This is a genomic window from Kitasatospora sp. NPDC088861 (assembly GCF_044750105.1).
In the GTDB taxonomy this organism is placed as follows: Bacteria; Actinomycetota; Actinomycetes; order Streptomycetales; family Streptomycetaceae; genus Kitasatospora.
Window position 1 is genome coordinate 1 of sequence record NZ_JBIVJF010000033.1, and the last position, 57,671, is coordinate 57,671.

Annotated in this window: 46 protein-coding genes and 3 pseudogenes (1 of these 49 running past the window's edge); 23 read left to right on the plus strand and 26 right to left on the minus strand. The window is 70.4% G+C overall.

Annotated features, from left to right (window positions below; all coding sequences use genetic code 11):
• Nucleotides 1-142: 142 nt before the first annotated feature.
• The 3 genes and pseudogenes from ispG to ACIP37_RS33115 form a co-directional block, all read right to left on the minus strand.
• On the minus strand, nt 143-1,306 hold the full coding sequence (gene ispG / locus ACIP37_RS33105) for a flavodoxin-dependent (E)-4-hydroxy-3-methylbut-2-enyl-diphosphate synthase (protein ID WP_400811876.1): 1,164 nt from the start codon (nt 1,304-1,306) through the stop codon (nt 143-145).
• Nucleotides 1,303-3,221 (minus strand): annotated as a pseudogene (locus ACIP37_RS33110) (1-deoxy-D-xylulose-5-phosphate synthase). Before ACIP37_RS33110 ends, ispG begins: the two are co-directional and overlap by 4 nt.
• Nucleotides 3,222-3,315: 94 nt before the next feature.
• Nucleotides 3,316-4,317 carry a 4-hydroxy-3-methylbut-2-enyl diphosphate reductase gene (locus ACIP37_RS33115; RefSeq protein WP_400811878.1) on the minus strand — a complete coding sequence of 334 codons (1,002 nt, stop codon included), beginning with the start codon at nt 4,315-4,317 and terminating at the stop codon, nt 3,316-3,318.
• Between the two features lie 1,086 nt (nt 4,318-5,403).
• On the opposite strand from ACIP37_RS33115, the gene ACIP37_RS33120 reads away from it, so the two are divergent.
• Nucleotides 5,404-6,183, plus strand: coding sequence for a hypothetical protein (locus tag ACIP37_RS33120; protein ID WP_363633315.1), 780 nt, complete (start codon nt 5,404-5,406; stop codon nt 6,181-6,183).
• A gap of 376 nt (nt 6,184-6,559) precedes the next feature.
• Here the strand turns inward: ACIP37_RS33120 and ACIP37_RS33125 are convergent, their stop codons facing one another.
• On the minus strand, nt 6,560-7,885 hold the full coding sequence (locus tag ACIP37_RS33125) for a hypothetical protein (RefSeq protein WP_363588444.1): 1,326 nt from the start codon (nt 7,883-7,885) through the stop codon (nt 6,560-6,562).
• Between the two features lie 246 nt (nt 7,886-8,131).
• Here ACIP37_RS33125 and ACIP37_RS33130 point away from each other — a divergent pair, with 246 nt between their 5' ends.
• Nucleotides 8,132-9,220: a polyprenyl synthetase family protein gene (locus ACIP37_RS33130; RefSeq protein ID WP_400811881.1), complete on the plus strand. Its 1,089-nt coding sequence runs from the start codon at nt 8,132-8,134 to the stop codon at nt 9,218-9,220.
• A 268-nt stretch (nt 9,221-9,488) separates the two neighbouring features.
• Nucleotides 9,489-11,462, plus strand: a complete 1,974-nt coding sequence (locus tag ACIP37_RS33135; protein ID WP_400811883.1) for a hypothetical protein — start codon at nt 9,489-9,491, stop codon at nt 11,460-11,462.
• A 100-nt stretch (nt 11,463-11,562) separates the two neighbouring features.
• Here the strand turns inward: ACIP37_RS33135 and ACIP37_RS33140 are convergent, their stop codons facing one another.
• The 4 genes from ACIP37_RS33140 to ACIP37_RS33155 all read right to left on the minus strand — a co-directional run bounded on the left by ACIP37_RS33140 (nt 11,563) and on the right by ACIP37_RS33155 (nt 14,693).
• On the minus strand, nt 11,563-11,736 hold the full coding sequence (locus ACIP37_RS33140; RefSeq protein WP_400811885.1) for a hypothetical protein: 174 nt from the start codon (nt 11,734-11,736) through the stop codon (nt 11,563-11,565).
• 90 nt (nt 11,737-11,826) lie between these two features.
• Nucleotides 11,827-12,441 (minus strand): TetR/AcrR family transcriptional regulator, encoded by a 615-nt coding sequence (locus tag ACIP37_RS33145; RefSeq protein ID WP_400811887.1) that lies wholly within the window; start codon nt 12,439-12,441, stop codon nt 11,827-11,829.
• Between the two features lie 389 nt (nt 12,442-12,830).
• Nucleotides 12,831-13,709 carry a LysR family transcriptional regulator gene (locus ACIP37_RS33150; RefSeq protein ID WP_400811889.1) on the minus strand — a complete coding sequence of 293 codons (879 nt, stop codon included), beginning with the start codon at nt 13,707-13,709 and terminating at the stop codon, nt 12,831-12,833.
• A 126-nt stretch (nt 13,710-13,835) separates the two neighbouring features.
• Nucleotides 13,836-14,693, minus strand: a complete 858-nt coding sequence (locus ACIP37_RS33155; protein ID WP_363633307.1) for an NAD-dependent epimerase/dehydratase family protein — start codon at nt 14,691-14,693, stop codon at nt 13,836-13,838.
• A 438-nt stretch (nt 14,694-15,131) separates the two neighbouring features.
• On the opposite strand from ACIP37_RS33155, the gene ACIP37_RS33160 reads away from it, so the two are divergent.
• Entirely contained in the window at nt 15,132-16,034 is a 903-nt protein-coding gene (locus ACIP37_RS33160; protein ID WP_363633305.1) for an alpha/beta fold hydrolase, read from the plus strand.
• 279 nt (nt 16,035-16,313) lie between these two features.
• On the opposite strand, the gene ACIP37_RS33165 is transcribed toward ACIP37_RS33160, so the two are convergent.
• The 6 genes from ACIP37_RS33165 to ACIP37_RS33190 all read right to left on the minus strand — a co-directional run bounded on the left by ACIP37_RS33165 (nt 16,314) and on the right by ACIP37_RS33190 (nt 21,053).
• A complete protein-coding gene (locus ACIP37_RS33165) occupies nt 16,314-16,982 on the minus strand; it encodes a Type 1 glutamine amidotransferase-like domain-containing protein (RefSeq protein WP_363588430.1) in 669 nt (222 codons plus the stop codon).
• Between the two features lie 259 nt (nt 16,983-17,241).
• The gene (locus ACIP37_RS33170) at nt 17,242-17,475 is read right to left on the minus strand and encodes a hypothetical protein (RefSeq protein WP_400811892.1); all 234 of its coding nucleotides are present in this window, start codon (nt 17,473-17,475) and stop codon (nt 17,242-17,244) included.
• Between the two features lie 189 nt (nt 17,476-17,664).
• Nucleotides 17,665-18,897, minus strand: coding sequence for an NAD(P)/FAD-dependent oxidoreductase (locus ACIP37_RS33175; protein ID WP_400811894.1), 1,233 nt, complete (start codon nt 18,895-18,897; stop codon nt 17,665-17,667).
• Nucleotides 18,894-19,127, minus strand: a complete 234-nt coding sequence (locus tag ACIP37_RS33180; RefSeq protein ID WP_363588424.1) for a ferredoxin — start codon at nt 19,125-19,127, stop codon at nt 18,894-18,896. The genes ACIP37_RS33175 and ACIP37_RS33180 overlap by 4 nt, the downstream gene beginning before the upstream one ends.
• Nucleotides 19,128-19,193: 66 nt before the next feature.
• Nucleotides 19,194-20,432, minus strand: a complete 1,239-nt coding sequence (locus ACIP37_RS33185) for a cytochrome P450 (protein WP_400811896.1) — start codon at nt 20,430-20,432, stop codon at nt 19,194-19,196.
• Nucleotides 20,433-20,570: 138 nt separating this feature from the next.
• Nucleotides 20,571-21,053, minus strand: coding sequence for a MarR family winged helix-turn-helix transcriptional regulator (locus ACIP37_RS33190; RefSeq protein WP_363588420.1), 483 nt, complete (start codon nt 21,051-21,053; stop codon nt 20,571-20,573).
• Nucleotides 21,054-21,179: 126 nt separating this feature from the next.
• On the opposite strand from ACIP37_RS33190, the gene ACIP37_RS33195 reads away from it, so the two are divergent.
• Complete coding sequence (locus tag ACIP37_RS33195; RefSeq protein WP_400811898.1) at nt 21,180-21,629, plus strand: ATP-binding protein; 450 nt, start codon at nt 21,180-21,182, stop codon at nt 21,627-21,629.
• 183 nt (nt 21,630-21,812) lie between these two features.
• On the opposite strand, the gene ACIP37_RS33200 is transcribed toward ACIP37_RS33195, so the two are convergent.
• Nucleotides 21,813-22,406, minus strand: a complete 594-nt coding sequence (locus tag ACIP37_RS33200) for a DinB family protein (RefSeq protein ID WP_400811900.1) — start codon at nt 22,404-22,406, stop codon at nt 21,813-21,815.
• Between the two features lie 267 nt (nt 22,407-22,673).
• Nucleotides 22,674-24,866 carry an MMPL family transporter gene (locus ACIP37_RS33205; RefSeq protein WP_400811902.1) on the minus strand — a complete coding sequence of 731 codons (2,193 nt, stop codon included), beginning with the start codon at nt 24,864-24,866 and terminating at the stop codon, nt 22,674-22,676.
• 366 nt (nt 24,867-25,232) lie between these two features.
• Between ACIP37_RS33205 and ACIP37_RS33210 the strand changes: the two genes are divergently transcribed.
• The 3 genes and pseudogenes from ACIP37_RS33210 (at nt 25,233) to ACIP37_RS33220 (ending at nt 27,570) form a co-directional block, all read left to right on the plus strand.
• On the plus strand, nt 25,233-26,537 hold the full coding sequence (locus tag ACIP37_RS33210; protein WP_363588412.1) for a histidine kinase: 1,305 nt from the start codon (nt 25,233-25,235) through the stop codon (nt 26,535-26,537).
• Nucleotides 26,534-26,955 (plus strand): annotated as a pseudogene (locus tag ACIP37_RS33215) (response regulator transcription factor); the annotation flags it as partial. The gene ACIP37_RS33210 and the pseudogene ACIP37_RS33215, both read left to right, overlap by 4 nt.
• 231 nt (nt 26,956-27,186) lie before the next feature.
• On the plus strand, nt 27,187-27,570 hold the full coding sequence (locus ACIP37_RS33220; RefSeq protein ID WP_400811958.1) for a hypothetical protein: 384 nt from the start codon (nt 27,187-27,189) through the stop codon (nt 27,568-27,570).
• 388 nt (nt 27,571-27,958) lie between these two features.
• Here ACIP37_RS33220 and ACIP37_RS33225 read toward each other — a convergent pair whose 3' ends face one another.
• On the minus strand, nt 27,959-30,814 hold the full coding sequence (locus tag ACIP37_RS33225; RefSeq protein WP_400811904.1) for an AfsR/SARP family transcriptional regulator: 2,856 nt from the start codon (nt 30,812-30,814) through the stop codon (nt 27,959-27,961).
• A 228-nt stretch (nt 30,815-31,042) separates the two neighbouring features.
• On the opposite strand from ACIP37_RS33225, the gene ACIP37_RS33230 reads away from it, so the two are divergent.
• The 11 genes from ACIP37_RS33230 to ACIP37_RS33280 all read left to right on the plus strand — a co-directional run bounded on the left by ACIP37_RS33230 (nt 31,043) and on the right by ACIP37_RS33280 (nt 43,769).
• Nucleotides 31,043-31,615: a hypothetical protein gene (locus tag ACIP37_RS33230; protein ID WP_363588408.1), complete on the plus strand. Its 573-nt coding sequence runs from the start codon at nt 31,043-31,045 to the stop codon at nt 31,613-31,615.
• 848 nt (nt 31,616-32,463) lie between these two features.
• Nucleotides 32,464-32,760, plus strand: coding sequence for a hypothetical protein (locus ACIP37_RS33235; protein WP_363633286.1), 297 nt, complete (start codon nt 32,464-32,466; stop codon nt 32,758-32,760).
• Between the two features lie 319 nt (nt 32,761-33,079).
• Nucleotides 33,080-34,276, plus strand: coding sequence for a terpene synthase (locus tag ACIP37_RS33240; RefSeq protein ID WP_400811907.1), 1,197 nt, complete (start codon nt 33,080-33,082; stop codon nt 34,274-34,276).
• A 141-nt stretch (nt 34,277-34,417) separates the two neighbouring features.
• The gene (locus ACIP37_RS33245) at nt 34,418-35,794 is read left to right on the plus strand and encodes a cytochrome P450 (protein WP_363633284.1); all 1,377 of its coding nucleotides are present in this window, start codon (nt 34,418-34,420) and stop codon (nt 35,792-35,794) included.
• Nucleotides 35,795-35,799: 5 nt separating this feature from the next.
• Nucleotides 35,800-36,600 carry a class I SAM-dependent methyltransferase gene (locus tag ACIP37_RS33250; protein ID WP_363586111.1) on the plus strand — a complete coding sequence of 267 codons (801 nt, stop codon included), beginning with the start codon at nt 35,800-35,802 and terminating at the stop codon, nt 36,598-36,600.
• 1,146 nt (nt 36,601-37,746) lie between these two features.
• Nucleotides 37,747-38,436 (plus strand): tRNA-dependent cyclodipeptide synthase, encoded by a 690-nt coding sequence (locus tag ACIP37_RS33255; protein ID WP_400811910.1) that lies wholly within the window; start codon nt 37,747-37,749, stop codon nt 38,434-38,436.
• Nucleotides 38,437-38,501: 65 nt separating this feature from the next.
• Nucleotides 38,502-39,602, plus strand: a complete 1,101-nt coding sequence (locus tag ACIP37_RS33260) for a cytochrome P450 (protein WP_363586039.1) — start codon at nt 38,502-38,504, stop codon at nt 39,600-39,602.
• Nucleotides 39,603-39,629: 27 nt separating this feature from the next.
• Nucleotides 39,630-40,871 carry a cytochrome P450 gene (locus tag ACIP37_RS33265; protein WP_363586040.1) on the plus strand — a complete coding sequence of 414 codons (1,242 nt, stop codon included), beginning with the start codon at nt 39,630-39,632 and terminating at the stop codon, nt 40,869-40,871.
• An 83-nt stretch (nt 40,872-40,954) separates the two neighbouring features.
• A complete protein-coding gene (locus tag ACIP37_RS33270; protein ID WP_363586041.1) occupies nt 40,955-42,457 on the plus strand; it encodes an FAD-dependent monooxygenase in 1,503 nt (500 codons plus the stop codon).
• A gap of 87 nt (nt 42,458-42,544) precedes the next feature.
• Nucleotides 42,545-43,393 carry a methyltransferase domain-containing protein gene (locus ACIP37_RS33275; RefSeq protein WP_363633671.1) on the plus strand — a complete coding sequence of 283 codons (849 nt, stop codon included), beginning with the start codon at nt 42,545-42,547 and terminating at the stop codon, nt 43,391-43,393.
• A gap of 82 nt (nt 43,394-43,475) precedes the next feature.
• Nucleotides 43,476-43,769 carry a putative quinol monooxygenase gene (locus tag ACIP37_RS33280; RefSeq protein ID WP_363586043.1) on the plus strand — a complete coding sequence of 98 codons (294 nt, stop codon included), beginning with the start codon at nt 43,476-43,478 and terminating at the stop codon, nt 43,767-43,769.
• Nucleotides 43,770-44,215: 446 nt separating this feature from the next.
• On the opposite strand, the gene ACIP37_RS33285 is transcribed toward ACIP37_RS33280, so the two are convergent.
• Complete coding sequence (locus ACIP37_RS33285; RefSeq protein WP_400811916.1) at nt 44,216-45,106, minus strand: transporter; 891 nt, start codon at nt 45,104-45,106, stop codon at nt 44,216-44,218.
• A gap of 135 nt (nt 45,107-45,241) precedes the next feature.
• The gene (locus ACIP37_RS33290) at nt 45,242-45,571 is read right to left on the minus strand and encodes a hypothetical protein (protein ID WP_400811917.1); all 330 of its coding nucleotides are present in this window, start codon (nt 45,569-45,571) and stop codon (nt 45,242-45,244) included.
• 189 nt (nt 45,572-45,760) lie between these two features.
• Here ACIP37_RS33290 and ACIP37_RS33295 point away from each other — a divergent pair, with 189 nt between their 5' ends.
• On the plus strand, nt 45,761-47,668 hold the full coding sequence (locus ACIP37_RS33295; protein ID WP_400811918.1) for a HEAT repeat domain-containing protein: 1,908 nt from the start codon (nt 45,761-45,763) through the stop codon (nt 47,666-47,668).
• On the opposite strand, the gene ACIP37_RS33300 is transcribed toward ACIP37_RS33295, so the two are convergent.
• Together ACIP37_RS33300 and ACIP37_RS33305 are read right to left on the minus strand one after the other, a co-directional pair.
• Nucleotides 47,602-49,857 carry a trypsin-like serine protease gene (locus ACIP37_RS33300; RefSeq protein ID WP_400811920.1) on the minus strand — a complete coding sequence of 752 codons (2,256 nt, stop codon included), beginning with the start codon at nt 49,855-49,857 and terminating at the stop codon, nt 47,602-47,604. The genes ACIP37_RS33295 and ACIP37_RS33300 overlap by 67 nt on opposite strands.
• A gap of 3 nt (nt 49,858-49,860) precedes the next feature.
• Entirely contained in the window at nt 49,861-50,064 is a 204-nt protein-coding gene (locus tag ACIP37_RS33305) for a hypothetical protein (RefSeq protein WP_363586048.1), read from the minus strand.
• A 25-nt stretch (nt 50,065-50,089) separates the two neighbouring features.
• Between ACIP37_RS33305 and ACIP37_RS33310 the strand changes: the two genes are divergently transcribed.
• Complete coding sequence (locus tag ACIP37_RS33310) at nt 50,090-50,458, plus strand: hypothetical protein (RefSeq protein WP_400811923.1); 369 nt, start codon at nt 50,090-50,092, stop codon at nt 50,456-50,458.
• A gap of 11 nt (nt 50,459-50,469) precedes the next feature.
• Here the strand turns inward: ACIP37_RS33310 and ACIP37_RS33315 are convergent, their stop codons facing one another.
• Both ACIP37_RS33315 and ACIP37_RS33320 read right to left on the minus strand, forming a co-directional pair.
• Nucleotides 50,470-52,227, minus strand: a complete 1,758-nt coding sequence (locus ACIP37_RS33315) for a trypsin-like serine protease (RefSeq protein WP_400811925.1) — start codon at nt 52,225-52,227, stop codon at nt 50,470-50,472.
• 58 nt (nt 52,228-52,285) lie between these two features.
• On the minus strand, nt 52,286-52,735 hold the full coding sequence (locus ACIP37_RS33320) for a hypothetical protein (RefSeq protein WP_363586051.1): 450 nt from the start codon (nt 52,733-52,735) through the stop codon (nt 52,286-52,288).
• 376 nt (nt 52,736-53,111) lie between these two features.
• Between ACIP37_RS33320 and ACIP37_RS33325 the strand changes: the two genes are divergently transcribed.
• On the plus strand, nt 53,112-56,669 hold the full coding sequence (locus tag ACIP37_RS33325; protein WP_400811927.1) for an ALF repeat-containing protein: 3,558 nt from the start codon (nt 53,112-53,114) through the stop codon (nt 56,667-56,669).
• 41 nt (nt 56,670-56,710) lie between these two features.
• A complete protein-coding gene (locus ACIP37_RS33330) occupies nt 56,711-57,094 on the plus strand; it encodes a hypothetical protein (protein WP_400811929.1) in 384 nt (127 codons plus the stop codon).
• A 186-nt stretch (nt 57,095-57,280) separates the two neighbouring features.
• On the opposite strand, the gene ACIP37_RS33335 is transcribed toward ACIP37_RS33330, so the two are convergent.
• The 3 genes and pseudogenes from ACIP37_RS33335 to ACIP37_RS33345 all read right to left on the minus strand — a co-directional run.
• Complete coding sequence (locus tag ACIP37_RS33335) at nt 57,281-57,418, minus strand: hypothetical protein (protein WP_363586054.1); 138 nt, start codon at nt 57,416-57,418, stop codon at nt 57,281-57,283.
• A 15-nt stretch (nt 57,419-57,433) separates the two neighbouring features.
• Entirely contained in the window at nt 57,434-57,619 is a 186-nt protein-coding gene (locus ACIP37_RS33340) for a hypothetical protein (protein ID WP_400811931.1), read from the minus strand.
• Between the two features lie 31 nt (nt 57,620-57,650).
• A pseudogene (locus ACIP37_RS33345) lies at nt 57,651-57,671 on the minus strand (NF041680 family putative transposase); it runs 1,421 nt beyond the window's last position.

Consider the following 57,671-nt stretch of genomic DNA (forward strand, 5'->3'; position numbering starts at 1 on the left):
AACGACGCCGTCTCCGAGGTGAACCGGTCACCGGTGAGCTGCATGCCGTCACCCGAGTCACCGGCGAAACGGATGATCACCCGGTCCAGTCGGCGAATCGGCTTGCTCGGAGTGGCCATGGGACTCTGCTCCTTCGGGCGGTCTACGTGGGAGACCCGGTGGATTGGTGTTCGGCGAGCTTGAGGGCCTCTTCCAGGAGACGTTCGACGATCCGGTTTTCGGGGACGGTCGCGACGACCCGGCCCCGGACGAAGATCTGGCCCTTGCCGTTGCCGGAGGAGACTCCGATGTCGGCTTCCCGGGACTCCCCGGGGCCGTTGACGACGCAGCCCATGACGGCGACGCGCAGGGGGAGGGGGAACCCCTCGAAGGCGGCCTCGACCCGCTGGGCGAGGCGGTGGATGTCGACCTGGAGGCGTCCGCAGCCGGGGCAGGACACGATTTCGAGCTTCCTCGGGCGTAGCCCGAGCGAGGAGAGGATGTGGCAGCCCGCCTTGACCTGCTCGGCGGGCGGTGCGGAGAGGGAGACCCGGATGGTGTCGCCGATGCCTTCGGCGAGGAGGACACCGAAGGCGACGGCGGATTTGATGGAGCCCTGGAACGCGGGGCCGGCTTCGGTGACGCCCAGGTGCAGGGGGTAGTCGCAGCCGGCGGCGAGGAGCCGGTAGGCGGCGATGACGGTCAGCGGGTCGTGGTGCTTGACGGCGATCTTGAGGTCGGTGAAGCCGTGCTCCTCGAACAGCGAGCACTCCCACAGCGCGGACTCGGCCAGTGCCTGGGGCGTGGCGCTGCCGTGCTTGGCGAGCAGGCGCGGGTCCAGGGAGCCGGCGTTCACCCCGATCCGGATCGGGACCTTGGCCGCGCCGGCGGCCCGGGCGATCTCCTTGACCTTGTCGTCGAACTTCTTGATGTTGCCGGGGTTGACGCGGACCGCGGCGCAGCCGGCGTCGATGGCCTGGAAGACGTAGCGGGGCTGGAAGTGGATGTCGGCGATGACGGGGATCGGCGACTTGGCGACGATCCTGGGCAGGGCGGCGGCGTCGTCGGCGGAGGGGACGGCGAGGCGGATGATGTCGCAGCCCGCTGCGGTGGCCTCGGCGATCTGCTGGAGGGTGGCGTCGATGTCGGTGGTGGGGGTGGTCGTCATGGTCTGCACCGGGATCGGTGCTCCGCCGCCCACGGGGACCCTGCCGACGTGGATCTGCCGGGAGTGGCGGCGGGCCGCGAGAACGGGTCCATCACCGGGCGCGGGCCCGGGGCCGCGACGGCCGGGCGGGGTGGGGTCGGGGAGGTCGACGCTGTTCATGACGTGCTCCGTGTGGAGGATGGTGCCGGCAGGGAGGCGGCCGAGGGGGCGCCGTGCTCCAGGAGGCGGCGGGCGGTGTCGGCTATGGCAGGACCGCTGATCCCGGCGGCGGACAGGAGGGCGCCGCGCTCACCGTGGGCCAGGAACCGGGTGGGCAGGCCCAGGGCGTGAACGGGCACGGTGACCCCGGCGTCGGTGGCGTGCTGGGCGAGGAGGGCTCCGATGCCGCCCTCGCGGACCCCGTCCTCCACGGACAGGGCGATGCGGTGGCGTCCGGCCAGATGGACGAGGGCGGGGTTGACCGGGGCCACCCAGCGGGGGTCGACCACGGTCACTCCGATGCCCCGGGCCGCCAGGAGTCGGGCGGCCTCCAGGCAGGCGCCGGCTGTCGTGCCGATCGCGACCAGCAGCACGTCCAGGGGCGCGTGTGGGGAGCGGTGCAGGACGTCGATGCCGTCCATGGTGGTCAGCGGGTCGATGTCGGCCGCGGCGGCGGCTTTGGGGAAGCGCACCGTGCTCGGGCCGTCGCCGGACTCGACCGCCTCGCGCAGCAGGGCCCGCAGCCGGGCCGGATCACGGGGCGCGGCGACGCGCATGCCCGGGACGCGGGCCAGGACCGCGAGATCCCACAGGCCGTGGTGGGAGGGCCCGTCGGGGCCGGTGACCCCGGCCCGGTCCAGGACGAAGGTGACCGGCAGCCGGTGCAGCGCCACGTCCATCAGCACCTGGTCGAAGGCCCGGTTCAGGAACGTCGCGTACAGGCACACCACCGGGTGCAGGCCGCCCATCGCCAGCCCGGCGGCGGAGGTGACGGCGTGCTGCTCGGCGATCCCCGAGTCGAAGACCCGGTCGGGGAACTTCCGGGAGAACGGGCCGAGCCCGACCGGCAGGCGCATCGCCGCGGTGAGGGCGACGAGGTCCTCGCGCTCGCCTCCCAGGGCGGCGAGCTCGGCGGCGAAGACGGACGTCCAGGTCGGCTTGCCCGTGGTGCGGGGGCGGCCGGTGGCCGGGTCGATGACTCCGCAGGCGTGCATCCGGTCGTCGGTGTCGGCTTCGGCCGGGGCGTAGCCCTTCCCCTTGGTGGTGACGGCGTGCACCACGACCGGCCGTCCGAGGGCAGCGGCGCGGCGCAGTGCGGTCTCCAGCGCGGGGGTGTCGTGGCCGTCGACGGGGCCGAGGTAGGCGAACCCGAGGTCGGTGAAGACATTGCGGTCCGGTGTGACCTGGCGCTCTCGCGCAGCCGGGCCAGGTGGGCGGGCAGTGCACCTGCGCTGGGGTCGTAGGAGCGGGTGTTGTCGTTCAGCACGACGATGACCGGGCGCCCGGCGGCCCCGAGGTTGTTCAGGGCTTCGAAGGCCAGGCCGCCGGTGAGCGCGCCGTCGCCGACGACCGCCACCACCCGCCGTGCCGCTCCTCGTAGGTGGAAGGCCTTGGCCAGGCCGTCGGCGTAGGCCAGGGCGGTGGAGGCGTGGGAGTTCTCGATCCAGTCGTGCGCGGACTCGGCCCGGCTCGGGTAGCCGGACAGCCCGCCCTGCTGGCGCAGGGTGGCGAACTCCCGGGCGCGTCCGGTGAGGACCTTGTGCGGGTAGGACTGGTGGCCGGTGTCGAACAGGATCGCGTCACGCGGCGAGTCGAAGACCCGGTGGAGGGCGATGGTCAGCTCCACCACACCCAGGCTCGCGCCCAGATGGCCACCGGTGGCGGACACCCGGTCCACGAGCAGGTCCCGTATCCCGGCCGCCAGCCGGTCGAGTCGGCCGGGGCGCAGGGCGCGCAGGGCGGCCGGGGTTCCGGGGAGGGGAAGTGGTCCGTGAGCGGTGGGGGGCACCCCGGTACCGGTGGCGGTGCGTCTGCTCTTCTCCTCGGTGGTGGGGCGGGTCTCCCCGGCTCGGGATGGAGGGTCGATGGCCGTCATGGGGTGAACACCTTCTCGAAGCGGACGAAGTGGATGGTGGCTGTGGCGCGCCGATCGCCGTGGACGGTGACCGACAGTCGGAACCGAGGAGTGCTCACGGGCGCTCCCGGACCGGGGCCGGCGGCGCGAAGTACATGTCCTCCACCGCGGCGGTGTGCTCCACGACCGTCACCGGCCCCCACCGGTGGAGGGCCCGGATCACACCGGTCACCAGGGCCGGTGGGGCGGACGCTCCGGCGGACAGACCGATGGTGCCGGCGCGCTCGATCCAGGCCGGGTCGATGCCGTCGGCGTCCTCGACGAGGTGCGCCTCGGCACCGGCGCGGCGGGCGACCTCCACCATCCGCACCGAGTTCGAGGAGTTCGCCGAGCCGATGACCAGGACCAGGTCGCAGCGCTCCGCGACTTCCGCCACGGCCAGCTGCCGGTTGGTGGTCGCGTAGCAGATGTCGTCCGACGGGGGCTCCCGCAGGGCCGGGAAGCGGCGGCGCAGGATGTCGACGACCTCGCGCGTCTCGTCCACGGCCAGGGTGGTCTGGGTGAGGTAGGAGACGCGGGTCCCGTCGGGGACCTGGAGAGCGGCCGCCTGCGCGGGGGTCTCGACCAGGACGATGGAGGCGGGGGCCTCACCCAGGGTGCCCTCGACCTCCTCGTGCCCGGCGTGCCCGATCAGGACGATGGTGCCGCCGCGAGCGGCGAAGCGCCTGGCCTCGGAGTGGACCTTGGTGACCAGCGGGCAGGTCGCGTCCACGACGGTCAGCTCGCGGGCACCGGCCTGGGCATGGACCTCAGGTGACACACCGTGGGCCGAGAAGACGACCGTGGCACCGGCCGGTACCTCGTCGAGTTCTTCGACGAACACCGCTCCCCGGGCGGCGAGGCCCGCCACGACGTGGGCGTTGTGGACGATCTGCTTGCGTACGTACACCGGCCCGTTCCGGTCCGGGGCGTCCAGCAGCCGTTCCACGGTGTCGATCGCGCGCTCCACCCCGGCACAGAACGAGCGCGGCGAGGCGAGAACCACCGTCCTGTGCCGCCGGGCGGCGGGCGGCGGAGGAGGTGCGGCTGCGGGGGTGCGGTCGGGTTCGGCCGTCACCGCGACACCCGGCCACGTGCGAGGACGGCGAGCGGTGTGGTGTCGGCGGGGCGGTGCAGGGCGCCCGCCGCATCGGTACGGACCAGTAGGGGCATCAGTCTCTCCTGAGGGATGGTCGGGTCCGCGAGGTCCGTGCGGCCGGCGGGCGGGGGAGGCCCTTCGGGCCCGCTGCCCCGGTTGTCCGCGCCGGCTCGGTGGCGCACTCACGCATGGGTGAGCAGAGGACCTGCGGCGGAGGCGTTCGCTGAACCTGCCGGGGAACGCTCACGTGTGTCCAGTGAGCCCCAGCCAGGTCATCCGGCGTAACTCTTCTTCATGGCATGCTTGTTGAACCTCCTGCCGTGTTGAACGACCTTGAACGACTCCGAACTGCCGTATATGGGAACAAATTTGCCCCAGTAGTCGGCCGTCCAGGGCGTCTCGGGGAACCTTCAGTACCTTCGAGTGAGGCCAACGGCCGTTCGGGTGGGCGCGGGGCGGATGGGCGTTGTCGCTGTGAAGGCGCCGGGTGCCGGGGCGTCAGAGTACGTGTTCAACGCCGGGGATTCCCGTGTGCGGATCCCGTTCTGTCCGGCGTCCTACTGACGCGTGGGCAGGGAGAGAACCGCAGTGAAGAGAACGCTCAGAAAAGACCAATGGGCCGTTCTCGTCGGGCCGTTGCGCCCGGACGAGGCCCTGGTCCCGACCCTCCTGCACCACCCCTTGCGGGGTCCGGTCGATTGCCGTGGAGCCGAACTCGTGGCCGGGGCTCTGCGCCGCGCCGGGCTGCGGGTCCGCTACCAGGACTTTCCCGTCCCGACCTGCGGCGGGGCCGGGGCGCTTCGGCCTGCGGACTCCGCCACGGCGACGGGTCTCACCGTGCCCGCGGGCCTGACCGCGACCGGCGGGGCAGTTGGAACCTCGTTGTGGACAGGGGATCCGCCCTGGCAGGAACTCGGTGCGGGTGCGGGTGCGGGTGCGGGTGCGGGTGCGGGTGCGGGGGGTGGCGGGGCGGTGCGGGCGGTGACCTACGTAGGTCGAAACGGTGCCGTGGTCGGGCTGGCGGTGGTGACCTCCGCAGGCGCGGATGCCCCCTCGGAGGAAGCCGTGCGCGCACTGGACAACTGGGCGGCGGTGCTGCGCACGAGGCGGCTGGTGTCGGCCGGCGTCGCACCGCTGTGTGCAGGGGCGGTGCGGGCCCGTGAAGAGGTCGACGCCGTACTCAGTGGGACGGCGGGGCCGGTGGCGGTGGTGGGCGGTGTGCCGGTCGATGCCCTGGTGGCGGCCCGGTGGCGGGCGCGAGGGGTGGTGTCCGTCGCCGTGGCGGAGCAGGTCCCTCCGGGCGCGGTGGCCGTGATCGGCCCGGCCGGCGCCACGCCCGAGGTCCGGGCCGGACTGGCCGGGCGCGGTGTCACCGTCGTCGACGCGACCTGCGGGAAGGTCGCGGACCTCCACGCGCAGATCCGGGCCTTCGTCGCCGGCGGCGAGGCCGTGTTGGTCGCCGGACGGTCCACCGACGCGGTGACTCCCGGTCTGACCGCCCAGGCGGCACCCGGGCAGGTGAAGGTCCTCGAGAACCTCGAACATGCCATGGCGGTGCCCGTGCCCGACCCGGCACGGGTCGCCGTCGTCATCGCCCCCGGGCGGCCGGTCGAGGACGCCGAAGTCATCACGGAGACCGTACGTGCCCGCTTCGGACACGTCCTTCCGCAGAACCCCGCCAGCTACTGCCATGCGGCCGACGACCGCGCGCACACCCTGCAGCGCCTGGCCCACAGCTGTGACACCGTCCTGATCGCCGGGCTGCTCGACGAGCCCGAGACCCGGGAGGCCCTGCGGGTCGTCGAGGAGGCGGGCGCTCCGGCCCGCCTCATCCACAGTCCCTAGGACATCCGTCCCGAATGGCTCCGGCACACCGCCGCCATCGGGGTCACCGCCACCAGCACGACCGATCCCGCGCTGCTGACCCGGATCCTCCACGCCCTCTCCGGCGCCGGGCCCACCGCTGTCACCACCCAACACACCACCACCGGCGGCAGGGTGGCGTCCGTACCCCGATTAGCGTTCGGACGACGCTTGAGGCGAGGCACCCGCCGAGCGCGCCGAACGAACCGTCGGATACGACCGGCTTGAAGGCGCGGCGGACCAGGGCCGACCAGGCCCTGTCCGGCCGATCCTGCCGGGCCCGCGATGCCGGGCATCCGCCCCAAGCCTCCGGCCGGGAGAGCCGCGGGCCGATCCGCCAAGATCAGCCGGACAGGACCTAAGGGATCCGGCAGTCCTCGTGGTGGATGGGGTGGCGCAGGAGCTGGGCGGCGGCCGGGACGCGCTGGTAGCTGCGCAGACGGCCGCGCATGGTGTGCAGGGCCGCGGTGGCGCGGGCCGACTGCAGATGGGGGTAGTCGTGCAGGAAGGCGTGCCAGTGCTGGCAGGCTTCCTCCAACTGTCCCTTTTGAAGGAGGAGTTCGGCGAGTCGCGCGGTGGTCAGGGCCCGGGCCCGGCGCTCGTCGGACGGCCTGCGGGTGAGGGAGTGGGACAGAACGGCGCATGCTCGCGAGACGTCGCCGGTTGATGCGAAGACCTCGGCCCGCTGGTGGTTGAGGGCGGCACTGTGGTAACCGCCGGTGGTCCGGTGCTCGTCCTGGGCGTCGTCCAACAGGCTTTGCGCCCGGTCGAGTTGGGTGAACGCCTCGCGGCGCCGGTCGGAAGCGGCGAGGGTGACGGCGAGCTGCCCGGTGATGAACGCGGCCGAACCCGGTGGGAGTCTGGTGACGTCGGCCGCCGCGGCCTGGGCCAGGTTCAGGGCCTGCGCGCGGTCGCCCATGTGGTTGGCCTGGACGCTCATCTGCCGCAGGACGATCGCGTGCCGCAGCGGGTCGGCGGCCTCGATGGCGAGCTCCGCGGCGATGCGGTAGTAGGTCTGCGCGGCGCCGTGGAGGTGCTCGTCGAAGCAGGTGAAGGCGGTGAGGTAGGCGAGGTCGGCGGCGGCCTGGCGCAGTTGCCGGTGGAGCGTGGCGCCGACGGGGCTGGTGAGTTGGGGTGCGATGTCGGTGGCCAGGTAGGTGGTGAGGGCCGGGCGGGTCCGGGCACCGCCGAACATGTCGTCCGCGTCGGCGAACACGGTGGCCATCAGGTTCGCGGCCTGGACGTGGGCGGTACTGACCCGCGTTCTACCGCTCGGGCGCGGCGAGGGTGCGACAGCCACGGGCGACCGCAGGGTCGGGTCGTAGGGGATCAGGCGGAGGGTGCGGGGGCTGACGGCCGAGGCGGCACCGAGTTGCTCCAGCCGCACGGCGATGTCCGGGGTGGTGGGCTTCTCGACGGTGGCGGCGGAGGGGGAGAGGCCGGCGGCCTGGGGCGTGATCGCGCGGTGGAGGGCGTCGGACAGGACGTGGCAGACGATGTCGGCCACTTCGGGGCGGGGGCGGGAGCCGAGGAGCCAGTGCGCGACCGAGGTGCGGTCGTAGTGCAGGGGCAGGGCGCGAAGGCTGCCGACGGCGTTGACGGCTCGGGCGAGCTGCTCGTTGGTCCAGCCTGTCTCGTCGAGCAGAGCCCGCAGACGGGGATTGGGTGTGTTTCGGGGACTCACGGTGAACCTCGTGGTCGCGGCGGAAGCGACGTCGTGGGCGGGTGCGGGGCGTTCAACACGACGAGAGGTTCAACAACCCTGCCGCTAAGCAGAGTTACGTCGAAGCGGCTCGCCAGGGCTTACTGGACACACTGTGGGCGCAGCCAGGCAGGTCTGGCAAGCGCCCCGGTGAAAAGCCCTTCGTGCGCCCCCGGAGTGAGAGCACCACTCGGCCGGGGCGGCAACCGGTGTACCGAACGGAGAAGCATGATGACGGCCAGGACCCTCGGCTCCGAATCACCCGACCTGACAGTGGTACGTACCCAGGTCGACGGCATCCTCGACGGCTTCCTCACCGCCAAGGCCCGTGCGGCGACCGCGCGGTACCTGCCCGGGGAGATTCCCCGGATCCTGCACGACTTCCTCTCCTCCGGCGGCAAACGCCTGCGCCCCCTGCTGTGCGTGACCGGCTGGCGCGCGGCGGGTGGCGAAGGCGATCCGCGGCCGGTACTGCGGGTGGCGGCGTCGCTGGAGATGTTCCACGCCTTCGCCCTCATCCACGACGACATCATGGACCGCTCCACCACCCGCCGCGGCCACCCCACCGTCCACCGTGCCCTCGCCACCCTGCAACGCGAGGGCCGCAGCGAGGCGGCCGCCGACGACCTCGGGGTCGGCTCCGCGATCCTGGTCGGCGACCTCGCCCTGGCCTGGTCGGACGAACTCCTCCACACCGCAGGCCTCACCCCGGGCCGGCTCGTCCGCATCCTGCCGCTCATCGACGCCATGCGCACCGAGGTCATGTACGGCCAGTACCTCGACCTCGCCTCCACCGGGCACCCCACCGACGACGTCGACCGGGCACTGGCGATCATCCACTACAAGACCGCCAAGTACACCTGCGAACGCCCCCTGCAGATCGGTGCCACCCTCGCCGGAGCCGACGACGAACTGCGCACCGTCCTCAGCGACTTCGCCCTCCCCCTCGGAGAGGCCTTCCAACTGCGCGACGACCTCCTCGGCGTCTACGGCGACCCGGACCGCACCGGCAAGCCCACCCTCGACGACCTGCGCGACGGCAAGCACACCACCCTCGCAGCCCTCGCCCTCAAACTCGCAACCCCGGACCAGGTCGCCCGGCTGCGCCGGCTCCTGGGCGACCCCGACCTGACCGAGGAGCAGGCCGAGGACGCCCGACGCGTCATCACCGCCACCGGCGCCCGCGACATGGTCGAGCAGATGATCCGGGCCCGCTGCGCGCAGGCCGACCACGCCCTCTCCCGCAGCACGATCCCGCCCGCCGTGGCCGCCACCCTGCGCGAACTCGCACGGGCCGCGACGAAGAGGACCACATGAGCGCAGTCGCACCGGAAGGCGACCGCCCGTCCTGGCCGCCCCTGTGACTGCCGGGCTGGTGTGGGTCCCACCGTCCGGGCCCTCGGGAGAGGTCGCTCAGGCCGTGCGGAGCACCGAAATCGAGCACCTGATCCACCTGTTCCGTGACCGGGCCAACCGAGTTCTCACCACGGCTACGGCCGTGCGGAGCCCATCGCCAACACGTACCAGCACCGGCAGTTCGCTCTGCCGCGCGCGCACCGCAGATCACGTCCAAGGAGAAGTAGCCGTGACCACAGACACCCAGGAATCCGTGTACTGGAACGCTCAGGCTGCCGGTCTGGTCCCTGCGGGATCAAGGCCCGCTGAGCTGCTGTCGGGCCTACGGGTCGGGTCCGCCGCGGAAGACGACAGCACCGACCCGGACGACGTCCACCGGCAGAGTCATGCCGGGGCGCCTCATGGGGAACGGGAGCACGATACGGTCCTGCGGATCGCCACAGCGCCCGCCTATGTCCCCTACCAGTCTCCGCGGATGGAGGTGCACCCGGAGGGCGAGCGGATGAGCTGGTCGGCCATCGCGGTGACCAGGTCGCGCGAACTCCGGGAGTCGGTGGCCTCAAGCGCCGTGGGGGACACGACGCGGAAGGTCGTCCTGTTCGCCAAGGACAGGCTGTGGGACGGCCGTTCATCCGAGTCGGCGCGAGCACTCGCCGAGCTGTGCGGGATCATTCCCGGTAAGGGCGGCGAAGTCGCCGAGGTGGCGGAAGAGTACCTGCGCCGGGGAGCCGAGCCCGAGCGGCGTTCTCTCGAAGCGATGGCCGTACGGGACCTCTGGGGAGCCTTCCAGGCCGATGTCACCATCCGGTGTACGGACTGGCGCATTCCCGACCTGAGCGCCTCGCTGATGGCTGCGAGCATGGGGATCGACTACCCGGACGCACCCGACGACAGCGGAGCCGTCGGGCTGGAGCCGTACATCGACGCGAGCAGTGAGGGCATCGCCTGCCTCAGCGGGAGCGCCGCCCAACAGGCATTCCGGGACAGCACAGTCACCTGTGCGGTCATCCAGATGAAAGAGGAGATACGGACGGAACTCCTGAACGCTGTTCCGGCCGCCGGCCCCTGCGCCGTTGTCCCACCCGCCTCGGCCCCCGCACCAGCCGACTATCTGGTCGCACGCTGGTGGGACGGAGACCTGCCGGCGATCCTTCGCCTCACGGTCGGCTGGGCTCCCTACCGGCACCTGTCCACCGACCGGGGATACTTCCCCGGCAGTGACCGATGCGGAAGGATGTTCCGCGCTATCAACGGCCCCCTCTACTACAACGACAGCGTCGATCTACTCCACGACTACGGTGCCAAGGAGGCGTTCAACGAGCTTCACCTGGCACTGGCGAGCGGAGACGGCCGCAACCTGATGGGCTTCGCCGACGCCCTCGCCGCGGCCACCGACGAGGCGATCGCCTGCGACTGCGGACACGACGGCCACCAGGTGGCGGCAGAGATCGCCATGGGCGCGTGCGTCTACTTCGCGCTCACCCCCCGCTACTTCCTCCGGCGCCAGCTCGCGGCGCTGTCCCACACCGCCCCGCACACCAACGGCTCCTTCCTCCCGTCACAGGAAGCAGCCAGGGTCACCGCCACCACCGTGCTCCCGCCCGGCAACATGATGTACTCCCCGACCTGGACACCGCTCTGGCGTACCGCGCCCGAACCGGACGACACCACGTGGGCCGAGGCACTCGCCCACCGTGCGACCCGGCGCTACTTCGCCACCGACCAGACCCAGCACCCCGTCGGCCAACGCTGCACCGCGCTGACCCGGGACATCATCGAGCAAGCCGCGTGCCTGACCGACGGGCCCGCCTTGCGGTCGATGGCGGACCGCTGGCGTGACCTGTTCCGTCTCATCGCCACGCATCCCAGCATGAGCACGGCGAGCAACGCCCCCGACCCAGACGTCGTGGAAGAACTGGCAGAGCTCGTCAGCCGCGTCTGGACCAACCTCATCGCAGGTTCCCACGCCCTAGCAGCACCGACGGGCGAAAGCGATGCTCATCTGAACATCGACTACCAGCACATCGTCAGCAAAACCTATGATCAGGGCCCCTTCGGCTTCGCGCTGCGGCGGTCACTGTACGGCGCCGTGACCACTGCCATCGAGCTCGCAGGCCACAACCCCTACGCCCGCCTGATCGACGGCACAGGCCTGGCCTGCTGCCCTCAGCAGGGCGAAGCGGTGCAGGCGCCGACTTCGTGAAGTGGATCGGGTCTCGGCCAGACCGTGTGGGGGACACGCTGGCTCGCCGGGCGCCGGTCATTGCCTCCGGCGCCCGGTCCGCTTCGCCGCTCGTCCGGCCCTAAGTGATGATCTTGGACACGACCCCGGCGCCGATGGCCCTGCCGCCCCTGCGGATGGTGAACCGCAGACCGTGTTCCATCGCGACGGGCTTGGTCAGGGTGACCTCCACCTGGGCGGTGTGTCCCGGCGAGACCGACTCGACGCCGTCGCCCTTGACACCACGCAGACGCACACCGACGGTTTCGCCCGCCTTGCCCTCGGCGAACTCCTTGCGGAGCTGCTCAACCCCGGTACAGCGGGGTGGCCGGCATCCGTCTCGGTGTCAGGGTGTGCGGGTGTGCAGTGCGGGGGCGGGGCAGGGCAGCGGGCGGGCCCCGGTGGGGGTGAGGCCGTCGAGGACGAGGGCCAGGTAGCGGCGCCAGCCGTCTTCGCGGGGTTCCATCGTCCACAGTACGGAGACCAGCATGATGACGATGCGGTGGAGGTCGTCGGGTACGAGGTCGGCGCGGATCGCGCCTGTGTGCTGACCGCGTGCCAGGAGGGCGTCGAGGGCGGTGAAGAACTCCTGTCCGGTCGCCGGGGTGAGGACGCCGGCGGAGCGGGCGGCGGCCAGCACGTTGTAGTCGCCGGCCACTGATTCCAGTGCTGCTTCCAGGACGTGGGCCATTCCGGAGGCGGGGTCGGGGTCGTGGGCGGCAGCCTGGATGACGGGGCGGACGTTCTCGCCGAAGCGCTCGTCGAGTACGGCCCGCAGCAGCGCGGCTTTGTCGGGGAAGCGGCGGAAGAGTGTGGCGGCTCCGACGCCGGCCCGGCGGGCCACGTCGTCGAGGTGGGCGTCGGGGCCTTGTTCGGTGAAGACCTCCCGGGCGGCCCGGATGATCTTTTCCGCGTTGCGGGCGGCGTCGGCGCGCAGCAGTCGGGGGGAGTCGAGGGCCATTGCGGCAGCCTATCCAAGGGGCGGCGCAACGGCGTCGGACGGCCGGGGCGCGTGGTGGCGTGCCCCGGCCGGTAGGGAAGAGCCGTTGTCGGCCGAAGGCGTCGCGGAGAGGTGGCCGGCGATCTCGCCCGGCTGCGGATGGACGGGGCCTGGCGGCGGATGCGGCGGGCGCGGGCGAGGACCGAGGCGGTGAAGGCTGGCTCCTCCTTTCCGTGGTGTGAGCCTCCCGGCTCCGGAACGCTGCTGAGGAGAGGACGCCGAGGCCCGCGAGTGCGCGCTGCCGACGGCACCGCGCGGCGACAGCGGTCGAGTGGCCCCGTGTGGTGCGTCCCTCACGTGGCCCGCTCCTCGGTGGGCGGCGATGGCGGCAGGTTCGTGTGGGGTGGCGGTCATGGCGAGGTGGGCGGTGGTGCCAGGGCAGGTACCACGTCGGTGAAGTCGTGGATGAGCCGGGAATGGCGGGTGGCGGGCCAGGCCAGGCAGACCTGCCCCGGGCCGAGGCCCTCGACTGGCCGGGCGACGACGTCGGGGCGTGTGTAGAAGGTCGCAGTGGACAGCGGGATCACGCAGATGCCCGCGCCGACGGCGACCAGTTCGAGCTTTTCCTCGACGCTGTGGATGGGTGGAACGTCGGAGCGTTCGCCGGTGCGCAGTTCCTGCGCGATGTCGCGCCACTCCGGTACGGCGTCCGGGTCCTGGAGGAGGTGCTCGCCCGCAAGGTCGGCGACGGTGAGGGCCGGCCCGCCGGCCAGCGGATGGTCGGTCGGCAGCACCACGACGCGCGGTTCGCTGAACAGCGGCAGTACGCGCAGCCCCTTCTGATCGATCGGCAGACGCACGATGCTGACGTCGGCCCGTCCGTCGCGCAGGACCTCGACCTGGTCCTCCCAGCCGGTGCGCAGTAGCCGGACGTCGAGTCCGGGATGGCGGGCGGCGAGCGCCCGCACGGCGGGGGTGACGGTGATACCGGGCATAAAGCCGACGGTGAAGACCCGTGTGGCGGTGGCGGCGGCGGTGACCCGGCGGACCATGGCCTCGGCCGCCGCGAGGAGCGGGCCCACATCGTCGAGGAGCTGGGCTCCGGCGGGCGTGAGGACGGTGCCCCTGCGGTCGCGGCGCAAGAGCGTGACGCCCAGGTCGTTCTCCAACGCGCGCACTTGGCGGGAGAGGGCCGGCTGGGCGATGTGCAGTCGCTCGGCGGCGCGGCCGAAGTGCAGTTCCTCGGCGACCGCCGCGAAGTACCGCAGTTTCCGCAGGTCGATGTCCATACCGTTGCCGTGTCCCGTCCTGATCGGTGTCCGTACGCCTCGTGATACCCCATTGGATCCAGCGGGGTGCCGCTCCCGGCGGCAGCTCCCCCGGTCGGCGAGGGGACCGGCCACCGGGGGCGTGGATCAGCCCTGGGCGAGGACGGTCAGCGGGTCGGTGTGCTTCGGGGTCCAGCCGAGCTGGTCGCGGGCGCGCGCCGGGGTGAGTCGCTGGTCCAGGGCGAAGGCGTCGGCGAAGGCGCCCATGGCCGCGCGTGCCTCCTCCAGAGTGATGGAGACGGTCTTGCCGCCGAGACCCGCTCCTCGGCTGATGGCTTCGGCGCACTCCCGGGCCGTGGGATCGACTCCTCCGACGCCGGCGTAGACGGCGCCGGGCCGGGCACGCAGCGTGGCCACGTACAGTTCCGCGAGGTCGTCGACGTGGACCAGAGCCCAGTGTTGCGAGCCGTCTCCGATGTAGGCGATGGCACCCGCCACCATGCCCGGACGGGTGAAGAAGGCATCGATGAGCCGGTTGTCGCCGCCGTACAGCAGACCGGGCCGGACCACGACGGGACGACCTCCGCGCGCGGCGCGGGCGAGGACGGCATCCTCGACGGGGCGGCGCCAGGCGACGAGGGCCGGTGGATCCCACGGGGCGTCCTCGTCGACGACGCCGTTGGTGTCGCCGTAGACCCAGGTACCGCTGGTGTGCACGTAGGGGCCGGCGCCGATGCCGTCCTGCATCGCGGTGGCGGCGGCGAGGTCCTCCGCGCCGGTGGCCGCCTGGGCGAGGTGAATGACGGCTTCGGCCTGCGCCGCCGCCTCATTGAGCACGCCCAGGTCGGCCAGGCTGCCCGTGACCGGATCCGCCCCGTGCGTCCGTACGGTCCGGGCAGCGTGCTCGTTGCGGGCCAGGGCGCGCACGGTGTGGCCGTGCCGTGTCAGCGCGTCGATGGTCGCCTTGCCGATGTAGCCGGAACCGCCGGTGACGAAGACCCTCATGACGTTGTTCCTCTCGTTTCGGGATCGCTTTCAGCCTGCGGCGGCGCCGGCACCGGTGTCCAAGACCTGTTCCGGCGCCTGTGATGCCGTCCGAGCATCACGGTCGAGGAGGCGGTCAAAGCCGCCCGGGGAGCGCCCCCGTCATGAGCGGCGGAGGGGCGGGACAAGCGCGACCGCGATCGGCAGTCCTGCGAACGGCGGGGCGGGAGGCGGCCGGCCGCGGTGACGACGCCGGCCGGGTGGATGGGTGGTGGTGACTACGCCACGAGCGGTCGTCCCGCGAAGGCATCACAGCGCACGGAACTGGTCTTGGACGTGGCCCGCGTGCCACCCGCAGGGTGGAGGCGGAGGGAGACGACCGGGCGGGACCTGTGTCCTGATCGCCGGAGGTACAGCGCCGGCAGTCGACCTCCTCGAACGGAAAGGCTGAGCGAGAGCATGCGACACGACATCGAGTTCGACGCCGAGGGCGTCACGCTGCGCGGTTGGTTCTACGAGCCGGAGCAGGGCACCGCTCCGGCCCCGTGCGTGGTCATGGCGCACGGCTGGTCCGCCACCCGCAGGATGTACCTGGACCGTTTCGCCGAGGTGTTCGCCGCCGCCGGTCTGGCCGTCGTGGTGTGGGACAACCGCGGCTTCGGCGACTCGGACGCAGCTCCGGGGAAGCCCCGCTACGAGATCGACCCCTGGGAGCAGATCCACGACTACCAGCACGCCGTCACGTATGCCCAGAACCGCCCCGAGGTCGACCCGGACCGCATCGGCGTGTGGGGCAGCAGCTTCTCCGGCGGACACGCGTTCGTCGTCGCCGCGATCGACCAGCGGGTCAAGGCGGTCAGCGGGCAGGCTCCCTTCATCAGCGGACGCGCCACCTTCGCCAACGTCGCCCGAGAGAACAACCGGGTCGTCAACCCCTCGATCTTCTCCGACGACCGGAGGGCCCGAGCGGCCGGCCACTCTCCCGCCATGATCCCCGTGATCGGCGAGGACCCCGCACAGGTGACCGGCATCCCCACCCCGGACGCCCACGCCTGGTTCACCGACGCCCACGAACGGCTCGCCCCCGAATGGCACAGCGAAGTCACCCTGCGCAGCCTGGAGTTGCTCCGGGGCTACGAGCCCGGCTCCTACCTGCCGCTGATCACACCGACGCCGCTGCTCGTGATCGTCGGCCAGGACGACAGCCTGACCGGCGGCAATCTGGCCGCCGCCGCCTTCCAGACGGCCGCCGAGCCGAAGAAGATCGTGTTCGTACCCGGCGGTCACTTCGCGGCCTACACCGGTCACGGATTCGACATCGCCGCCACCGCCGCCCGCGACTGGTTCGCCGAGCACCTATGAACCGGCCCGCCGCACCCCCTCCGTGGCTCAGGTGTCCAATGGTCGTGGTCGCTCGCCGAACCCCGGATAGAGCGCGTCCGGCTGTTCGTCCACGAGGACGACTCCCGCGCCGAGGCCATGTACGTGAGGGCGGGCTTCAGGCACTCGGGCGTGGCGCTGCCCGTGCCCGGTGACGACACGTGCCGGGGGATCGGGCTGACAGCGCCCAGAAGTTGGACCGGAACCGCTTGACGTGCGCCGACCGGGGGCAGGCACGGAGGCACGGCATCGCGCGTTGAGTCACGGATGAAACCGCCACCGGCCTTCGGAGATGACGTCTACTTTGTCGTCGCTGACGCGAACAGCCGTGTCGTCGTCGATGAAGTAGATCGGGAAGTCCGCCCGCTCGACGATGCGGTCAGCCCAGGCGTCATCCCGCTCCGGGAAGTCCGGCGAGTACAGGTGTGGCTTCAGGTACCAGTCGAAGAGACCGAAGGGCGGCTCCACCGTCGTAGCGCCGAGCACGTGCAGGTCCGCAGCATCCCCGATGACGTCGGCGGAATGTTCGGTGAGATTCCGGCTGAAGATCATCGATCCGGCACTCACCCCCACATAGACCCGGCTCTCCAGCACTTCCAGGAAGCCCTCGGCCAGACCGTTGCCGGTGATGCTGCGCGCGAGATGGTAGTGACTGCCGCCCTCGACGTAAACGACATCGGCGTGCAACAGCCGGTCAAGCACCATCTGCCGAGGCAGGCCGTTCAGCTCCAGGACGTCGAACTCCCGCCAGCCGAGACCGTGCAGTCGGCTCATATCCGCGACGAACCACCCGTGGTCACCGGGCTCGGCGACGGATGCCGTGGGCACGTACACGATGTTCGCCGACCCGAACGGCTTTCCCAGCAGGTCCCGCAGCGCATCCCGCAGCGTCGCGTTACGCAGGCCGCTCGCCGTCAACAGAAGCTTCACCGGGCGAGCCAATCACGGCTGCCAGGCGCGCGCAATCCACTGGGCGTTCGTCACCGCCGCCATCCCTGCTGAACCGAGCGGCTGGCTCGGCCACCCCTGCTGCGCAACGCCCCCCGGCCCGGACCGACTCCCGGCGCACCCGTCCCGCGGCGGCCGGCCCGCCCCCATCCGCATACCTCACACAACATCGGATACAGCCGCCACAGCGAGCCCGCCAGGCGATTCGGGACAGGTCACCCTGACGAGCCGAAGTCGATAACTACCCGGCCTTGCGGGATGTCCGGATGTCCGGTTCGCTGGGACCCCTCGGAGGAGCCTCCGGCCCGTCCGTGCGCTGCTGCCGGCCGTGCAGCCGCAGGTGGGAGGCGGCGATCAGGACCCAGACCACCAGAACCGCCGTCCCGATCGAGTTCAGCAGGAATGGGAAGACGGTCCGCGGCCACAGCGGGCTGAGCAGCACCGACACGAAGCCGAACGCGGCCGAGGCGAGCACGGCGCGGCCGGTCCCGGCCGGGGCGCCGGCCGCGTCGGCCGAGCCGTCGCCGCCGCGTCCACAGTTGTAACGCCGGGCAACGACTCCAGCCCGCCTCCAGGTCCGGCCGGGCGGCCCGCTGCGTCTTCACCCAGCGCCCGGGCTGCCCGCCCTCGTACACCGTGTCCTCGGGCAGGGTGGTCCAGTTGATCAGGCTGTCGGAGTCCAGTCACCACAACGGTCGACCGTCAGTGGGGGACACAGCCCGGTGTCCGTGACGGCGGTCCAGAGCGCGCGCTCGACGACCAGCCGGCGCAGCATGCGCAGTTCGCGGGGGGCGTTCCAGCCGAGCACGCCGACCACCACTCCTCGGTGGCCGTAGGCGGCGGTGAAGTGGCCGTTGGACGGGTCGCCGGAGAGGATGCGCAGGTCCGCGTCGGGCGGGAAGATGCCGTACGCCTGGATCCTGGTGTCGTACTGGTCGGTCCAGAAGTAGGGCACGGGGGCGAACGGGGTGGCGTCGCCGAGCAGGTTGCCGGCCGCGGCGACGGCCTGTTCGGTGGCGTTCATCCGGTGCTCCAGCCGGATGCGGGTGCCGAAGTGGGGGTTGTGCCAGGAGGCGACGTCGCCGGCGGCGTAGATGCCGGGTGCGGCCCGGCACCACGCGTCGCACACCACCCCGTTCCCCAGGCGCAGGCCCGAGCCGGTCAGCCAGCCGGTCGCGGGGGTCGCGCCGACGGCCAGGACGACGAGGTCGGTCGGCAGCGTGGTGCCGTCGCCGAGCTCGACCCCGGTCACCCGGCCGTCTGCGCTGCGCAGCCGGCGCACCGGGACCCCGCAGCGCAGACGGGTCCCGTGGGCGCGGTGCAGGTCGGCGACGAGGGCGCCGATGCGCTCGCCGAACGGGCGGCGCACCGGGACGGGCTCCGGCTCGACCACGGTCACCTCCAGGCCCATGGCCCGGGCTGCCGCCGCGACTTCGGTGCCGAGGAAGCCGGCGCCCACCACGACCACCCGGGGCGCGGCGAGCAGCGCGGCTCGCAGGGCGAGCGCATCGTCGAGCGTGCGCAGGACGTGCACCCCGGCCAGATCGGTGCCGGGCAGGCGCCGGGGGGTCACCCCGGTGGCGATGACCAGACCGTCGAAGCGGATGTTCTCGCCGCAGCCCAGCCGTACCCGGTGCCCCGCGGCGTCGAGGGCGGTGGCGGGCTGTCCGAGGTGCAGGTCGGCCTCCAAGCGCGCGAGCTCGTGCGGGGAGCGCAGGACGGCTCGCTCGGCGGGCCAATCACCCGTCAGGATCCGCTTGGACAGCGGTGGCCGGTCGTAGGGCGGGTGGGGCTCGTCGCCGATCAGGGTGAGGTGGCCGTCCCAGCCCCGGCGGCGGAGGGTTTCGGCCGCGGTCAGGCCCGCGGCCGAGGCCCCGACGATGACGATCCGCTTCACTGTTCGCCCTCCTGTTCCTCCTGTTCCGCTTTCTCCTGTTCCGCCACCCAGATCGCCTGGGCCGGGCAGAGGACGGCGGCCTGCCGGATGTCGCCCATCAGGTGGTCGGGCGGGGTCTCGGTGAGCAGGACGACGATGCCGTCCTCCTCACGCTGGTCGAACACCTCGGGCGCGGTCAGTACGCACTGGCCGGAGGCGACGCACTTGTGCTGGTCGACGATGACTTTCATCGGAATCCTCCTTGTCCGCACGGCACTTGTCCGCACGGCACTCGTCCGCACGGTACTCGTCCGCGCTCACCAGGTGACGGGCAGCGCGTAGACGCCATAGACGTTCCCGTCGTGCTTGAACGGGATCCGGTCCGGATCGACCGCGAGCCGCAAGGCGGGGACGCGGCGGTAGAGGGTGCCGTAGACGACCTGAAGCTCGACCCGGGCCAGCGGCTGGCCCAGGCACTGGTGGACGCCGAAGCCGAAGGCCACGTGGTGGCGGGGGTTGCGGGCGACGTCGAGCCGGTCGGGGTCGGGGAAGGCGGCGGGGTCGCGGTTGCCGATGTCGTTGGCGAGGACGACGCCTTCGCCGGCGTGGATGGTGACCCCGCCGATCTCGATGTCGGCCAGGGCCACGCGGCGCCGTCCGCTGTGCACGATGGTCAGGTAGCGCAGGAGTTCCTCGACCGTCGAGGCGATCAGCTTCGGATCGTCGCTCTCGCGCAGCCGGGCCAGCTGGTCGGGGTGTTGCAGCAGGGCCAGGGTGCCCAGCGCGATCATGTTCGCGGTGGTCTCGTGCCCGGCGATCAGCAGCAGTATCCCCATGTTGGCCGCCTCGTGCCGGGAGAGTTCGCCGCCCCTGACCCGCTCGGCGAGGGCGGAGAGCAGGTCGTCGGTCGGGTGAGCGAGCTTGTCGCCGATCAGCCGGTCCAGGTAGTCGGTCAGCTGCTGGGTGGCAGCCCGTGCCTGCTCCGGGGTCGTGGTGCGCTTGACGAGGAGCCTGCTGTTGGCCTGGAAGAAGTCGTGGTCGGCGTACGGGACGCCGAGCAGCGCGCAGATCACCAGTGAGGGCACCGGCAGCGCGAACGCCTGGACCAGGTCCACCGGCTTGGGCCCGGCGAGCATGGCGTCGATCAGGTCGTCGACGATCTTCTGAACGGTCGGCCGCAGTGCCTCCACCTGCTTGATGGCGAAGGTCGCGGTGACCATCCGGCGCAGCCGGGCGTGTTCCGGATCGTCCATGGTGATGAAGGTCCGTGACTGCCTGCGGCGCTCCTTCGTGGCCGGGCTCTGGTGGGGGTAGTGCGGGTGGGTGCTCTCCGAGCTGATCCGCGGATCGGCCAGCAGGGTCCGCACGTCCTCGTAGCGGGTGACCAGCCACGGGGTGCTGCCGTCCCACAGCCGCACCCGGCTGATCGGGGCCTGCTCCTGCAGGGTGTGCAGGGTCGGCGGTGGGTCGAACGGGCAGCCGGCTGCCCGGGTCATGGGGTAGTCCGGTACCTCCGCCGGCGGGACGTCGGTGCCGGATGCCGAGATGGTGCTCATGGTTCTCCGCCCTTTCGGAAGTCCGATAGGAGGGCAGGTGGCGGGATCGGGGCCCGGCGCGCGCGGGGCGCGAGACGGGGCAGCGGAGCAGGTCCTGCCGCCTGCGGGAGGAGATGTCGAAGAGGGTGCCCCGAGGGTTCAGGAAGCCGTTCCGCCACGGGTGGTGCGGGGCGACGGGACTTCCCGGAGCAGCTGGCGGACGATGGGCAAGGCCGCGTGCATGGCCTCGCTCAGCGCTTGCACGTCCTGATCGGGCAGCGCGGTCAGCAGGCCGGCCACCCGGGTTCGCTGCGCGCGGTGGCGCTCGGCCAGCAGCTCGTGCCCGGCATCCGTGATGGCGACGAGGCAGACACGCCCGTCCTCGGGATCCGCCATCCGCGACGCCAGGCCCTGGCGTTCCAGTCGTTGTACCAGCGCGGTCATCGACGGTTGGGCGATGCCCTCCGCCGCTGCCAGCGCGGTCAGCCGGATCGGACCCTCCCGCTCCAGCCGGCCGAGCGCCGCGACGGTGGTCAGGCTCATGCCCTGCCGGTCCGACAGGAGATGCCTGACCAGCCCGGTGGCCAGCTCGTTCAGTGCCGCCGCCACCTCCTGGAGACCCTCTTCGGGTGTCCCATCCATACCTCATCTATATCACTCATCTATATTGACTGTCTATATATCTGAGTGATATAGATGGGAAGTGGATCGTTAGGGGTTCTGGTCACAGCCAAGGCGCCACCGCGACGCCGGAAGAAGGTGATGACCGTGATCCGCACCTACGCCCCGGACATCTCCCCATGGCCGGTTATGGCCCGGCGCTCGCCGCCATCGGGCCACGCCTGGGCCCTGGCGCACCGCCCGGAAGCCGCCGGAGACGCCCGCAAGATCACCCAAGAGGTCCTCGCAGGGTGGCGGGTCGCCGACGATGCGGCCGACTCGGTGCTGCTGACCGTCTCGGAACTCGTCACCAACGCCGTCGAGCACGCCGAACCTCCACTGCACCTCCGACTGAGCCGCGCCCAGGGCGCCCGGCGGGTGCACATCGAAGTCTGCGACGGAGGCCCTGCGGCCGCGCAGGGCGGTTGGGCGGCCAGCTGTACCTGCGGTGAGCACGGCCGCGGGCTGCAGATCATCGACCGGCTCACCGTCGCGCACGGCGACCGCGCGGAGCTCGGACACGCCGTCCACTGGGCCGACGTCGCCACCGCGGCCTGACCGACCGACGTTGGGAGCGGTCCAGGGAGCGGTGGTGGACCTCGGGCGGGAAGTCCAGTGGCGCGCACTCTGCGGTGGGCGCTCTGCGACAACTGCGGCACCGGGTGGGGAGGTAGGCGACAACACGAGCTACCCCGGCAAGCCCCTACCTCCCCGAACGAACTCAGCTCGGCTCGGCTCAGCTCAGCTCGGCTTGGCCTGGGCCTCCTTGGCGGACGCCTCCAGCCTGTTCCAGTACTCCTGGTACCAGGCCTCGTCGCCGCCGTCCATGTTGCTGTTGGTCTCCCGCATGCCGGCCTTGCCGTCGATCAGCTCGCGGACGATGTCGGCGTGGCCGGCGTGACGGTTCGTCTCGGCCGTCATGTGCAGCATGATCCGCTGAAGCGTCACGTCGCCGTCGTCGCCCCACCACGCGACGCGGCCCATCGCATCGAGCGGCAGCGCCTCGATCGTCGCGTCCGCGTGCGCCCAGGCGCGGTGGTAGAGGCCGAGGACGTCCTCGCGTGACTCGTCGGCGGGTGCCCACATGTCCGAGTTGGGCTCGGAGCCCTCCTCGTGCCAGGGGAGGGATTCGTTGTGCGGGCGGCCGAACGTCGGGCCGAAGTACCCGAGTTCGACGCTGGCGAGGTGCTTGACGAGGCCGAGGAGGTTGGTGCCGGTCGGCGTCAGGGGGCGCCGGACGTCGTACTCGGACAATCCGTCCAGCTTCCAGATGATGGCTTCGCGGGCCGCCTTGAGGTAGCGGTGCAGGTCGTCTTTGGGGTCGTTGGGCTTCATGGGGCCGAGTCTCGCATCACCTGCCGACAATCCCGATTCGCAGGAAGAGCTCGTTGAGTTCCCGATCCCACAGATCCGTCGGCAGATCATCATTCACACCGATGCTCTCTCCCCGCCGCTGTCACTACATGCGGCGCGGCCACCCGTGGGTGGGACATCCACGTCAAAGCCGACCCACCCACGCCACAGCCCCGCTACGATCACCGCCCCCAGGGCGCTGACCAGGCCACATGGAGAACTCTCACTGGAGTACTGACGGCTCGCCGGTCAGGGCACCGGGACGCGGTACGGCTCCGGGGCCGGCTCGGCCCGGTGGTGGTGGCGGGCCGGGCGGAGCGGCCACCAGAGGGCGCGGCCGAGCAGGGCGGCGACGGCGGGCACCAGGACCAGGGACAGGACGACGGCGGAGAGCAGGATGCCGAGCGTCAGCGCGAAGGCGACCTGTTCGCTGCCCGGGGTGGCGGCGAGGGTCGCGAAGGAACCGGCCAGGACCAGGCCGGCCGTGGCGATGGCGGGCGTGGTGTGCCGTACGGCGCGGGCGACGGCGGCGCGGGGCGGGCCGGGGCGCTGCATCTCCTCGCGGATCCGGTCGGTGATGAGGATGTTGTAGTCGGTGCCCAGCGCCACGACGAACAGGAACAGCACCAGCGGGAGGGTGAAGCTGACGCCCGGTTCGCCCAGCCCGTGCTGGAACAGCAGGGTCGCGGCGCCGAGGGTGGCGGCGAAGCCGAGCCCGACAGAGAGCATCAGGACCAGCGGGGCGAGCAGGCTGCGCAGGAGCAGCAGCAGGATCAGGGCGATCAGGGCGGCCGCGACCGGGAAGACAATCGCCAGGTCGTGGTCGACGGCGGTGGAGATGTCGGCGAAGATCGCCGCCGTGCCGCCCACGTGGGCGCTGGTCCCGGCGGGTGTGTGGGCGGCGACCGCAGCGCGGACCGGGCCGGAGGCCAGGTCGCGGGCGCGCCGGCTCTGCGGGTCTGCGGTCAGGTAGAGGTTGATCCGGGCGGCGCGCCGGTCCCCGTTGAGGACGGTGCCGCCCGTCATGCCGACGCCATCGACCTGGGTGAGGGCGTGGGAGAGGCCGTCGAGCCGGCCGGGGGTGAGGGTGGTGCCGTCCGTGGTGACGACGTAGACGCTCGTCGGGTCGGAGACGCCGGCCGGCAGGGTGCGGGAGATCTCGGCGGCGGTGGCGGCGGCCGGGGTCCGGTCGCCGGCGCCGCCGAGGCCGTAGTCCATCCGGATCCCGGTCATCCCGGCGGCCAGCGCGCCGAGCAGGGCGAGGGCGGCGAGCAGCATGGGCAGTGGCCGCCGGGCGACGAGCGTGCCGAAGCGGGCGGCGAAGCCCTCGCCCGGCTGGCGACGCAGGCTGCGGGAGGGCCAGAACATGCCGCGGCCGCAGGCGGCGAGCAGGGCGGGCATCATGGTGAGACTGCCCAGCAGCATGACCAGGACGGCGACGGCGATGGCCGGGCCGAGCGAGCGGAACTGACCGAAGCTGGCCACGCCGAGGGTGGCGAAGGCGGCGACGATGGTCAGCGCGGCCGAGGTGATCGCGGTGCCCACCCGGGCGGTCACCTGGGCGGCGGCTTCGCGGGCGGGCTGCTCGGGCCGGGCCCGCAGGTGCTCGCGGAAGCGGAAGAGCAGGAAGAGCAGGTAGTCGACGCCGATGCCGAGCAGGACCACGGAGACCAGCCCGGGGGTGCCGGCGTCGAGCTTGAGGCCGGTCAGCGTCGCGGCGACGGCCACGGCTCCGCCGGCCACGCTGCCGATCATGGCGACGGCGAGCAGCGGCAGCAGGGCCGCCGCCACGCTGCGGAACACCAGCACGTTGAGCAGGACGATCAGCCCCATGACGAGCGCGCTGCCGACCGTCGCGGCGGTGCGGTGGGAGTCGGCGGTGTCCACGGCGTCGGCCAGTCCCCCGGTGAACCCGGTGCGCATCCCGGCGTCGGCGAACTGGGCCCGGGTGGCGTCCCGGAACGCCCGGTAGACGCCTTGGACGCCCTCGTCCGCGGCGTTGCCGGTCAGTTCGACGGAGAGCAGTTCGAAGCCGCGGTCGGGTGCCACCATGGCCGGGGTTACCCGGGGGGTCTGGGACCGGTCGGGGACGAGGAAGGCCGGCTCGTCGTCCTTCCTGGGCATGACGACCCGGCGCTGGGCGAGCTTCGCCGCCTCGGCCTCGACCCGCTGCTGGTCGGCGGCGGTGAGCGCCCGGCCGTCGGTCCTGGCGACCAGCACCGTGACCGTGGTGGCGTCGGGCTTCATCCCGAAGTTCTCCTCGGCGATCCGCAGCGCGGCGGCCGAGTCGTAGCTCTTGGGCAGGAAGTCCCCGGTCTGGGACTGGGTGACGCGGGCGAGCAGCATCGGGCTCAGCAGGGCCATGGAGATTGCCAGCACCACCCAGAGGGTGATCACCTTCCACGGGTTCCTGGTGGAGTATCCGGTCAGTGCGCGGATCACGGTTTCCTCCGGCGGTGGACGCGAGCGTCCGCAAGGTCGGTCTCGGCTCCGGGGGTTCCCGGCCGGGTTCCAGACCATCACCCGGGGTGGGCCGCGGACGTCCCTGCGACGGACGATCCGCACCGGGGCCCCTGCTCCTCGGCCGGGCCCGGACCCGGGACCGTGGTCCTGGTCCGGGCCCCCGTGATCGGCCGTGGGGACCATGCCGGGGCGGGGTGGGCCAATGCCAGAATGGTTCATCGGGCCTGTTCAGAGCCTGTGCAGGGTCTGAAACAGGGTCTGATCGGGGCCTGATCGGGCTCGTCAGGGCTTGTCAGGGCTCATCGGTGAGGCGCGGCGCGGGCCGGGCACGGAGGGGGAACGGACATGGGCGGTCATCAGCGCCCCGCGATGGACGCGGCACTCGGGGCGGACCCGCCGCACCCGGCGCACCGGGCGAGCGGGAGCCCGGGGCCCGGCGGGGTGGCGGACGCGCCGCCGGAGACCGACGGCGCGCCGTGGACCCACACCGACGCGCTGGTGGCCGCCGGCGCCTGCACGCTCGACCTGCTCAACTACCTGCTCTTCAGCGAGATGGACGGGGTACGCCGGGTGACCCCGCCGGGCCTGCTCCTCGTCGCGCTGTCGGCCCTGCCGCTGCTCGTCCGGCGCCGCCACCCGGTGCCGGCGCTCGCCGTGGTCCTGGTCGTCGAGTCCGCGATCGACCTGTCCACACCGGCGAGCACCCACTTCGGCGCCGTCCTGATGGTCAGCCTGTACTCGGTCGCCCGGGCCCGCCCCGCCCCGGTGGCGGCGGCCGCCGCGGCGGTGACGACGGTGCTGACCACGCTGAGCCAGAGCCACCTGCGCGTCCCCTCCTGGCAGGCGCTCGCCGGCACCTCCTGCTCCACCCTGCTCGTGGCCGGCGTCGGCCTCGCCGTGGCGCGCTGGCAGCGGGAGGTCGCGGCCAACCGCAAACTGCTGGCCGACCGCGCGGTGGCCGACGAACGCCGCCGCATCGCACGGGAGTTGCACGACATCGTGGCGCACCACATCACCACCATGCAGCTGATGGCCGGCGGCGCCCGGGCCAACCTCACCCACCCGGAGGTGGTCCGGGACGCCCTGGTCACCCTGGAGTCCTCCGGGCGACTGGCCCTGCGGGAGATGCGCCAGCTCCTGGACGTCCTGCGGGCCGGCGACGAACCGGACACCGCCCCGCCCTCGCCCCAGCCCGGGGCCGAGGACCTCGGCCGACTGGTGGACGAGTCCCGGGTGGCCGGCCTGCCGACCGACTTCGGCGTCCACGGGCCCCGCCGCCCGCTGCCGCCCACCGTCGGCCTGACCGTGTTCCGGATCGTCCAGGAGGGCCTCACCAACGCCCGCAAGCACGCCGGGCCCGCCCGCGCGACCGTCACCCTGACGTACGGTCCGGACCGGGTCACCGTCGAGGTGCGCGACGACGGGGGCACGGCGGGCACGGGCGGCGCCGCACCGCAGGAGGCGGCGCCGGCCGGCGGCCGGAGCGGGTACGGCCTGATCGGCATGCGCGAGCGCGTCGCCCTGCACGGCGGCACCCTGCGGACCGGACCACGTCCGGAGGGCGGCTTCGCCGTCCTGGCGGACCTGCCACTGGCCCCGGAGGAGACGGCCGACGCGGCCGTCCAGCACGGAACGGCGACGGCCCGGTGAGGTCGAACGACGGCGGCCCGGTGGGCGCGGTGGCACCGGGCCGCCGGGTCCTCATCGCCGACGACCAGCCGCTGGTGCGGCGCGGCCTGTCCCTGATCCTCTCCCCCGACCCGTCCTTCGAGGTGGTGGGCGAGGCCGAGAACGGGGAGCAGGCCGTCACCGCCGCCCGCCTGCTGCGCCCCGACGTCGTGGTGATGGACATCCGGATGCCCGTGCTCGACGGGGTCGGCGCGACCCGGGAGCTGGCCCGCGCCCTCCCTTTCTGCCGAGTCCTCGCCCTCAGTACCTTCGACATGGACGAGTACGTGGTGGCCGCGCTGCGCGCCGGCGCCAACGGGTTCCTGCCCAAGGACTCCCGCCGGAGGAACTGGGCGCGGCGATCCGCACCGTCCACGCCGGCGAGGCTAGGGCGCTTCCGCCGACTGCTGGAACAGTCCGGTGTCGGCTATGTCCTGGCAGTGCCCAAGTCCCAGTTCAGCGTGGGCTGTCCACGTATCGACCGGCTGTTCTCCCAGGCCCCGGCCGAGGCCTGGCAGCGGATCTCGTGCGGGGACGGTGCCAAGGGACCGTGTATCTACGACTGGGCGGCCATCCGGCTGCCCGCGGTGGCGGAGTTCGGCTACCAGGGCGAGGTCCAGGCTCGCCAGCGGTGGCACTGGCCCGCCGCAGTCTGAGCAGGCCCGACGAGATCGCCTACTACCTCGCCTACTCGCAACTCGAAACGAATGTTGAGCAGTTGGTGCGAATTGCCGGGACGCGCTGGGCGATCGAGGAGTGCTTCCAGGCTGCGAAGAACGAATGCGGCCTGGATCAGTACGAGGTCCGTCGCTACACCGGCTGGATGCGGCACATCACCCTGGCCATGCTCGCCCACGCCTTCCTGGCCGCGATGGCGGCGGCATCAAAGGGGGCTGCAGAAACGGTTCCCGCGCCTTGGTGGACCTCACCGTGGCAGAGATCCGGCGGCTCCTGGCGGCTGGCCGTCCCCACGGTCTGCGTCCGCCACGGTGCTCGCCCCGCGCTCACGCCTTGAACTGGTCTATCTGGCGCCGAGAGCGCCAGGCCGTCGCCCGCCGCTGCCACTACCAACGCCGACTGCACACGATCGAGGGGCGGCCCCATGAAGACCGCCCCTGACAGCCATCAGCCCACTACACTCACCACATGGCCTCTGAGCAGGCAAAACGTCGAAGTCCTGCTGGAGTACTAGGCCGCCCTGGACCGCGCGGTCGCCCGCTACAACGCCGCACTGTTCACCCCCACCGGGAAGGCCCGCGGCCAGGCGGCCGAGCTGCTGCGCCAGGTCGTCGCGTCGATTACCGCCGACGAGACCGAGCACGCCGCCCGGCTGCTCGACTCCCTCGGCCCCGACCCCACGGCCGGGCCGGTAGGTGGCCACCTGAGCGGCGAGTCGGCCGAGGCTAGCGCCGCCGGTCGATCGTGGCGGGCGGAGCGAAGCCCAGTGCGGCCAGGATCGGCAGGTTCGAGGTCAGCTGGTGCGCCGGCAGCTCCGCGTAGATCTCGTGCGCGGAGTCCCAGGCCTGACGTGAGCGCTGCTCGCACCCCAGCGCCCGGTGGGCGGCGGCCAGTCCCGCCAAGGCGTGGGCCCGCTGGGCGGGATAGCCCGTCAGACGGCTGCTCACGGCGAGGGACCGTTCGTAGTGCCCGACCGCCCCCTCCGGCCGCCCGAGGGCGTGCTGCGCCGCCGCCAGGGTGTTGAGCAGAGAGCAGTCCATCGGCCCGTTCCGCTGGGCCCTGGGCCGGGCGAGCACCCGGCTCGCGTGGTCCGATGCTTCCTGGTAGCGGCCCAGGAGCAGGTAGGTCGGGGCCAGGCTGGCACGGCAGAGGTCGGCCGTCCAGTCATCGGTCTCCGGGCCGTCGGCCGTCAGCAGGTCGAGGGCCCGCTCGTAGTACTCCCCGGCGTCGGCGTAGCGGCCCGTGAAGTAGTGGTAAGCGCCGAGGTAGGCCAGCGCCCGGCCCTCGGTGCACCGGTCGCCGGCATCGTGGGCGAGGACCCTGGCCCGCTGGAACGTCCGCCGGGACAGGGTGAGTTCGCCCAGGGCGCCCCAGACGTGGCCCAGATCGTTGAGGCCGTGCGCCTGGGCGCTCAGGTCGCCCAGGCGGCGGGCGGCAGCCACGGCCGTCCGGCCCAGGGCCACCCCTTCGGTCTGCGGCGAGGTGCGGTGGAGGTAGCTCCACAGCAGCGCGGGCAGTTTCCAGGCCGTTTCGTCGTGCCCCCGCTCGTAGGCGTGGTGGGCGGTGGCGAGCAGGTTCGCCCGCTGGTCGTCGCACCAGCGGGTGGCCTGTTCGGGGCCGGTGAGGTCGGCCACCCGCAGGCCCTCGGGCGGCGGGCCGAGCGGGACCTGCCGCCGCCCGGGGGTCAGCACCCGGGCAGCGGCGTGCGCGTGGTGCAGGCACCACGCGTGCCAGCGCTCGAGCAGCTCCCGCTGTTCCTCCGGGCTCTCCTCGCGGGTGCCCAGCTCGGCCGCGAAGAGCTTCAGCAGGTCGTGGAAGCGGTAGCGACCCAGTGACGGCTCGGCGAGCAGATGGGCGGTGGTCAGGCGGCCGAGGAGCCGTTCGCACTCGTCGACGGCGGCCGCGGACAGGGTGGCGGCTACGGGGGCGCTGATGTCCACCCCCGGGAACAGGCCGAGCCGGCGGAACAGACGCCGGGCGGCGGGGTCGAGCGCCCGGTAGGACAGGCCGAAGGCCGACCGCAGGGAGGAGCGGTCGTCACCTCCGGCCTCCAGGGCGCCCAGGCGGTCGGTGGAGGAGGCCAGCTCGTCGGCGAAGGCGGCGAGATCACGCTGAGGCCGGTCGCGCAGCTGGGCCGCGGCGATGCCGAGTGCCAGCGGGAGGTGCCCGCAGGCGTCGAGCAGCCGGGCACCGGCCTGCCGCTGCGCCTCGGCGGCGCCGACGCCCAGGACACGGGCGAGCAGCGCCTGTCCCTCGGCGGGGGTGAAGCCGTCGAGTCCGACCCGGTGGGCGCCCTCGCGGGCGACGAGCCCGGTGAGACGGTCCCGGCTGGTGATCACGACGGCGCAGCCGCTGCCGCCCGGTAGCAGTGGCCTGACGTGCTCCGGGCCGGCGGCGTCGTCGAGGACGACGAGCATCCGCCGCTCCGCCAGCAGTGACCGGTAGAGCGCGGACGCCTCGTCCAGCTGGGCCGGTATCGACTCGGCCGGCACGCCCAGCGCGCGCAGGAACGCCGCCAGCACCCCGTGCGGGGAGCGGGGGCCGGCGGCGGACCAGCCCCGCAGGTCCGCGAAGAGCCGTCCGTCGGGGAACCGCTCCCGCGTGAGGTGGGCCCAGTGCAGCGCCAGCACGGACTTCCCGACTCCGGCGGCACCCGTGATCACGGCGCACGGTGTCGCCGTTGGGCGGGCGCCGGGCTCTCCGGTGGTCAGCACCCGGTCCAGTACGAGCAGTTCGGGGGCGCGGCCGACGAACACGGAGAGGCCGGAAGGGAGCTGCTCGGGTCGCGGGTCCGCTGGGGGCACTGTAGGGGCGACACCGGTGCTCGGGGCGGTCCGGTCCGGACGGGCGGTCGGTGCCGGACAGGGGAGGAGGAGGGCCCGTTGGAGGGCCTGGGCCTCAGGTGTCGGGTCCAGCCCCAGGTCCTCGGAGAGCCGGGAGGCATGGCGCCGGTAGGCCTCGAGCCCGTCGCTGTGTCGGCCGGAGCGGTGCAGGGCGGTCAGCAGCTGCCGCACCAGGCGGTCACGGAGCGGGAAATCGGCGACCAGGCCGGTCAGTTCCGCGGCGACCTCGCGATGCCGCCCCGCCTCCAGCTCCAGTTCGTAGAGCCGCTCCAGCACGGCCATCCGCTGCTCCTCCAGGCCGGCCGCGAGGGCGGCGAAGGCCAGGCCGGGCAACCCGTCCAGCGCGGGGCCGCGCCACAGCTCCAGGGCTTCGCGCAGCCGGGGGACGGCCTGGGCCGCGTCCAGGTCCTCTGTCGCCGCGGCCCGGGAGGCGAACAGGCGGTGGTCCACCTGGGCGTCGTCCGCCACCAGCCGGTATCCCGCGCCGTCGGTCACGATGGGGGAGGCCGGACCCGTGCCGAGCGCGCGGCGCAGCAGGCCGACCATGTTGCGGATCTGGCGGTCCGCCGTGGCCGGAGGGTCCTGGTCCCAGACCGCGTCGACCAGCCGGGGGAGCGGGACGGTCCGGTTCGAGTGCGCCACGAGCATCGCCAGCAGACTCCGCTGACGGCGTCCGCCCAACCGTACGGGAGCGGCCCCGGCTCGCACCTCCAGGGACCCCAGGATCCTGAACTCCATTTCCCCCCATCGGCGATATTGAGACAACTCACCCGGGAGACGACAGTATTGACGAAGCGTCACTCCGTGCGTCCCGGGCGTGTCGCCTGAACTGTCACGTGCCGGCACACGGCAGCGCGCGTCACGATAGAGCAGTGATCAGATCATGCCAGAATCGTGCAGCCGATTGAGAGTGTTGCCGTGCACCGGCCGAAAGGCGCCGGTCTTCGACCCAGGAGTTGATCAACCATGGCACACTCCCTCAAGCGCATCGGATCCGTCCTCGCGGCGACGGCGATCGCACTGTCCTTGTCCGGCGCGGCCACGGCCGTCGCTCAACCCACGACGGCCGGAGACTCGACCCGGCACTGCGTGGTGAACGCGCAGGGCGGCCAGGCACAGTGCTTCGGCACCTACCGGGAGGCCATCAGCTACGCCACCGGCGGGCGGGTCGCCGACGCTCCGCCGACCGCCGCCGAGGCCGCCCGCGACAGCACGTTCGCCAAGGAACTGAACAGCCCGGCCGGCCTCTCCGACCTGGTGGTCCTGGGGACGATCTACCAGGACTTCTTCTTCGGGGGCCAATCGGTGACCTTCACCGGCCCGCACGCGTGCTACAACGGGAACGCCGCCGACTACTCCTTCGACATCCCCGCCCCGCTCCAGGACCACGTCTACTCGGTGCGCCCGTACGCCAACTGCTGGTTCAACCTGTTCACCGGATTCCAGGCCACCGGCTACGAGAGCCCCAGCTACAAGGGTGAGACCGTCTCGGTGGACGAGGCCTGGCGCACCCACGCCAAGTCGTTGACGCTCGGCTGAGCCACGCTCCCGGCACCCCCACTCCGCCCCACTCGGAGGGTCCCCTCCCCGGCAACCTCGGCAACCTCGGTAGCCGCGGGGGCACAGCCGGGGCAGGGGCGCATGACCGGCCAGCGGCATCTGTCACGCTTCGTCACCGGCGATGACGGACAGAGCCGTTGGTGCAGATCCCGGTCATGAGGGGCTGGTGGATCGACGGGCCCTGGTAGGGGCGTGTTCGTGACTGGTCACCAGGTGATCAGGACGTAGCTGTCGCCCCCGCGGGATCCGGAGGCGTTCCGGGCGTTGGCGCCGGCGGCGCCGGACTTGTCGTCGGGGCCAGGCGGGTTCTCGCCGCCGGTGCCGCCGCCCGGTGCCGCCGGTCGAGGCGCGGCCGTGTTCGAGCTTCAGGGTGAAGGCGCGTCAGACGAGTTCTGCAGGTCGTTGGTGGCTCCGGCCCTTGTGGCGAGGGAGGCGGGAAGCCGGGGCAGTGTCGCTGTCGAGGTGGGGCCGCCAGCGGGTTGAGTCCGGCGAAGGAGAGCGCCGGAACATCCGGGCAGGCCGGAACGGGCCTGGCCGGTTCCGGCCTGCCCAAGGTCCTTTCGGAGCTCCTGACCGGTGGTGAGACTGGTGACCGCCGTCAGGGAGCACCTGCCTGGGGCGCACACCGGACCAGGTGTCACCGACCGCTGCTCCTGCAGGACAGCCGTCACGGCCCGGTGTGTGCCGAGCACCACGCACGGCCGATCCCACCCCTCTCTCCCCGCTGGAGCACCGTCATGCCCTCGAAGACGTCCAAGCTGCTGCGCGTCACGCTCGCCGCAGCGGACATAGGCTGACCCAACTACCAACCGGAGGAGCGTCACACCGTGGGACCGACCGTCGACAGGCCAGCGCCGCAGGTTACCGTCGCAGACATCCGTACCCTTTTGGACTCTTCCGCTGAGTTCCCCGTTCTGTACATCAACTACGGTCCTGGCAGCGGGGGCACCGAAGCGGAGTTGGACGTGTGGGCCGCAGGCCTGGTCTACCAGGCGGACATCGTCCTCACCCGCGCGACCGCTGTGGACCTGCTCGGCGAGGAACCCAACAGCGAGACCATCGCGGCGTTCCTGCCGAAGGTTCAGCAGGCTGTGGACCAGATGATCTCGGTCCGAGGCATGTGAAGCCGACCTGCTGCTTGAGGACCGTCTCATCCGGCCGTAGACCCGGCACCATGCCGCCTCCCCGGTCTGCGGCGATCAGCTCCCCGCCGCCCCCGTCCGCTCCCGGTGCTCTTCCGTAACGGCCCGGGCGGGCGAACCAGACGCGCGTGGTGCAGAGCCGACCAGGTTTCCCCGAAGCAGCGCTATTCGCCTTGGAGTAGTACGCCACTGCTCCGGCTGTAGGTCTTGAGCGTGAGGCTCCAAGGGCCTCGATGACTAAAAATCATGATAAAGCACATCAAGTGTCCAGGTTTAGTTCCTCTCCCACGGGACATCAACCTTGCACCCCGCGAACAGGGTTGCACCGTTTTCCGTCGTCGGATTCCTCAATCAAAGATCACTTTTCGAGGTTGAAATGCCTGAACACTTCAGTCGGCTGACTCTCTACTGCCCCATCGAAAGAGCTGAGAACCCGGCCAGATTGGCAATCAATGAAAGCACGATGGCCTGGGCTGCCAAGCAGGGAATCCCTTCCGACCGGGAACGTCGGGAACGGTTTTCGACGATGCGGCCAGGAGCGCTCGCGGCGGGCGTTGTGCCGCACGGCAAGGAGGAAGGGCTCGCCGCTTTCGCTGATTACCACACCTGGCTCTTCGCATTTGACGACGATTACTGCGACGAGGCCGAGAACGCGGACATGGATGTCACCGAGTGGGCGGCTTTCCTGGCGCGGCTCCACAGGGTGGCCGAAACCGGGGACATCGGGCTCCTGCCGGACAACGCCTATGCCTGGGCGCTCCGTGATGTAGCGTCACGCATCTCTGCATGCGCGACACCCACGCAGTTCTGCGACTGGGCTGACGCCGTCCGGTCCTACTTCGCCGCTCTGGTCTGGGAGCGGTCGCGGCGGCGAAACGGTGAGAAGCCCCAGAGGCTGGACGACTACTTGTTACTGCGCCTGCGCAACGGTGCGATGCAGAGCAGTATCGCGCTGTTGGACGTGGCCAACGGATACGTTTTGCCGCAGGAGTTGCGTGATACGCCCGAGGTCCGGGCTCTGGTGGAGATGTGCGCGGTCCTCGTCTCCCTCGACAACGATATCTTCTCTCATCACAAGGAGTCCCAGCGCGGCTCTTTGGAGGTGAACCTCCTGGATGTGCTGGCATCGGAGCGGCAGACAACGACCGCGGAGTCGCTCCATGAGGCCGTCGTGTTGCGCAACACGGTGATGCGCCGCTTCGTCGAACTGAGCGAGCGTACGGTGACGCCGGAGGTCGGTGCCGAACTCCGGCGGTTCGTCGAGAGTCTTGGCCGATGGGTGCGCGCCAACCTGGATTTCAGCCTTGTCACCACGCGCTATGCCGGTCCGGTACGGGAGCGTCTCGTTCTCAGCCCGCACGCACCGGATCCGCGGCCGACGGAGGAGGCATCAGCCCTTGATTCCGCCGTGATCGGCTGGTGGTGGCGCACTCCGGACGCCGCACCGGCGGGTGAACGTCGGCGGCCGTCCCGGCGGGCAGACCCGCCCACTTGGTGAACGCGCTCCGGACGGCTGCCCCGCCTGTCCCGGCCGTCCGGACCGGGGTCTGCGGACCCGGCCAGGTCAACCCGTCCGACGGTGAACCCCGCGCCCGGGACTGACGAAGACGAGGCGCAATCCACCACAGCACAGGAGGCCATGCCTACCGTGACAACCACCTACACGATGGCGACCGCTCCGGGAGCCCTGCCCGTGCTGGGCCACGCGCTCGCGCTCGCCCGCAGACCACTGGACTTCGTGAGGCAACTGCCCGCACACGGCGATCTCGTACGGATCAAACTGGGACCGCAGACCATGCACATGGTCTGCCATCCCGACCTGCTCCACCAGGTCCTCGCCGAGGACCGCGTCTACGACAAGGGCGGGCCCATTTTCGACAAGTTCCGAGAGCTGGCGGGCAACGGCCTGCTGGGCTGCCCGGCCCACGACCACCGCCGACAACGCAGGCTCGTCCAGCCGGCCTTCCAGCGCGGACGGCTGCCCGGGTACGCGACGATGACGAGCCAGGAGATCACGGCACTTACCAGCACCTGGCACAACGGCCAGGTCCTCGACGTCACCAAGGCGATGTACCAGCTCACCACGGCCGTCACGGCGCGGTGCATGTTCGCCGCCGACATGGACGCCTCCGATTCCGCCGCCCTCTACGGCAGCGTCGAGGCCATCACCCGCGGCATCGCCCGACGGGCCATGATGCCCGTGCCGATGGCCGACAAGCTCCCCACCCGCGGCAACCGCCGCTTCGACCGGGCCCGGGTCCACGTCCGGCGGCTCACCGACACTCTGATCGCCAACCACCGCGCCGACGGCGTCGACCGGGGCGACCTACTGTCCACCCTGCTGGCCCCCCAGGAGGAGGGCGGGCTGGGCCTGACCGACGACGAGATCCACGAACAGGTTCTCACCTTCCTCCTCGCCGGGATCGACACCACCGCCATCCTGCTCTCCTGGGCCTGGCACCTGATCGGCGCCCACCCCGACATCCAGGACAGGCTCCAGGCCGAGGTCGACACCGTCCTCGACGGCCGCCCCGCGCAGCACGCCGACCTGCCCGCGCTGGAAGTGACCGACAGGATCGTCAGCGAGACGCTCCGCCTGTATCCGTCGGCATGGCTCTTCACCCGGAACACCACCAGCGACACCGTACTGGGCGGACACCGTCTCCCCGCGGGCACCACCATGATGTTCAGCGCCTACCAGGTCCACCGCCGCGCCGACCTCTACCCTGCTCCTGACAGCTTCGACCCCGATCGCTGGCAGGGCGCGGGCAAGCCCCCGCCGGGCACGCTGCTGCCCTTCGGGAGCGGGCCGCGCAAGTGCATCGGCGAGGTCTTCGCCCGCAACGAGGCGACACTCGCCCTCGCCTCCATCGCCGCACGCTGGCAGCTCGACCCGGTTCCCGGCCGGCCCGTCCACCCCGCCCGCCGAATCACGCTCACACCCAACGCCCTCTCCATGCGCCTGCGGCAACGGTGGCCGGGACAGCCACCGAACACCCCGGAGGCTTCGTCGTGACCGAGATGGCCAACGGGCTCGCAGCACAGAAGTACGGGGCGGGGCTCCTCGACCACCACATCCCCCAGGAAGAGGCGCGGCTGCGTGCCCTCGAGGCGTACCTCGACCCCACCACACGCTCCGTCATCACTCGTCTCGGCATCCAGCCGGGCTGGCGGTGCCTTGAGCTCGGAGGCGGTGCCGGCTCCGTCGCGCGCTGGCTGGCCGAGCAGTGTGCCCCAGGGGAGGTCGTGGGCACCGACATCAGCACCGCCCTGCTGCCCCGGGACGTGCCCAACCTGTCCGTCCGACGCCACGATGTCGTCCGGGAGGACTTTCCGGCGGCCTCCTTCGACCTCGTCCATGCCCGAGCACTGCTGGAACACCTGCCGGAGCGAGCAGAAGTCCTCGGCAAGATGGCGCGCTGGACCGCACCGGGAGGCTGGGTGTGCGTGGAGACGGTCATGGCGGTCCATCCCCCGGCCGGCACCCGGAACGCCTACCAGCGCTGTCTCAACGCCGTGTTCACCCTGTCCGAGAACGTGATGCGCACCGAGCAGCGATGGGGCACCGCACTGCCGGGACTCCTCTCACAGGCAGGTCTGACCGATATCGGCGTCCACTGCACCCCGGGCCTGGTGGGCAGGAACGGCAACGCCGACGCCTTCCTGCGGCTCTCCCTGGAGCAAATCGGCCCAGCCCTGATCCGCGAACGTCTCACCACACCCGAAGAACTGACGGACTGTACGAAGCTTTTGGAAGGCGGAGAGTACACCGACCTCGCCCTCCTGACCCTGTCCACCTGGGGCCGACGCACCCGCCACTGACTCCCCATGAGCTGATTCCATCCTGAAATCCACAGGTCACGGGCGCCGGCGTGGTGCGGGGGCAGGGTGCTCGGGCAGGTCACGGGCTTGATCGTGCTCTGGTGATCGTCCGCCGGCGGGAGATCGCGGTGTCGATCGCCACGATCAGGGCACGCACGAGCCGCATGCGTCTTCTCCGGTGCTCAGCCGGAGCAGTCGGTAAGGCGATCCCGCGTTCGGGGTGGGAGACCCCGAACGCGTGGACGTCTGTGATCAGCGGCAGATCGTCACGGGTTGCGGAGCGACAGTGGCCACAAGCGCTCCTTCGTGGGGACGACGCTGTCGCTGCCGCCGCCGAAAGGGTATCCAGTGGGCGGCTGGATGCGGTTGAACCGCCGGTGATTGGTCATGGTGTAAGCGCCGGAGGCGGTGAGTACCAGCCGGCCCAAGGGCCGGCATTCGGGGAAGCGCGGCACGGTGTGCCTGCCGTCGCCACGAATAGCGAAGATGTCGTCGCCGAGGGTGTGTTCCGCGAACAACCCGGGGAGATCGGGGCCGAAGTGGCCTGGCCATCGGAGGCGCGGTGGGCAGTACGCACGGCCGGCGCCAAGGCGCGAGGCCCCAGGCGCAGGCGTCGACATCACCACACGGTTGCCGACGTGCGGGTGGTGCCGCCGAGCCGAGCGGACCTCGGTGAGGAAGATCCGTGGATGGCGAGGATCGTGCCGACGGGCTCGAAATGCAGCCGAGGGAAAGTATATTCGAACTAAATTTCCATTAACGAACACAATGGCGATTTCCACTGCCCACCACCGAGGGCGGCCTCCCGGGCCTAAACTAATACAGCAATAAGGTCTATCGAATGTTCATAACATCCCGTAGTGTGTAGCAGCACGGCGAGGAGGCGTCGGCGCACTGCGGAGTGATCACGGGTGATGCGCACGGCTCGACCGTCGAGTTGTATTGGCGCCGCCCGCAGGGCTGCCGTGACGAGAAGACAGGTTTCGTCTCCAAATGACCTGAGCCGTTCGGGCAGAGAATTCGGTGTGAATTCTGGCGTGACGGCGTTCTCTCTTCGGGCCGCCCACTTCATGGCGGACTTTCAGACCTGGCGACCGGGAAAGGTATTGGCATGAGAACGTGGCATACAGATGCAGGTAAGCGGTGGTGACCGTGGATTTCCTGATTCGACCACAGAGCGAGAATTGCCGTCGGATCGCCGATGCCTCCGACCACTGCGTCGTGGGTCTGAGCCCGTTCAACGGCTACTACACACCATGCCGGGTGGAGGCGTTGGTCCAGTGGGCAGCCGGACATTTCACGAGGGTCGACGTTCTCGTTCCCGGATTCGAGGCGGCACATACCCTCACCGCTGCGGGCGTCAGGCCGCTGGAGGCAGTGGGGCGTGTGCGGCGAGCTGTGAACCAGCTCAGGAATCCCGCGGTGCTTGCGCTGTCGCGTGCCGGTGTGTCCACGCCGGAAAGGCGCGTCCATACCTGGACTCAGCTGATGAGCCGACCCGAGTACGCGGCGTTGCGTGAGCGGGCCAGAGCGGCATACCGAGTCGATCCCGCCCTCAGGGTGGCCTGCCGGGCGGTTGCCCGGGGAGCGGTCCAGTCCATCGCGGATACGGAGCCCGGTGAGGAGCAGATCGACGCCTGCGTCAGTTATCCGATCGCAGAGTTGCCGCTGATCGTGGACAGCCCGTCGATCTTTGACGTGGCTTCTTCGGTGTTCGTCTACCACCGGCGGATCGAGCTCGCCGCGGCCCTGCTCGCCGGTCCGGCGACCGGGCTGCGGTCAGCTGCACAACAGGGGTTCGTGGTGGCCGAGCCCGTACTGCCGGGTGGTTCGTGATGAGGCAGCTCAGGCAGCTCCCGATGCCGGCGAGGACACCGGAAGTACCGTTGAGGTTTCCCTTCGTGCTGGGCCCCCTGGGCACGCCTCCGCCCGTGATCCACTGGGCACGCCGACGGCAGCCGGTCTGCCCGGTCGAGCTTCCGGGCGGATCCTGGCTGTGGATGATCTCCCGCCGGGACGACATCCTGCGAGTATTCACCGACCCGGACCTCGTGCGCCTGAGCGATGCCGCTGAAGCACTTCCCCCTCCGGCCGGGATCAGCGGGGCAGCGCGCTCGCGGGCCGGGCAGCCGGGCGCCGAGTATTGCGCGACGTGGGCGGTGGAATCCCACCGGGCCTCGATCGTGAAACAGACGGGTCTCGTCCTAGACGCCATGGAAACCGGGAACAACCCTGCCGATCTGCTGGAACAACTGGCAGCGCCGCTAACAGCCGCCGTGTGCCGCGATGTCTTCGGGCTGTCATTCGATCCCCAGGAATTGCGGAACCTTCTGATCCAGGAAGAGCCGACAGGAAATTCGGCTGTCAGGCACCCGGTCCTGCACTCGCTCACAGAGCACCTCCGGGATGGCCCCGTCCGCGGTAATGCCGCCGGTACGCCCTTTAAAGCCCGCGAACAGCGGGAGGCCGACACTGAACCGTCGCACACCGTGGTGACAGGCTTGCTCGTCCGGTGCGCGAGGTCACTCTTCTCGGCATTGCTGACCGGACCGTTCACTCTCCTGCTCCACCCCAAACCGCTACGGGAGTGCCTGCGCGATCCAGTGCTGTGGCGGGCGGCAGCCGGGGAACTCCGCCGCTACCACCCGGGCACGGTGCTCGGCCCCACCCATATCGCGCTCAGAGACCTGGAACTACACGGCACCCTGATCAAGGCCCGAGACGCGGTATGCGCCTCGCCCCTCGGCGCGGCCTGGGACGAGGAGCACTACCCCACCCCGGCGAAATTCGACATCCATCGTCCGGACGCCGGGTCCACAGACCTTCGCACGGATCCTGGGCCCCTGGCAGACGACGCCCTCAGCAGGCTGGTTCTCACCATCGTCTGCCCCGCCCTGTTCGAGCGCTTCCCACAACTGCGCCTGGCCGTGTATGAACACGAGATTCCCTGGAGAAATGATCTGACGTTCATCCGTCCCGCCTGTCTGCCCGTGGCCTGGTGACGGCCAACCCGATGAGAGGAGAACACCATGCATCCGACTGCCCGCATCATCAGCGTCCTGTCCGACAAGTTCGCCCGGGACCCGTACGCCTGGTATCCCCAGCTGCGGGAGAACGACCCCGTCCACTACGAACCCGGCATCGGCGCCTACTTCCTGAGCCGGCACGAAGACGTTCGCCGGGTTCTGACCGAGGACCAGATCTTCACCACCCAAGCCTTACGGGAACGGGCCGAGCCGGTCATGCGCGGTCGCGTCCTGGCACAGATGACCGGCGCCGAACACACCGCCAAACACCGGACAATGATCCGCGGATACACCGGGCCGATGCTGGAAGACCAGATCCCGCTCATCCGCCGCAACGTGGAGCAGCTCATCCGCCCCCATCTGCGGCGCGGCCGGTTCGACCTGGTGAAGGACTTCGGACAGCAGCTGGCGATCTGGGTCGCGCTGGACAGTCTTGGACTGCCCAAGGACAACTGGCGGAATGTGCACTCCTGGTTCCAGGGCGTGGCCGAATTCGTGACGAGCGTCACTCTGACCGAGGAGCGATACCGGCATTGCGTCCAGTGCGCCCGCCGGCTGGAGGACTATCTGCGGCCCTTCATCGAGGAACGGCGCGAGAACCCCGGCCAGGATGTGATCTCGCTGATGTGCCACACGGAGTACGAGAGCGGGAGGATGAGCCTGCACGAGGTCACCGCTCTGTGCCACAACGTGCTCCTCGCCGCGACCGAACCGGCGGACAAGACACTGGCCCTGCTGTTCCGGCATCTGATCACCCACCCCGATCAGATGGCCCTGGTCCGCGGCGATCCCGGACTGGTGACCAACGCCATCGCGGAGACGCTCCGCTACACACCGCCCGTGCAATTGATCCCCCGCAGGACAGCGGAGAACGTCGAGATCTCCGGCGTCGCCATACCCGCCGAGACCATGGTCTGGTGCATGCTCGCCGCCGCCAACCGCGACCCGCGTGTCTTCGAACGGCCCGACACCTTCGACCTCCAGCGCACCGACCTCGGTCCCGAACGGTCCTTCACCGCCGCCGCTACCCACTTCGGGTTCGGCGCGGGCATGCACTCGTGCGTCGGGGCCGCATTCGCGCGCAGGGAACTGGAGACGGTCGTGACGATGCTGCTGGCCCTCATGGAGAACATCGGCTTCCCCGAGGACGCCTCCTACGAAGAGACCGGCTTCTACTCCCGCGGCCCCGAATCACTCACCCTCACATTCGATCCCACCGCGGAAGGACGGCTCCTGGCTGCCTGAACCACCAGAAAGGGGAAACCGCATACAGCCGGCTGCGACCTCCTCCGCATCACGATGACGGAGGACCGGAAAGGGGACATGCCGTGGACAGTAATCGCCACCACACATCTGTTCTGATTGCCGGAGGAGGACCTGCCGGACTGGTCCTGGCGGTGGAACTGGCCCGTCGGCACGTCGACTTCCGGATCATCGACGCCGGCGCGGGTCCCTTTCCGGGATCACGGGGCAAGGGTCTCCAGCCGCGCACCCTGGAGATCTTCGACGACCTCGGAATCATCGACTCAGTACAGGCGGAGGGAGCGCCGCTGCCGCCGATGGTGGCCTGGGAGGAGGGAAGGATCGTCAGGGAGTGGGACGTCATCGCCCGTGGCGAGCCCACTGGGGCCACGCCCTATGCCGAGCCCCTGATGCTTCCTCAGTCGCGCACCCAGGAACTGCTTCGCGAGCGACTGCTGAATCTGGGCCACCGTGTCGAGTTCGGAGCGCGGCTCGACGGATTCTCCCAGGACGAGGCCGGCGTGCTGGCCCAGGTTGTCCGGACCGACGGAGGTACGCGGGAGATCGCGGCCGACTACCTGGTCGGGGCAGACGGGGGCGGCAGCACCGTACGGAAAATCCTGGGTGTGAGGTTCGACCGCGAAGACGTGGACACCCGGCCGCTGCTCGTGGCCGATGCCGATATTCCCGGACTGGACCGCGAGCACTGGCACACCTGGGGTGACGCGGTCGGCATCATGACCGCGATCTGTCCCGTCGCCAGAACGGACTACTTCCAGGTCATCGCACGGTTCGCGACGGGAACCCCCGACCCCGCTCCCGAGCGGGTCCGCGAACTGGTGGCCGCCCGCACGGGAGTGCGGGTGCGGAAGGTGCTGTGGTCATCGGTCTTCCGGGCACGAGCAGCGCTGGCGGAGCACTTCCGGGTCGGCCGGGTGTTCCTGGCCGGTGACTCCGCGCATGTTCATTCCCCGGCGGGCGGCCAGGGCATCAACGCGAGCATCCAGGACGCCTACAACCTGGGATGGAAACTGGCGCTCGCGGCAACCGGCCAGGCAGCACCCTCGCTCCTGGACTCCTACGAGGCGGAGCGCCGGCCCGCTGCGGCGGAGGTGCTTGGAGTGAGCACCCGCATCCACCAAGGGGCGGGTCGGGTCAGGGAGCTGGCCGCGCGCCGTGACCGCACCACGCACCATCTGGCACTCGGATACCGGGGTATTCCACCCAACGCGGAGATGCGCCCCGCTCTCGTCGAGGAAGCCCTCCACGCGGGGGACCGCGCTCCGGATGCCCCTTGTACCGACCGTGGCGGAGCCCCGGTACGTCTCTTCGACCTCTTCCGCGGACCCCACTTCACCCTTCTTTCCTTCGGAAGTCCGCCCATCCAGCCTGTCAGCGCCCGGGGTCCCGCGGTGATCCGCGTGGTGCGCGTCGGCCACGACGTCTCGGACCCCGCGGGGTTCGCCTCCCGCGCGTACGCACCGCACGGCCTGTTCCTCGTACGACCGGACGGATACATCTCGCTGGCCACCGAGACTCCAAGTGAGGTGACCAGTCATCTTCGCTCACTCGGCATACATGTCGGATGACCGGCGGGACCCTGATCTGGGCTGCTCGTGCTCGCGTCGGCGGCCCTGCACCGCTCGTCGGGCCCGGAGGAACCAGAGAGGCAGACCATGACCGACCCGGACCGTCCGCAACCCGCCCCCTACGTTCTGGATTCAGCCGCCCGAGCGGATCTCGAATTCGACCGCCTGCGCACGATCGAGCAGGTCTACGACCCCGGAACCGAGGAGATCCTCACCCGGGTGAACCCGGCACCCGGGTGGTCATGCCTCGAAGTCGGCGCGGGAGCGGGCAGTATCGCCCGTCTCCTGGCATCTCTCGCCGGAGAGACCGGAAGAGTGGTGGCAACCGACAGCGATCCGCGATTTCTGAGGAACATCGCACATCCCGGGGTCGAAGTGATCGAACACGACATCACCGCAGGCCCTCTGCCACCAGGTTCCTGGGATCTGATCCACGCCAGATCCGTACTGGAGCATCTGCCGGACCCCGAATCCGTCCTGGCCCGGCTGATCCCCTCGCTGGCACCACACGGGCAGCTCTTCGCCGAAGCGATCGACGTCAGTCGCGAGACACTCGCCATCGCCGCCAAACACGCCCCGGACAGAAGAGCGGCCACAGCCTTCCTGGAGTTCGCAACCGCGGTGCACCGGCTGATGACACTCGCCGGAGCACACCCCGAACTCGGCAACACCCTCCCGGTGCTCCTCGCCGCCCAGGGTCTGGAGGGCATCACCCACCAGCGGCGACACCCCCTCGTCTCCGGTGGAAAACGCGGCTTCTACGCGCTCACGCTCGCCCGCCTCGCACCGTCGTTCCAGGACCACGGTCTGCTCGACACCGCCGATCGACGGCTCTCCTCCCTGTTCGACGACCCGTCCATGGTCTTCCCCGCACTCCCCATCGGCGCTGCCCATGGACACACCCCCGCGGTCGGACGGCGACAGCGGAGAACCTGAAGAGCCGGTCCGCCAGGAAGGGCGGAGAGCGCCCATCCGAACGGAACAACACGCAAACGGAACACCGAGAGAGGCGAAGCCGATGAGTGAAGTAACGGTTGTGGGCCGGGTCGTCGCCAGGGCGGGCAAGGAGGCAGAACTCGCACAACTGCTCCAGGCGGTCATCGAACCCACCCGGAACGAGGAGGGAAGCCTGCACTACTCCATCCAGCAGAGCATCGAAACCCCGGAGGAATTCATCGCCATCGAGCGGTGGCGACACACCGAAGACCTCCAGCGCCACTTCCGAAGTGCGCACTCCCAGCACCTCGCCGCCGCGGTGGAATCACTCCTGGCGGAACCGATCAAGATCACAACTTACCGGGAGCTGACATGAGATGAGAGTCCCCACGAGGGCGACCGCTAACCCCACGGAGACTGCACGGACAAGACCTGAGGCCAGGCCCCATGTCCAGCGCAGACTCCGAGCTGCCGTCTCCAGCACCCGGGACCAGCCTGGGAAGCCCTCCTGGGGAACACCCCGGGCTTCACCCTCGCCCCGCCGCGCTGGAAGCCACCACACCCGAGACCTACCTGGCCATCAATCCGGACGACCTGCTCCGCCGCTGAGCCGGCCAACCAGGACCACCACCCTCTCGGGCGATGACGGCGGAACATAGCCGTGGTTCCCCGGTTCGCGAAACCGGAGAACCACTGGACCATTGATTACTCCACCGCCACGCCCTGCCCACACCGTCGAGAGGCACCAGAACGACCACCCCACCCACAACTTCACACCAGACCCCAGCGGAGCCCGTCACACGCACACGGGATCGAGCCCTCCTACGCCGCGGCGCAGCTGAGGCGGAACAGATCCTGAGCCCGCTCCAAGTCCCGCTCCGTGCGAAGCTGGACTTCCAGGTCACCGGTTCCGTGGTGGCCGAGTCCTGTCACGTCCCGGGTGAAGCCGGGGACGAGATCAACCGTGCCCGGGTCGGCCTTCAGGTAGACGAGGAGCTTGGCCTGCTGGGGCGGGCAGAGGCAGGCGAAGTTCCGCAGCCGCTGATAGGCCCGGTACTGCTTGCGCTGCACGGGAACGATGTCGTCTCCGAGCCCGAGCAGCGCCTCGTCGACCGCGGCGGCCAGCTCCGTCATCGCCCCGCCCGCCGTACGCTCGCTCCGGCCCCCGGCCGCGCGCAGGCGGGAGGCCATCCGGGAAGCAGCGGCGTGTCCGGTGACGGAGGCCACCGTTTCCAGCCCGATGTGGTGATCGCCGTAGAAGCGGTAGCGTACGAGATCGATGCTGCGGCGGTGCTCGCGTACGGCGTGGACGTCATAGCGGGTGAAGTCACCGGCCACACAGATCAGCCTTGGCGCGCTCCACAAGACCCCGGCCGCAGCCTCGGCGCCGAGCCGGTCACGCACCAGTCGCTGGAACTCGTCCCGGTGGTCCATCAGCCAGGACAGATAGAACAGCCCCTGGTGGATCACCCCGGCGTCAGTCGCCCGCTTGTACTCGACGATCACCGGCGCACCGTTCTCGTCAAGACCCAGCGAGTCGATCCGCCCGCCGTGCACAGGGCCGGTGCTGTACTCGCTCGCCAGGAACCGCACCCCCAGCATCGTCTCCATGTGCGCCTCGACGAGATCCTGCACATCCGCCTCGACCTCAGCAAGACGCGGTGCGACCTCCGCCACCCCGCTTGTCGTATGGAACAGCCTCAGCCCCGACACCTTCCCGGGGCTTCACCCTGGTCGGTCCGACCCACGCGTTGAAGCTGCTTTCGGGGATGGGGGGCTTGACGGCGCGGACGGGATTTTGGCCGTCACCGGACCGGACTCCGGACCAGCCTGCCGCCGAGGGGGTGGTCACTTGGGACGGTGGCCGGTCAGTTCCTGCCAGCGGTGGTAGACGGTGTCCAGTTCGCGTCGGGCCTGGGGGATGCGAAGGTCGTTCTTCAGCTGGGCGGTGACCTGGTGCAGGTTCTGTTCGGCCTGGCGGCGGTTGCCGGTGTCGGCGACGGCGCTGTGGATGTGGACGACGAAGGCCCGTACGTCCGCCTCGGGGGTGTCCTCCAACGCGAGGGTGAGCAGCTCGCGCTGGCCGTCGGGCGGCGTCAGGTAGATGTAGGCCTCTGTAGGGGAGTGCTGGTCGTCGATCGTGAGCCCGAGGAGCGGGTGGGTAGCGCCGGTGCGCACCCGCAGGGTGTGCTCGTACAGATCCAGGCGGTGGCGAAGCGTCGCGCTGAGGTGCGGTGAAGAACGGACGCCGATCGCTACCAGGGATGCTGGGGTCCAGCCGTCGGCGGGTGGAAGTTCTGGGGCGGGGTTCTTGATGCCGTCGTATATGGGGAGCGTCAGGTTGGCGGGCTGCGGCAGGATGGCGTGGTGAACTTCTTCCTCCGTCGTCAGCAGCCTGTCCCGCCCTCGCCGTCGTCTGCTGGTGTGGATGTTCTGGAGCGTGTGCGGCTGGCGGTTGCCGCGGCACGGGCTCGGGACGGAGGTGCGCTCGAGGAGCTGATCGCCGCGCTGCTGGCGGCCGGTTCGGCCGGGGACCGTGGAGACGCGATCGAGGCTCTGCGCGTACTGACGGAGCGTCCGGCGCTGCTGCTGCGCCTGGATGCCTTCATACGACGGGAGTCGTGGTATTCAACGCGCCCTGCCCCTTCGCTCACCGAGGTCGACCCGGTCGCGCTCGCCCTGGCGGCCTCGCACGCCGATGGCCGCATCCGCGAGCGTGCGGTGCGGCGGATGCTGAACCAGCCGTATCCGGAGATGATGCCGTTTCTGGTACTGCGGACCAGCGACTGGGTCCGGCAGGTCCGGGAGCCGGCGTGCGCGGGTCTGGCCGTGCTGCTCCACGAGAACCCCCTGCTGACCACCGTGGCGAGCGTGCGTACGGCCTTGCTGGTCAACCGGCGCCAGCGTGGCTCCTTCGCCCACGGCCAACTGCGCGCGTCGCTGTCCGCCGAGTCGGGCACGGCCCTGTCCGAAACGCTTCTCATGGCCCCCGAAGCGGTAGTGCGGCGCTTCGCCCTCGACACCACCACGCGACGCCTGCGGCTTCGTGACCTCGCCGCCCTCGCCGAGAGCGATCCCGACCGGCAAGTCAGGGCCCGAGCTGCCGAGGCCGCCGCCCGGCAGGCGGTGTGGACCGACCAGGTCGAGCTGCTCCATCGCCTGGCCCGCAACCGCCACACCGAGGTCCGGACCACCGCCCTCACAGGGCTGATGCGCACCGGCTCTCCCCAGGACGTGGTGCCGTTCCTCGACGACCCGTCCGCTCTGGTCCGGGCCCTGGCGCGGGAGGCGGCCCGCCGCACCGGTGCGGATTCACTGGCGTACTACCGTGCGGCAGTACAGGCCGCCGAACCTCAGGTCGGGGCGATCGGCGGGCTCGCCGAGACCGGCACCCAGGCCGACGGCCCACTGCTCACCGCCCTGCTGGACAACCCAGCCCCTCAGGTCCGCGTCCACGCGCTGCGCGCCCTGCGGAACCTCGACGCGGTGCCCGTGCCCCAGGCCATGGTGCTGCTGCGGGACGGCTCCACCGCTGTGGTCAAGGAGGCCGCCGCCGCCCTCGCCCCCAGTGCCGCCCAGTTGCCCGCCGACCTGCTGTGGGACATGCTCACCGACCCGCAGCGGCCGGCGGTCCGACGGGCCGGCTACCGGCTGCTGAACCGGCACGACCGCCCCACCGCACTGCGCGCCGCCCTCGTCCTGAGCGGCGATCCCCACCCCCGACTCGCCGCCCAGGCCACGCCGACGCCACCACACAGATCCGCACCCTGGCCATGCGCCCCTGGCACACCCGCCCGGTCCCGTCCCTTGACACCAGCCCCGCACAAGCCGCCGAACTGCTCGCCCTGGCGGAGCAGCGCCGTACCGAGATCACCGACGGCGTGGTCCAAATGCTGCGTAACGTACTTCGCCGGGTGCCTGGCAGCCGGTAGCCGAGGGCGGGCGGGCGCACACCAGCAGGCTGACTCGCTGCGCTGTGCCATGAACCGATTGGACGCCTGTTCGTGTTCGGCGGGTCTTTCTTCCTCTCATGTCTGGCTGCTGCCTGCGGCGTGTGGGGGAGACGGGCGCGGGCGGGACCGGATGGTCGTCAGGTCCCGCCCGCGCCATGCCTGGCCGCTGTCAGAGGGGGGTGCGCCCGCAGTGGGGCTGCCTGTGCGGGCGCACTGTGCTGTCGCGGCCTGGTCGGCTGGTGTGGTGGGTTGGGGTCAGCCGGTGGTGGCGAAGGTCCAGCCGGGCATGGTTTCCCAGGCGAGCCAGTTGTTGTTCTGGTAGGTGGCGCGGGACATGGTGCCGTTGGTGCCGGTGGCGAAGAGTTCGAGGGTGTTGGTGTAGGCGTTGTAGGTGGCGGAGGGAGTGCCGGAGAACTTCCAGTCGCTGACGGTGCTCCAGTCGGCCCAGGTCTTGGTCTTGTTGTCCCAGTAGTTGTGGCCGAGTTCGCCGGTGTTGCGGACGGCGAAGAGTTCGACGGAGTTGGAGGCGGGGTTGTAGACGGCGGTGGGGGTGCCGTTGAACTGCCAGCCGCCCATGGTGGTGATGTCGGACCAGCGGGCGCCGTTGAGGCTGTAGCTGTGGGCCATCGTGTTGTTGGTGGTGGTGATGAAGACCTCGGCGCTGTTGTTGGCCGGGTTCACGACGGCGGTGGGGCTGCCGGTCACGGCCTGGCCGCCGATGGTGCCCCAGTCGCTCCAGGTCCTGGCCTTGCTGTCCCAGTAGAGGTGGCCGAGTTCGTTGCGGCTGCTGGTGGCGAAGAGTTCGACGGCGTCGGTGGCGGGGTTGTAGAGGGTGGTGGGGGTGCCGGTGAACTGCCAGGTTCCCAGGCCCCGGACGTCGTCCCAGCGGGCGCCGTTGGTGCTGTAGGTGTGGGTCATGTAGCCGTTCGTGTCCAGGGTGAACACCTCGGCGGTCTGGTTCGAGGGGTTGAACACGGCGACCGGGTTGGCCTTGAGCTTGAGGGCGCTGGGAATGACGCTCCATCCGGCCCACTTCTTGGTGGCCGGGTCCCAGTAGTTGTGGCCGAGTTCGCCGGTCTTGCGGATGGCGAACAGTTCGGTGGCCTTGGTGGCGGGGTTGTAGATCGTGGCGGGGATGCCCGTGAACTGCCAGTCCCCCAGGGCCTCCCAGCCGCTGGTCCAGCCCTTGCCCTCGGAGTTGGAAGCGTGGGCGAGGACGCCGTCGGTGCCCAGGGCGAAGATCTCGGCGGTCTTGGTGTCCGGGTTGTACACGGAGTTGACGACCGCGGAGGAGTAGTCGACCTTGGTACCCCACGTGGAGACGGTCTGCTGGACCCAGCCGGCGAGGTCGTCGACGCGGCTGGAGGAGGCGCCGGTGCGGGTCTCGGTCTCGCCGAGGCAGCCGCCCTGCCAGGAGCGGGAGGCCACCGCGACGAGTTCGGCCTTGCCGTTCTTCTCCCGGATCGCGGGGGCGCCGGTGTCGCCCTTGCAGATCGCGGCGCCGCCGGTACCGGTGGTGGCGATGGCGGTCGCGGCGACGGTGTCGAGGGTGAAGGCCCCCGAGTGGAGCTTGTTCGGTATCCACTCGTCCTTGGTGCGCCCGTAGCCGGGAACGCGCAGGTTCTCGCCGGCGGTCGGTGCGGTGGTCGCGACGGGCAGCGTCGCGACGCCGGTGACAGGGGTGGCAAGGCGCGCCATGACCAGGTCGCGGTCCTGACGGGTCACGAGTTCGGCCACGTCCACCGTCTTGTCACCGACGGTCGCGGTGGTCTTCCACTTGGGGGCGCCCGCGGCCAGGGCCTGCGGCTGCGCGGGGTCGTCGGCGAAGCAGGACGCGGCGGTGATCACCCAGTACCGGTCGACCAGCGCGCCGGTGCAGACGCGCACGTTGTCGCCGATCGCCAGGCGGGCAGTGTAGGCGTAGGAGCCGCCTGCGGCCGGATCGCCAGGAACGGCGCCGGCGGGGGCAAAGGTGCTGAGCGTACCGGCGGTCGCGGCTGCGACCAGCACACCGAGCTTCCGGGAACGGGACGGAGTCTTACGGGACATGGGGTTGATCCTTCGGGTGAGTGCGTGGGAGACCGCAGGGCGGCCGACCTCCTGCCGATGACCCCGTGGGGGAACCCTGCGCGGGGTCGATTCAGCCGGTGGTGGCGGCGATGCTCCGGATGGCGCTGCTGGTAACGGGGTAGAAGGTGGTCCAGCTGCCGTCGCCTTCCTGTCGGAGGTCCAGATGTTGTCGGCGCTGCCGATGGCGAACAGGCGCGTGGTGTCGCCGATCGTCGCCGCGACCTGCTGCGGGGTGATGCCGTCGACAGGGGTGGCGAGGCGGGCCATGACGAGGTCGCGGCCCGGGCGCGGCACCGGCTCGGCGATGTCGACGGTCTTGCTGGCGTCCGTGGTGAGGTCGGCGCGGCCGATGGTGGCGGTGGTGTTCCACTTCGGGGCGCCCGCGGGGAGGGCCTGCGGTTGGGCGGGGTCGTCGGCGAAGCAGGAGGCGGCGGTGATCACCCACTACCGGTCGACCAGCGCGCCGGTGCAGGCGCGGCTGTCACCGATCGCCAGGCGGGTGGTGTAGGCGTAGGAGCCGTCTGCGGCGGGATCGCCGACCACGGCGCCGGCCGGAGGAGCGGAGAAGATGGTCAGCGTGCCGACGGCCACTGTCGCTATCAATACGCCCGCCCGCCAGGCGCGGGACACGGCGGTGGCACGAGACATGAACGAGATTCCCAACACGTGAGAGGTGGATGAGGGGCCGTCGACCTCACCGCGGACCGGAGAAGACCTGGGCCTGCGCGTCACCGACGGGCAGCAGGTCACCATGACCGCGTCCTCCCACAACAGCATCTTCACCAGGACCTGGCTCGAGGACCACCCCCGCAAGCACGTCTTCATCCGGGTCGGCGCCTGTTGGCTCAACCTCCAGGAAGGCTGGTGGCGCATCTTTCGCAAGGCCGCACTCGCCGACCAGTCGTTCGCCGACCCCGACGAGATCGACAAGGCCACCCGCCTCGCAACCGCCCAGCTCAACGCACGCGCCAAGCCCTGGATCTGGGGCAGAGACCCCCCACCAACCCGCCTACTCCGACGCCAATTTGTATACCTCCTTTAAGGAATCCAGCACTAGGGGAGCTTGGTCCACGGGCTCCAGCCGGTGGTTCCGGTGGTGTACCAGGCGTGGTAGACCTGCTGGTCGTCACCGACGGCGACGGTCTCGATGGTGTTCTTGTCGGCGTGGTAGAGGGTGCTGGGAGCGGTGGCGAACTTGCCGGGGGCCACGAGGGTCCATGTGCTCCAGGAGGTTGCGCCGGTCGTGTACCAGGAGTGCTGGATCTGTCGGCTGTCGTCGAGTGCGACGATCTCGATGGTGTTCTTGTCGGCCTGATACGCGGTGCTCAGCGCCGTGAAGGTGCCGGGGGCGACGAGCTGGAAGTTGCTCCAGGTCCAGGTGGCGTCGCTGTACCAGGAGTGATAGATCTTGCGGTCCTCGCCGAGTGCGGCGACCTCGATGGTCTCTTTGTCGGCGTGGTAGACGCTGCTGAGCGCGGTGTACCGGCCGGGGGCGAGGAGCTGCCACGGGGTCCAGCCGGTGGTGCCGGTGGTGTAGTAGGACTGGTAGATCTGCCCGTCGTCGCCGATGGCGTAGATCTGGTTGGTGCGGCGGTCGCCGATGTAGTTGGCGTTCACCGTGGTGAACTTGCCGGGGGCCACGAGGGTCCACGTGCTCCAGGAGGTCGCGCCGGTGGTGTACCAGGAGTGGTAGACCTGCTGGTCGTCTCCGAGGGCGATGACCTCGATGGTGTTCTTGTCGGCGTGGTAGACGGCCTGGAGCGGTCCGGTGACCTTGCCAGGCGCGAGGAGCTGCCAGTCGGCCCAGGTGCTCGAACCGGGGTTGTGCCAGGAGTGGTAGACCTGCCGGTCGGTGCCGATCGCGAAGACCTCGGTGGTGTTCTTGTCGGCGTGGTAGACGGCGGTGGGGCCGCTGACGAACTCGCGGGGGGCCAGCAACTGCCACGCACTCCAGCCCGCGCTGCCGGTCTTGAAGGACGATCCATAGATCTGCCGGTCGGTCCCGAGCCGGAAGACCTCGGACGTCTGCGCGGCCGGCTCGTAGACCGTGGTCGTACGGTTGTCCGGTGTCAGCGAGCGAGTCTGCTGGACCCAGGCGCCTAGGTCGTCGACGCGGCTGGAGGAGGCGCCGGTGCGGGTCTCGGTCTCGCCGAGGCAGCCGCCCTGCCAGGAGCGGGAGGCCACCGCGACGAGTTCGGCCTTGCCGTTCTTCTCCCGGATCGCGGGGGCGCCGGTGTCGCCCTTGCAGATCGCGGCGCCGCCGGTACCGGTGGTGGCGATGGCGGTCGCGGCGACGGTGTCGAGGGTGAAGGCCCCCGAGTGGAGCTTGTTCGGTATCCACTCGTCCTTGGTGCGGCCGTAGCCGGGAACGCGCAGGTTCTCGCCGGCGGTCGGTGCGGTGGTCGCGACGGGGAGCGTCGCGACGCCGGTGACGGGGGTGGCGAGGCGGGCCATGACGAGGTCGCGGTCCTGACGGGTTACGAGTTCTGCCAGGTCGACCGTCTTGTCGCCGACGGTCGCGGTGGTCTTCCACTTGGGGGCACCCGCGGGCAGGGCCTGCGGTTGGGCGGGGTCGTCGGCGAAGCAGGAGGCGGCGGTGATCACCCAGTACCGGTCGACCAGTGCGCCTGTGCAGGCGCGCACGTTGTCGCCGATCGCCAGGCGGGCGGTGTAGGCGTAGGAGCCGCCTGCGGCCGGATCGCCAGGAACGGCGCCGGCCGGGCTGGCGGAGAGCGTGGTGAGCACGCCGGCGGTGACGGCGGTGGTGAGGAGCGTGGCCTTCCATGAGGCGCGCGCAGTGATGCCAGACAAGAGTTCAGTCCTTGGATGGTACGGAGAAGAAGGCGGTGCGCGGGCTGGCTGCGGTTGCTCAGCCGGTGACGCGCAGCTCGACGAGGGTTGCCTTCTTGCCTCCGGAGGGGATGTCGGCTTCGCCGACGGTCGTCACGTCGTCCTTGGCCACATCGATGGTCTTGGTCTTCCCGTCACTGGTGAGAGTGGCGCGCAGGTTGTGGTCGTCGTTCCAGAGGCCGAAGGTGCCGGGCACCTCCAGTGCCAGGTAGCCGGTTCCACCGGAGACGTTGAAGCAGTACTCGGTGAAGCTGTTGTTCTTGCTTGCCTGGACCTTGATGCTCCATTGGCTGCTGCACTCGGCCAGCATGATGTGCCCGTCGCCGGAGATCAGCTTGAGGCCCTTGTCCTTGAGGACCCGGCCCGCCCCCGGGTAGGAGAAGTCCTCCACCGCTGGCGGGGGAGTGGTGCTCGGGGCCGGGGAAGTGGTTCCAGCGGCCGTGGCGAGGGCGGTGGCTCCGAGAGCCACCGCGGCAGTGCTGAAGCCGGCGACCAGTGCAGCGCGTGTACGAGATATCACGGTTCCCTCTCTGATTGGTGCACGGAGGATCAGACGCCGTGCGTAAAGAGATATTAAATCATGTGTATAGAATCTGTCGCCATGAGAAAACACCCCATCAAGCCCTGTTGACGCCCCGGGATGAGGGGAGGTGCCGCCTGAAAATGATCATGGCATGAGGGTGTTTTTGATTGGATGGCACCTGCTTGATTAATCATGCAAAGCCGGATGGCGTCCCGTGGCGCCTTCGTGTTCGGCCTGCGCCGCCGCCTGCCTTCTCCCGGCATGCTCGGCGTGGTGACCTGATCGGGTGGGGGAGTTTCAATTCCTGAGAGAGAGTCAGTTTATGAAGAATGAAGGCCGCTCTAAAAGTGTGAGGGAGATCTGGCCGCGTGGAATGCGTTCTGCGTGTGCGCGGCTGGTGCCGCTGACGTTGGCAGCGGGGATCATGGGGACGAGTCCCGCAGCGGCGGCGACGCAGGACGGCGGGGAGGCCGAGAGCGCCGCTACGGTGACCGACCGGGGGCGTGCGGTCGAGTTCTGGAAGGAGGGGGGAACCTCCGTGAAGGCAGCGGCGGAGGCCGCCCTCACCGGAAGTGACGCGGATGTCAGGCGCTTCCTGGACAGCGGGAGGGAGTCGGCCGGAGCGCTGGACGACCGGCTTGAGGTGATGCGGATCCTCTCCATAGGCGGTGGCAACGTCCGGGAGACGGCGAAGAAGGCATTGGGAGGCTCCCCGCAGGAGCTGCGCAGCTTCGTGAAGGACGGTTGGGAGAAGCCGCTGGAGCTGGACCAGCGGATCAGGGCGGGCCAGATCGTCAGCACCGGCGGTCCAGCGGTCCGTGACGCGGGCAAGACCGCCCTCGCCGGGTCGATCGACGACGTGCGTGAGTTCCTGCGTGCCGGCCAGTATGCATCACGGGAGCTGGACGAGCGGGTTCGGGCCATGCAGATCCTCAGTACGGCGGGTCCGGCGACCAGGCAGGCGGCCAAGCTTGCCGTCAGCGGCTCTCCCGATGACATCCGTGAGTTCCTTGAGGTGGGCCAGCATGTGGCTCGCGCCAGAGATCAGGAACGGTCGACGGTCGAGCAGTTGGCACAACAGGCGAAAGAAGCGGGAGACCAGGCCAAGCGGGAGAAGGACGCAGCCAAGGAGGCCTCCGACCGCGCGGTGGACGCTTCTCAGCTGGCCAAGGAGGTGGCGCAGACGGCCGCGCAGGAAACAGAGGCGGCCCGTACGGACGCCGGGCGTGCGGCAGGTGCGGCTGGGCTCGCGGCGGAGGCCGCCGGCGGTGCCACGCGGGCCGCGCAGCAAGCTATAGGTGCCGCCCGCGCGGCGAGTGCTTCGGCCCGGGTCGCGGCGAACGCTGCTTCGCAGGCGGCGGCGGCGGCCTCTGGAGCGGCGCAGGCTGCAACACGGGCCCGTGGCGCTGCGGCGGGCGCGGCCAGGGACGCCTCCAACGCCTCCGCCGCGCGTAAGGCGGCGGAAGACGCCCGCAATGCCGCTGCAGGGGCAGACGAGGCTGCGAAGGCGGCTGAATCGGCTGGAGCGGCTGCCGAGCAAGCCGGGCGCGCGGCGCAGGCCGCGGCCAGTGCTGGTGCCAACGCCAACGCCGCGGCCGATTCCGCCTCTCGGGCCGGCAGCCTTGCGCAGTCCGCCGGGGCGAGTTCGGCGAAGGCCAACGCGGCAGCGGAGCAGGCCAGGCGCCAAGCCGGTGAGGCGACCCGCGCGGCTAACGCGGCATCCGCTCTCGCAGGCGAATCGGCGCGCGCCGCGAACGAGGCCCGTGCGCAGGCTGTATCCGCCGCAGAACACGCCAGGAAGGCCGCCGATGCGGCAGAGAGCGCCGCGAAGAACGCGGGCGACGCCTCGACGGCGGCGGCCCAGTCCAAGGTGCACGCCGCCGCCGCGAAGGAGGCAGCCGACACCGCCAGCGCCGCAGTGGACAAGGCGGGGGCAACTCGGGATCTGGCGCGCAGGACGGAGGAGGAGGAACGCAAGACCCGTGCGACGATGGCGATAGAACAGGCCAGGGAGTTCAAGAGCGCGGAGGACGAGAGCAGGGCCGAGCAGGAGCGTGTAACGCGGGAGGCGAAGGACGAAGAGGCCCAGGTGGCCAAACTGGCCGCAGACGCCTCAGCCCCCGGTGCAGATCCGCAGCAGACCGTGTTGACGGGGCGCAAGGTGGCCCTGTCCGCGTTGAAGACACAGGGGCCGTGGAGCCAGACGGCCGCCGAGGCCGCCCTGGGCGGCTCCGACCAGGCGGTGCGCGAGTACGTGGTGAACGGACGTCAGAAGGCCGTTGAGCAGGACCAGTACGCCCGAGTCGACTACGTCGCATCCGACGGTCTTTCCGACGCGGTCCGCGAGGCCGCGCAGAAGGCCCTCAGCGGTGACGTCAACACCATCTCGGACTTCCTGCGCACAGGGCAGTACCAGGCGGCACTGGGCGAGTACACGCTCAGGACGCTCCAGGTGAAGAGCGTGGGTGGCCCGGCTGTGCAGGAGGCCTCCAAGACGGCGTTGCAGGACGGTTCCCCCGACAAGCTCCGCGAGTTCCTGGGCACAGGCCAGTACAGCGCACGCGAGCTCGACGAGCGCGTGCGAGCCGCCCAGCTGACCAGCAGTGGGGGGCCCGAGGTGAAGCAGGGGGCCAAGGCCGCTCTTGAGGGGCCGGCCGTACTGCTGCACGAGTTCATCGGCTCTGGCCAGTACATGGCGGAACGTAAGGACAAGCTTGCCGCGACTCACGCGGCCCAGGTGGACCGCTTGATCGCAGGGGCGGCCGGCATCGCGGCCACCGCGCAGCAGGACGCCGCCACCGCTCTCGAAGCCGCAGCCCGGGCCGACGACGCCTCGGCGAAGGCCGACCTGTACGCCGCTCAGGCCAAGGCCTCCGCGCAGAAGGCGGGCGAGTACACGAAGCAGGCCCAGGGGGCGGCCAAGAGCGCCGAAGACTCTGCGGGCCAGGCTGCTCGCGCCGCTAAGACCGCTGCTACGGCGGTGACTGCCGCTCGACGGGATGCCGACAAGGCGTCCTACTCCGCGTCGCAGGCTCGGGTCTCGACCGCGTACGCCAAGGCCTCGGCGTCCTCCGCCTATGCTGCGGCGGGCAGGGCGCGGGGCTCGGCCGAGGCCGCAGGTAAGGACTCGGCAGCTGCGGCTGTGGCTCAGAGGGAGGCTTTCGCCATCCACATCGCCAAGCAGCGCGCCGAGGACCTCCTGCGTCTCGCGGAGGACGAGAAGCGCAGGGGTCAGGAGGCGCAGGTCGACGAGGAGACCCGGATGCAGTTCCAGTGGATGCGGGAGGTGCTGGCACGGGCGCAGGTGGAGTCGGCGGGAAAGGGTTCCAAGCCGGGCGCGCTTAAGCTGGGCTTCCAGTGGCTTTTCGGGGCGGGCGACAAGACGGTCAACTACACGGCTGGAGACGAGTTCACCGAGCAGCTCCGTAAGGACCACTCCATGGATGTCGTCCGCCAGGAAATCCTTAAATCGATCAAGGAAGGAAACCAGAGCGGTAAGGGCGGCTACTCGGTTCTGGGCAAGGAGGGCGTCGGCCGACTCCTGAGCGATGCGGCCTCATTGCAGACGTTTGGGCTCACCGCCTGGATCGACAAGACCATGACCGACGGGAAGTACGGCAGCTCGACGTCCATTTTCGTGGGATCATATAATTATGATTTCAAGATCCTTTCCAGGGATGATCAAGGAGGAAGGGTGGAGGTGGAGATCCACGTGAAGAACGACACGACGTTCAACTCGCTCGTACACCCGCCGTTCCTACGTGATGCGTGGGACTCGTGGGTCGGTGGGCCGATCAACTCGTTTGCGGACTGGGTTGGCGGTCCCATGTCGACGAAGACGCAGAACGCGACCTGGTCCGAGACGCTGAGTGCTCGATGAAAAGAAAATCAATCGCCCTGATTTCTGTGCCGTGCGCCATCGTGGCCCTGGTCGTCTGGATCCTCACGACCACCGCCCCATCCGGCGGTTCGGCGAAGGAGAGCGATCTCGTCGGCACCTGGCACGGCCGCCAGGGGGCGGAACTGACGTTGCGTGCGGATGGCACGCTGGCAACGGCGAACTTCCCCACCTCCTTCGCGTCCGACGACGAGACCCCCGTCGAATTCTTCACCGGGAACGGGACGTGGACGCTGGAGAAGAAGGACGGCGGAGAGGACCAGGACATCAAGCTCAGTCTGGGTGAGACGGCTGGTTCCAAGCAGGGTGCCTGGCTGCGTGTCGCGGGTAAGGACGCCGGAGGCGGGATGTACGTCCCGATCTCCGTCGATCGCCCCAAGAAGTTCGTCTTCAGCAAGCCCTCGTAGGGTTGGTCCTCAAACGACCCGGCGAGCCGACGATAGTGTCGGCGAAAGTGACTGATCGACTGCGGTAGGTGACGTCGGTCTCCGAGACTGGTTTCGGAGACCGACGTTTGCTGTTGCGGGAGCGCGCGGTTCACCGCGTGTGGCTCTCTTGAGAATTCCTGTGCTCGGCTGTGGCGGGGTGGTAGCTCAGGTGGTCGTCGCCGTGCGCGGTTCGATGGAGACCTCGTATCCGAGGGCAGCGAGTTGGGAGACCAGGCGCCGGGTCTGGCGGATCTTGCCGAGGGGGTTGGTGAAGTGGTCGGGGCCGAGGTCACGGTAGGGCATGTCGGCGAGGGCGTGTCAGGTGGCGATGAGGATCGAGTGGCCGACGGCGACGAGGACCCCGTTCTTGCCTCGGTGGGCGACCAGATGTCGATACCAGGCGGCAAGGTAGGTGCCTGTGCCTCGGACGGCTGTGGCGACGGCGATGCCGAGCGCGCCCTTCAGCCAGGCGTCGCCGTGCCGAGGGACGGGGCACGTGGGCAAGGGGCCGGTGGGCCCTGAGCTTGTTCTTTATCTACCAAGATCGTCCGGGTTT

Coding starts and splice junctions, on each gene's coding strand:
- ispG (WP_400811876.1), bottom strand. CDS start 1,306: ATGAACAGCGTCGACCTCCCCGACCCCACCCCGCCCGGCCGTCGCGGC.
- ACIP37_RS33130 (WP_400811881.1), top strand. CDS start 8,132: ATGATGACGGCCAGGACCCTCGGCTCCGAATCACCCGACCTGACAGTG.
- ACIP37_RS33145 (WP_400811887.1), bottom strand. CDS start 12,441: ATGGCCCTCGACTCCCCCCGACTGCTGCGCGCCGACGCCGCCCGCAAC.
- ACIP37_RS33150 (WP_400811889.1), bottom strand. CDS start 13,709: ATGGACATCGACCTGCGGAAACTGCGGTACTTCGCGGCGGTCGCCGAG.
- ACIP37_RS33155 (WP_363633307.1), bottom strand. CDS start 14,693: ATGAGGGTCTTCGTCACCGGCGGTTCCGGCTACATCGGCAAGGCGACC.
- ACIP37_RS33160 (WP_363633305.1), top strand. CDS start 15,132: ATGCGACACGACATCGAGTTCGACGCCGAGGGCGTCACGCTGCGCGGT.
- ACIP37_RS33180 (WP_363588424.1), bottom strand. CDS start 19,127: ATGAAAGTCATCGTCGACCAGCACAAGTGCGTCGCCTCCGGCCAGTGC.
- ACIP37_RS33185 (WP_400811896.1), bottom strand. CDS start 20,432: ATGAGCACCATCTCGGCATCCGGCACCGACGTCCCGCCGGCGGAGGTA.
- ACIP37_RS33190 (WP_363588420.1), bottom strand. CDS start 21,053: ATGGATGGGACACCCGAAGAGGGTCTCCAGGAGGTGGCGGCGGCACTG.
- ACIP37_RS33200 (WP_400811900.1), bottom strand. CDS start 22,406: ATGAAGCCCAACGACCCCAAAGACGACCTGCACCGCTACCTCAAGGCG.
- ACIP37_RS33210 (WP_363588412.1), top strand. CDS start 25,233: ATGGGCGGTCATCAGCGCCCCGCGATGGACGCGGCACTCGGGGCGGAC.
- ACIP37_RS33225 (WP_400811904.1), bottom strand. CDS start 30,814: ATGGAGTTCAGGATCCTGGGGTCCCTGGAGGTGCGAGCCGGGGCCGCT.
- ACIP37_RS33230 (WP_363588408.1), top strand. CDS start 31,043: ATGGCACACTCCCTCAAGCGCATCGGATCCGTCCTCGCGGCGACGGCG.
- ACIP37_RS33245 (WP_363633284.1), top strand. CDS start 34,418: ATGCCTACCGTGACAACCACCTACACGATGGCGACCGCTCCGGGAGCC.
- ACIP37_RS33250 (WP_363586111.1), top strand. CDS start 35,800: ATGGCCAACGGGCTCGCAGCACAGAAGTACGGGGCGGGGCTCCTCGAC.
- ACIP37_RS33265 (WP_363586040.1), top strand. CDS start 39,630: ATGCATCCGACTGCCCGCATCATCAGCGTCCTGTCCGACAAGTTCGCC.
- ACIP37_RS33275 (WP_363633671.1), top strand. CDS start 42,545: ATGACCGACCCGGACCGTCCGCAACCCGCCCCCTACGTTCTGGATTCA.
- ACIP37_RS33280 (WP_363586043.1), top strand. CDS start 43,476: ATGAGTGAAGTAACGGTTGTGGGCCGGGTCGTCGCCAGGGCGGGCAAG.
- ACIP37_RS33305 (WP_363586048.1), bottom strand. CDS start 50,064: ATGTCTCGTGCCACCGCCGTGTCCCGCGCCTGGCGGGCGGGCGTATTG.
- ACIP37_RS33325 (WP_400811927.1), top strand. CDS start 53,112: ATGAAGAATGAAGGCCGCTCTAAAAGTGTGAGGGAGATCTGGCCGCGT.
- ACIP37_RS33335 (WP_363586054.1), bottom strand. CDS start 57,418: ATGCCCTACCGTGACCTCGGCCCCGACCACTTCACCAACCCCCTCGGC.